This is a genomic window from Campylobacter sp. BCW_6466, assembly GCF_001762835.1.
GTDB classification, from domain to species: Bacteria; Campylobacterota; Campylobacteria; order Campylobacterales; family Campylobacteraceae; genus Campylobacter_D; species Campylobacter_D jejuni.
This window is the reverse complement of record NZ_MJXO01000075.1, coordinates 18,121-75,791: the sequence shown is the minus strand read 5'-3', so window position 1 is coordinate 75,791 and position 57,671 is coordinate 18,121. Positions and strand designations below refer to the sequence as shown.

Below are 57,671 nucleotides of genomic sequence, written 5' to 3'. Positions count from 1 at the left end.
AAAGGCTTATAATGAGGTTTATCCATCAATTCATTAATAACAGCACTAGCGTTTTTAGTCATCTTAATATTATTTCTTTTTCCCATAAGATGATTTTAGCATTTCTTTTCTTAATTTTCTTCTGTGCTTGCGGATATAAAGGCAACCCTCAATACACAAGCTATGAACAAAATGGCTCAGTAAAAACCATTAAAAAATACGAACAATTACATAGGTGGTAAATAATGAAAAAAGCAGATATTTTAGTTTTAGACTTTGGCTCTCAATACACTCAGCTTATAGCAAGACGCTTAAGGGAACAAGGAGTTTATGCAGAAATTTTACCTTTTAATGTAAGCTTAGCTGATATTAAGGCGAAAGAACCAAAAGGTATTATTTTAAGCGGAGGTCCAGCAAGCGTATATGCAACTGATGCGTATTTTTGCGATAAAGGCATATTTGACTTGGGTTTACCTGTTCTTGGAATTTGTTATGGTATGCAGCTTATGGCACATCATTACAAAGCTACAGTTGCACCTGCAGGACATAAAGAATACGGTAAAGCAAACATAGAAGTTAAAAAAGATAGTGCTTTATTTAAAAATCTTCCAAAAAAACAAACCGTTTGGATGAGTCATTCTGATAAAGTAGAAAATTTACCTCAAGGTTTTGAAGTTTTAGCCACAAGTGAAAATAGTCCTTTTTGTGTTTTTGGCAACGAAGATAAGAAATTTTTTGCTCTACAATTTCACCCAGAAGTACAACACAGTGAATTTGGCAAAAATATCTTAAAAAATTTTGCTAAATACGCTTGTAATTGTGAAAGCGTTTGGAATATGGGTTCTTTTGCAAAAACTCAAGCGGAAAAAATCCGTGAAGAAGTAGGCAGTGATAAAGTGCTTTGTGCTGTAAGTGGCGGAGTAGATAGTAGTGTAGTTGCTGCACTTTTAGCCAGTGCTATAAAAGAGCAAGTTATAGTAGTTTTTGTAGATAATGGACTTTTAAGAAGCGGAGAAAAAGAACAAGTTGAATTTATGTTTAAAAATACCTTAGGTATCGATCTTATCAGCATTGATGCAAGTGAAATTTTCTTAAGTCGCTTGGCTAATGTTAGAGATCCTGAGCAAAAAAGAAAAATTATAGGAAATACCTTTATAGAAGTTTTTGAAGAAGAAGCAAAAAAACATAAAGATGTAAAATATCTCGCTCAAGGCACACTTTATACTGATATCATAGAAAGTTCTGTTGTAGGTGCAAGCAAAACCATTAAAAGCCATCATAATGTAGGGGGCTTACCTGAAAAAATGAATTTTAAACTCATAGAGCCTTTAAAAGAAATTTTCAAAGATGAAGTGCGTGCCCTAGGACTTGAGCTTGGACTTAGCAAAGAAGTGGTTTATCGCCATCCTTTCCCTGGACCAGGGCTTGCTATACGCATTATGGGAGAAGTAAATCGCCCTAGCTTAGAACTATTGCGTAAAGCTGATGTAATTTTACTTGAAGAACTTAAAAGCACAGGTTGGTATGATAAAACTTGGCAAGCATTTTGTGTGCTTTTAAATGTTAAAAGTGTTGGGGTTATGGGGGATAACCGCACTTATGATAATGCAGTTTGCATACGCGTTGTAGATGCAAGTGATGGTATGACAGCTACTTTCTCGCATTTACCTTACGAAGTTTTAGAAAACATAAGTCGCCGTATCATCAATGAAGTAGAAGGCATAAACCGCGTTGTTTATGATATCTCAAGCAAACCACCCGCAACCATAGAATGGGAATGATCCATTTTTTCTAGCTCTTATTTTTATTATAAAATTTTTATAATAAAAATAAGGCTAGAATTTATTTAAGAAATTTCAAGGAAGAAATATGCATGGAAAAATAGCTATTTATATGGATTCTACAGGACGTGGAACCGTTACAAACTCAGCAAATACCTTTTTTGACTTCAATCGCCAAATTTGGAATGATAAAAAAAGTATGCCAAGTGTTGGTATGCTTGTGGAATTTAGAACTCTTTCTAGCGAAAAAAAAGCAGAAGACGGCAAGCCCGTTCAAACAAGCAAAACCATAACGGGTATAAAACCTTCAAAATTTCAAGAATTTAAAGAAGGGGATTTTATCACTGAGCATGATTTTTGGAAAACTGATAATGATGATGAATTAGAAGACTTGCAAAACTCAAGAAGAAGTGCTTATATAACAGAACTCTATAGAACAACAGACTTTGACAGTATAGAAAAAATTCCTCTTTCTTTTACTATACCTCAAGCTATACAAAAATATTTTGCCCATGAAATTTTATCCGTAGAAACGCTTCAAGCCAATCTACAAGATGAAAAGGAAATTCCTTGCATACTTGATTATCTTATACTTAAAAGATTTTTATTTAAAGCTTATGATACTTTAATTTTTATGGATAATAGCATAGACCAAACCCAATTTAGCGCGTTAAAAAGTATCATGATGCATTTAGAGAATTCATATAAGCAAATGATAGCTGATCAAAAACCAAATATCACTAAAATTTTTAACGAAACTTTTTTATCTTTGCAGTGTCATTACCAAGCTTTAGTAGCCACCATAGATACAAGAAAAAATCGTCTAGCCTCACTTGAAGCACAAATGAAAACTTTACAATCTGAAATAAATCTTAAAAGTAATGCGGCCAATGTAGACCCTGAAAAACTTAAAGCACGACAAGAAAGATTGGCTAAGCTACAAAAAGAAGCAGAATACTACAGAACAACACTAAAAAGACTTGATGCTATAAGGGAGGATTTTTATAAGAAAAATTACAATATTTTCGAAAATGCTTTTAAGCTTTCACGAGAAAAGCTCTTTAAAAAAATTGTCACAGGTTTAAATCTATGCGCAACCATAATGGATGTTAAAATTTGGCACTTATCTTTAAAATCATCAGGGGTTAAAAATTCTTATTTTACTATGAGCAATATAGAAAATTCTTTCTGTTCTCTTTCTTTTGCAGAACATTACTTAAGTCGCTTAAATAAATCCGCTCTAAATCCTTTTGACCAAAAACTTTTAGTGTATATTCAAAAAATTACAAAAGAACAAAGAAAAAAATTTTTAGTTGTCACATCGGATTTAGATTTATTATGCAAATTAAAAATTGAAAACTTTTCACAAAATCCATATTATTTAGTAAAATACGCACCTAAAAAAGTGAATTATCAGTCTTTAATGCGTGATAACACCTTTGATATAGTCTATATTGATGAAAAACATGTTTGGGAAAATGTTGCCGATATTATTTTACAAGGAAAGCATTTTGACAAATCAGGAAAAACCAAATTTAAACTGATTTAAGACATAGAAATTTAAGCTAAATTAAGTTATAATTTCCTTGCCTAAACAGTTTGTGGTATTTAAAGTGATCCAACACATTTTTATTAACTGCGATTGTGTGATTTACCGTGTTCTGTGGCATCGTTTGAGCTTTGAAAAAAGCGAGAAGTTGCAGCCTTTAAAAATTACCTAGCGGTTTTCTTTGACTTTTTGGGGTCAATCTTTGTTAAACGGCTGTTTGGGTTTAAAAGGAGATATAAATGAAAATAATGATTTTGGGTAGTGGTGCAAGAGAATATTCTATTGCTTTAGCCTTAAGAAGAGTAGACAAAAATTTAGAGTTTTATTTTGCTCCTGGAAATGGCGCTACCGAAAGTCTTGGAACAAATTTAAACCTAAAAGATCCAGTAGTTTTAGCAACCTATGCGAAAGAAAAAGGTTTTGATCTTTGTATAGTAGGAAGTGAAAGTTTTTTAGCTGAAGGTGTTGTAGATATTTTTAAACAACAAGGACTTGCTATTTTTGGGCCAAGTAAAGCTGCTGCAATGCTTGAAACCTCAAAATCTTTTATGAAAAGCTTTCTTAAAAAATACCGTATCAAAACAGCCAAATTTTTAAACACAAATGATATTGAAAAAGCAAAAAATTTTATACATAGTTTAACCCCTCCTATAGTAGTAAAAGCCGATGGACTTTGCGCAGGAAAAGGTGTTATCATAGCTAAGACTCATGAAGAAGCCATAGAAGAAACAGCTAAAATGCTGAGCGGAGAAAGCTTTGGAGATGCTGGAAAACTCGTTGTAATTGAAGAATTTTTAGATGGTTATGAATTAAGCATTTTTGCAGTATGTGATGGCAATGATTTTGTTTTACTTCCTGTAGCACAAGATCACAAAAAATTACTCGATAATGATCAAGGGCCAAATACTGGCGGAATGGGTGCTTACGCTCCTAGCTCTTTAGCGAATGAAAGCTTGCTTAGAAAAGTTCAAAAAGATATTATTTTACCGACTTTAGCAGGCATGAAAAAAGAAGGAGCGGAATTTTGTGGTGTTTTATTTATAGGCGCTATGATCGTTGGAAATAAACCTTATGTATTAGAATTTAATGTTCGCTTTGGAGATCCTGAATGTGAAGTTTTAATGCCTTTAATCGAAAATCCTTTGGAGCTTATTTTAGCTGCTACTCAAAGACGCTTAAGACACACAAAAATCAAAATCAAAAAAGAATTTGCAGTAGGGGTTGTATGCGCGAGTGAAAACTATCCTTACAAAAGTTCACCAAAAAGTGAAATTACTGTAAATAACATTCCTGAAAACTCTCATATCTCTTATGCTGGAGTAAGCCTAGAAGATGGCAAATTAATGGCTGATGGTGGAAGAGTTTTGGTTTGCGTTGGCACAGGAAAAAGTATAGAAGAAGCCCAAAAAAATGCTTATAAACTTTGCGATAATGTAAATTTCAAAGGAAAGCAATACAGAAAAGATATCGCTCATCAGGTTCTTAAATGAAAGAAAACTTACAAGACCGCTTAGAGCGTGAAAATCTAAAAATAGCAAGTTTTGGAAAAAGAGTTCTAGCTTTTTTAATCGATGATATGGTTATTTCTTTGATTGTGTTTATCATTTTTTATGATCGTCTAATCCAAGCAAAAGATTTATTTGAAACAACTCAAATTATAGGAAATTTTTATCTTGGCTTCATCTTGCTTCATTTTAGTTATCAAGCAATTTTTACTTATCTTTATGGGGCAAGTTTGGGAAAAATATTATGCAAAATTATCATCTTGGATGAAAATCTTCTTGACAAACCCAATCTCATCCAAAGTTGCATCAGATCTGCCATAAGACAGGTTAGTGCTATGGCATTTATGCTTGGATTTGCTTGGGCTTTAAGCAATGATTTACGTAAAGCTTGGGAGGATTATCTAGCAAGGACAATAGTAGTCGATGTGGCGTAAATTTTCCTTATTGCTAGGAACTAGCATAGCTTTAAGTGCAGCACAAGTTGATATTTACGCTCTTGATGCAAAAAAAGAAGGTGATATTCTTACTGCAAACAATGATGTTATTATTTTTTCTGATTTTTATTTCATCACTGCCAATAAAGCAATTTACAATGAAAAAACCGGAGATGTTGAGCTTTTTGGCGATGTTAACATCCTAAGGGGACAAAACGAAAGATCACATTCTGATTATGCTAAAATCAACCTAAATTCCAATCAAGCCGATTTTAGTAATTTTTTCTTTTCCAATAACAATCTTGAAGTATGGTTTCAAAGCAAAACAAGCCATCTAAATGATAAAGTCTTTGAAAGTAAAATTTCAGCAGTTTCAAGCTGCAATGTTGAAGATCCTGATTGGGAAATTCGTTTTTCAAAAGGCTGGCTTAACCGGGAAACCAATTTTGTTCATCTTTACAATGCAAGATTATATGTTAAAAATACCCCGGTTTTTTATCTACCTTATTTTGGATTTAGTGCTGATACTCATAGACAAAGCGGGCTTTTAATCCCAAAAATCGTTTTAAAAAGTAGCGAAGGCTTATACTATGAACAACCTATTTATATAGCCACTCAAGAAAATTGGGATTTAGAACTTGATCCACAAATTCGAACAAACCGTGGTTTTGGACTTTATTCTACTTTAAGATTTCTTGATTCTCCATATTCAACAGGAGAATTAAATTTTGGTGCTTTTAGGGAAAATAGCTCCTATTTTCACGATGAAAATTTGAAAAACCAAACCCACTATGGAATAGAACTAAAATACTCAAGAGATGATTTAATCAAATCTTTACTCAGTGATAATTTCCAAGAAGGCCTATGGATAGATGCAACCTATCTCAACGATGTGGATTATTTAAATTTAGGAAGTAGAGATTATCGAGATCTTAACTCGCTTGTAACCTCCAAAATCAATTATTTTTTAGCCGATGAAAACAATTTTTATGGAGCTTATGCAAGATATTATATCGACACATCTAAACTTAGCAACAATACAACCTTGCAAGAATATCCAAGCTTTCAATATCATAGATTTTTAAATAACCTTTTTGATGAACGCTTGCGTTATTCATTTGATGCTTCATTTCATAATTTTTATCGACCTGCTGGTTCTTATGCAAATGAGTTAAATTTAGACTTGCCTATCTCGTATCACAATGCTTTCTTTGGAGACTTTTTACACTTTACTTTTACAGAAAGATTTTATGCTTCTTTTGTAAATTATAGCAACGATCCCGAAAGAAACCATGAGCATTATTTTAGAAACACTCATGATTTTAATCTCTACACCGATCTTTCAAAAGCTTATGAAAATTTCTTTCATACTTTAAATTTAGGAGTGAATTACATTTTACCAGGAGCAAAATCAGGTAAAATCACGCAAGATTATCTTGAAGAATACGACAAAGAAAACGAACATACAAGTCTTTATGCTGTGCAATATTTCTATAACAACGAAGGACAAAAAAAACTCAAACACAGATTTTCACTTGACTATCTCAATAAACAAAATAAATTCTATGAACTTGAAAATCTTTTAACTTATTATTTTAATGAAAACATCAATCTCAACAGCGAAGTGCTTTACTCTTATGAGCAAAGTCGCTTTACCAATGTCATCAGCCAAATAGAAGTCAATACAAATTCAAAATTTAATTGGATGTTTTCTCATGCTTATCAAAACGATGAGTATGGAAAATATAGCTTTATTGGCACAAGAGCAAATTATATTGCCACACCTAATTACAATTTATTTGGTGGAATTTGGTTTGATACTCAAAGAGCTCATGCAAACATGTGGGAACTTGGCTATACCTACCAAAGAAAATGTTGGAACTATTCTTTAATGTATAGAGAAAGAATCGATCCACAACTCACAAGTGGTGGTATCACAGCTAAAAATCAAAGCGGAGTTTATTTTATTTTCAACTTCTATCCTTTAGGAGGGGTAAAATACGATTTCTCTTTAGCAGAAAGTGAAAACAAAATTTAAAAAGGATGAAATTTGCTAAATATTTTAAAAAATTTTACGAATTTATTATCTGGTAAAAAAGGAAAAATAATGCAATACAGCATAGAAATTAACAAAAATACAGAAATATTTGATATAGATAAAGTCGCCAAACAAGCTGCTGGTGCTGTTTTAATGAGACAAGGCAAAAGCGTTGTTCTAGCTACAGTTGCAAGAGAAGAAAAACAAGTTGAAGAAGATTTTTTACCTCTAACCGTCCAATACATCGAAAAAGCTTATGCCGCAGGAAAAATCCCTGGTGGCTATGTTAAAAGAGAAACCAAGCCAAGCGATGCAGAAACCTTAACAGCACGTATTATCGATAGAAGCTTACGCCCTCTTTTTCCAAAAGGCTATGCTTATCCAACTCAAATCGTTGTGATGGTTCTCTCAGCTGATCCTAAAGTAGATTTGCAAGTAATGAGCTTAAATGCCGCAAGCGTGGCACTTTATCTTAGTGATATACCTATGAAAGCTCCAGTATGTGGTGTTCGCATAGGAAAGATAGATGGAAATTTCATACTCAATCCAAACAATGAAGAGCTTCAAAATAGCACTCTAGATCTCTATGTAGCAGGTGTAAAAGATGAGCTTTTGATGATAGAAATGAGAGCCTTACCTGATCAAAAAGAAAATGAAATTTTTATCGAAGCTCCTTATGCTGATGTTTTAACTCAAACCACTTCACAAAATATGAATGAACTTAGCGAAGATGAAATTTTAGAAGCTCTAAATTTAGCTCAAAAAGCTATATTAAATGGTTCAAATGCTTATGAAGAAGCCTTTAGCAAACACAAAAAAAATTCTCAAATCGAACTAAAAAATGAGATTGAACATCCTGAAATTTTAGCTTTTATAGAAAATAATTTCCAAAAACAAATCAAAGAAGCCATCAACCAAATGGCAAAAAGTGAAAGAGCAAGCGAACTAAATAAAATCGCTAAAGAAATTTTAAATCTTGAAATCGCTAAAGACTGGAGCGAAGAAAGTATCTTAAATACCTTAGCTAAAGTCAAACGCAAACTTATTCGTGAGCAAATTTTAAATGAAGGCAAAAGAGCTGATGGTAGAAGTTTAAACGAGGTGCGTCCTATCAGTATAGAAACCAATATCTTGCCAAACGCTCATGGCTCTTGTCTTTTCACTCGTGGACAAACTCAAGCTCTAGTGGTTGCAACCTTAGGCGGAGAAAACGATGCTCAAATGATAGACTTGCTTACAGAAAAAAATCCTATAAGCGAACGCTTTATGGTAAATTATAATTTTCCAGGTTTTTCAGTAGGCGAAGCAAGTCCTATCAAAGCTCCAGGAAGAAGAGAGCTAGGACATGGAAATTTAGCCAAAAGAGCACTTTATCCAAGCATAGATGAAAACTATCCTTATGTAATCCGCTTAGTCAGTGAAATTTTAGAAAGCAATGGCTCAAGTTCTATGGCAACGGTTTGTGGCGGATCTTTAGCCCTAAAAGCAGCAGGAGTGCCAAGCTTAAAACTTGTTGCAGGAGTAGCCATGGGGCTTATCTTTGAAGATAGCAAATTTGCTGTTTTAACAGATATCATGGGACTTGAAGATCATGATGGGGATATGGACTTTAAAGTAGCAGGAAGCAAAGACGGCGTTACTGCTCTTCAAATGGATATAAAACTAGGCGGAATCGATCAAGAAACACTAAAACAAGCTTTATACCAAGCCAAAGAAGGAAGAATTCACATCCTAAATATCATGGAAGAAGCCGCCAAAGAAATCGTAGTCAATGAAGAAGTTTTACCTAAACTTGAGCTTTTTAGCGTTGATCCTTCAAAAATCGTTGATATCATAGGGCAAGCTGGAAAAACCATCAAAGAAATCATAGAAAAATTTGGCGTTTCTATAGACTTAGATCGCGAAAAAGGTGAAGTAAAAATAGCAGGTAATCAAAACGAACAAATCAAAGCCGCAAAAGACTACATCATAAACATCACAAGCTCTCAAAAAGGAACTAAAAAAGGCTCTAAAGACAAAGATATATCAGACTTTGAACTTGGGCAAGAATTTCAAGGTATTGTTAAAAAAATCGCTCCTTTTGGAGCCTTTGTGGAACTTAAAAATGGTGTTGATGGTTTATTGCATAGTTCAAAAAGCAAGCATCTTAATTTAAGCGAAAACCAAAGCTTAAAAGTTAAAATCAGCGAAATTAAAAACGGAAAAATTTCTGTGGATTTGTGCGAGTGAGTGAATTTCTAACTCATCCTTTTGAGCCTTTTTTTGACAAGGATTCTAAAATCTTAATTTTGGGCTCTTTTCCTTCTATTAAATCAAGACAAGACGGCTTTTATTATCAACACCCAAGAAATCGTTTTTGGCCTATACTAGAAACACTTTTTGATGTAAAATTAGAAAATATCACAGAACAACAAGCCTTTTTAAGAAAAAAACATATCGCTCTTTGGGATGTACTTCAAAGTTGCAAGATAAAAAATTCAGATGATAAAACCATAAGTTATGCAAAAGCTAATGATTTAAACCTGATCCTTTCTCAAGCCAAAATCCAAGCCATTTTTACCACCGGACAAAGTGCTTATAAATTTTTTACTAAATTTCACTCTCATTTAAAAGCCGTAGCCCTACCCTCAACTTCTCCTTCAAATTTAAATTTTTCTTTTGAACAGCTTTTACAAAACTATGAAATAATCAAAAAATTTACAAAATAACAAACTAAGCATCACTCAAGCAAGAAAAGAAAAAAGCTAGTTTACATCTAGCTTTTGCGTGTTATCCTTAAATTCAAATTCCACTCTCTTAGCCCCAAAACCTTTAGCAATAGCTTCTAAAGTATCCTTAGCACTTTTATGAATTTTGCTTTCTAAATTTTGGATAAGATTTAAAGACAAGTCTTTAACCTCATCTTTGGCTTCTTTTATGAGTTTGTTTTTATCACTTTCGCTAAAATTAATTCCCGTACTATTGATAGAATCAGGCAGTAAAAAAGGTAAAAATTTAGCATTTTTTTCATCATAAAATTTCATATCTATGATGCTGTGTTTGTATCTACACTCTGGCATGATGATCTTATAAGCATCGTCCCCTAAAGGCAAAATATCAAAGTTTTTATCCCTTAAATCATACAAGAAAGTGATCTCAAATTCAAAAATCAAAGCAATCTGTCTTTCACTCAAAGACCATCCTAAAAGATTTTTCCAAATTCCATTAAAAGCACTATCTTTTTTAGTGACAATCTCTTTGCTAAAAACCTGAAAAACACTTAATTCTCCTATGGATTTAAGCTGCATAATATCGCTAAAACTTTGCGTGCTTTTTTCTTCTATTTTAGGGCTTTTGTACTGCCTAAAAAGCACTATAAATAAAAGCACAAGCAAAATCATCACTAAAACAAATAAAATCATTTCCATTTTAAACCTTTCTAAATTTATAAACCTTGATTTGAAAAGATATATTTTTTCTCAAACGCTAAGAAAATAAAAGCATTAATGATAAAAATCAAACACACAAAAGTAAAAACAAATTCCACGCTAAAATGCGAAGCCATAAGCCCTCCACCAAAAGCACCACAAAAATTTCCCAAAAATTGACAAGTTTGATTAAAACCAAAAATCACACTTAAATTTTTAGCACTCACGCTTTTTTTAAGCAAGGCATTCACACAAGGCAAAAGCCCTCCAAGCCCTATACCTATAAGCAAACGCACGAAAATAAGCATATAAACATTACTTGCTACAGCCTGCAAATAAAAGCAAATTCCACAAAATATCAAAGCTCCAAAAATAATCTTACTAGGCCCTATCTTATCAGCGATTTTTCCAAGTTTTGGTGCGAAAAAAAGATTGCTAATCCCACTTGCAGCCACCACTATACCCGCCCAAAGAGCTAAAGTTCCACCTTGATGAATTTGCTCAACATAAATACTTAAAATCGGCATCACTCCAAAAGTACCAAATTGTATCACAAAAGTAGTGATAAAAAGAACGATGATAAGGGTTTTGTTTTCTTTTACTTTTTGGGTATTTTTCTTCGCCTCTTTTTGAATTTTTCTTTCATGGATGAAAAAATAAATCGTCACAAAAGAACAAGCGATCAAAAAAGCCACCACATCAAAAACCGCACTAATGCTAAAAAATTCAGCCACAAAGCCACCAAACAAAGGCCCAAGCAAACTTCCACTTATAGAAGCCGTAGAAAGAGTTCCTAAAGCATAAGCCACTTTTTCTTTAGGTGCTATCACAGCGATAAACACAACAGCAGCAGAAGTAAAACCTGAAATTATCCCTGTTAAACCCCGCACAAAAACCACTTCTAAAGCACTATGAGCAAAACTGAGCCATAAGGTTAAAACCGACATCCCAAAACTTGCACGAAGAAGCATATTTTTATAACCATACTTTGCACCCAAAAAAGCCCATAAAGGCGAAAAAACAGCCATAAAAAGCGGAGTGATCCCAAAAGCAAGTCCTGAATAAAACGCTATTTCACTCGTATTAACATGTCCTAGTTCTTTGATATAAAAAGGCAAAATCGGAGCGATTTGACTAAGCCCCATGCTTGTGGTAAAAACACCAAACCAACACACAAGCAAAGTTCTATTGAAATTTTCCATGGATTTATTGTATGATATTTTTTATAATTTTTAATTAAAACTCAAGGATAAAAATGAAAAAAATACTCTTTATATGCTTAGGCAATATATGCCGTTCACCTATGGCAGAATTTATCATGAAAGATCTTGTCAAAAAAGCAAATTTAGAAAAAGAATTTTTTATAAGCAGTGCTGGAACTTCAGGAGAACACGATGGAGAAGGTATGCACTATGGTACCAAAAACAAGCTTGCCCAACTTAACATAGAACACAAAAATTTCATAAGCAAAAAACTCACTCAAAAGCTTTGCGATGAAAGCGATTTTTTAATCACTATGGACAATTCCAACTTCAAAAATGTTTTAAAAAACTTCACCAACACCCAAAACAAAGTTTTAAAAATCACTGATTTTAGTCCTAGTCTAAACTATAATGAAGTCCCTGATCCTTGGTATAGTGGGAATTTTGATGAAACTTATAAAATTTTATCCCTAGCTTGTAAAAATTTACTTGTTTTTTTATCAAAATAATTTAAAACAACTATATATTACTTCTCGTTTACTTTTTAGACTTATACTTCTAAACGAACCGAAAAACATTCATAAGAAAAACTCCTTAAAATTATACGCCTAGCTTAAATCCCTTTAGCTAGGCTTTTCTTTAGATGTTTTTATCCTTCAGATTTAAAATTTTTACTATTTTAAGTGCTTCTTAAGAAAAAACTCCAAATTTATGTGCTACAATTACGATGTTTTATTAATTTTTGACAAGGAGAATTCTCATGAAACTAGTTAAACTTAGTTTAGTTGCAGCTTTTGCTGCAGGTGCTTTTTCAGCAGCTAACGCTACTCCACTTGAAGAAGCAATCAAAGATATCGATGTATCTGGAGTATTAAGATACAGATATGAAAGTAGCAATCCATGGAGCAATGATAATTATGGTTCTGGTATTTCTGGTAAACAAGATCATAAATACAGAGCACAAGTTAACTTTAATGCCGCTATAGCTGATAACTTCAAAGCTTTTGTTCAATTTGACTATAATTCGAAAGATGGTGGTTATGGTGAAAATAGCATCAGCAACACAAGTGATACCTTAAGTGTTCGCCAATTATATTTAACTTATACAAATGAAGATGTTGCAACAAGCGTAATCGCTGGTAAACAACAACTAAACACTATCTGGACTGATAATGGAGTTGATGGTTTAGTTGGAACAGGTATTAAAGTAGTAAACAACAGCATCGATGGTTTAACTCTAGCTGCTTTTGCAGTAGATAGTTTCAACGAAGCTTCAGACTCTACTGTAATAATCACTCAAGGTATTGATAACAAAATTACAGGAGTTCAATTTAATCGTGGAAATCCTCAAGGTGATAGCGATACAAGCGGTGCTTTAAACTGGGATAAAAATCTTTATGGTGCTGCTGCCATAGGTTCTTATGAATTCTTAGGTGGACAATTTAATCCTCAATTATGGTTAGCTTATATGAGTGATAATGCATTCTTATATGCTGTAGATGCAGCTTATAGCACAACTATCTTTGATGGAATCAACTGGACTCTTGAAGGAGCTTACCTAGGAAATTCCTTGGATAGCAAACTTAAAAATGCACTTTCAAATCAAGCAGCTAACGGTAATTTCTTCGCTTTAAGAGGTAGTGTTGAATTAAATGGTTGGGATGCTAGCCTTGGTGGTTTATACTATGGTAAAAAAGATAAAGTTACTTTAACCACAATTGAAGATCAAGGTAATCTTGGCTCTTTGCTTGCAGGTGAAGAAATTTTCTATACTAATGGTTCTAATTTAAATGGCGATATTGGTAGAAATATCTTTGGTTATGTAACTGCTGGATATACTTTTAATGAAACAGTTCGCGTTGGTGCTGACTTTGTATACGGTGGAACAAAAACAGGGGAAATTGGCAATGGTGGTAAGAAACTTGAAGCTGTTGCAAGAGTAGATTACAAATACTCTCCAAAACTTAACTTCTCAGCATTCTACTCTTATGTAAATGTTAATACAGATCCTGAAAGCACTCATCACGATGCTGTAAGACTTCAAGCTCTTTACAAATTCTAAGAAGCTTTTAAGTCTAACTTCAAGGCGGGGTTTTACTCCGCCTTTTTTTATGCATTATTTTTAAAACTTAAATTTATATAAAAGATTTTCCCAAGCTAAAAGCTTTAGGAAAATTAAGACTTAAACCAATTAGCGATTTTTTCAAAAAGCCCTTTTTGCTCTTGATGCATACCATCTTTGATACCAAAACTTTCACTTAGTTTTTCTAAAAGTTCTTTTTGTTCATCGTTTAAAGAAGTTGGGAATTTGATAGAAATTTGAACGATTTGATTTCCTATGCGAGAACTATGAACATCTTTTACTCCTTCTTTTTCAAGAACAAATCTTTGCCCATCTTTAGCACCCTTTGGTAAATTTAAACTTGCTTCACCGCGTATGGTGGGTACTTTTATACTCTCTCCTAAGATAGCTTGAGTAAAAAACACTGGAAATTCTATATATATATCGTCATCATCTCTGATAAAAGTATCATCTTCAGCAGCGATAATCTTAACATACATATCCCCTCTAGTGCCATTTTTTAAGATATTGCCTTTAGCATTGACACGAAGTTTCATACCTGTATCTACACCTTCTGGGATATTAAGCTCGACACTATCTTTGCTTTCATTATAACCTAAACCTTTACAGTCGCTACATTTTTCACTAGCTTTTTCTCCACTTCCTTGACAATCAGGACAAGTTTGTGCAAAAGTGATAAAACCTTGAGAAATTCCAACTTGTCCTCTACCTTGACACTTTGGACAAGTTTGAAGTTTTCCATCTTTAGCCCCTGTTCCATTGCAAGTTTTGCAAGAACATTTATAAGTAAAGTCTATATTTTTCTTGCAACCAAAAACCGCTTCTTTAAAACTTAATTTTAAATTAACGATAAAATCTGAAGGGATTTTCTCATCATTTGAACTCTTTCTACGACGCGATGATGAGCCAAAGCCTTCTCCAAAAAAACTAGAAAATATATCTCCTAAATCCTCAAAACCACCAAAACCTGAGCTATTAGAACCAAATCCACCGCCTTTTAAAGCATCTTTTCCATATCTATCATAAATAGCTCTCTTTTCATCATTACTTAAAACCTCATAGGCTTCATTAACAAGCTTAAATTTCTCTTCTGCTTCTTTATCGCCTTGGTTTCTATCGGGATGGTATTTTAAAGCCATTTTTCTATAGGCTTTTTTTATGGTTTCTTTATCAGCACTTTGCGTGATTTCAAGAATTTCATAATAACTTATTTCCACATTATTCCTTTAAAAAATTTAAAATTTTGCTAGAATTTTAATCTTAAAAATTCAAAAATCTAATTTTAGCAAAAATAAAATCAATAATTTATCAAATTTTAAATAAAATTATGCAAATATTATAAATCTTAGATAAAATTTAAAGGATACTAAAATGATTAATGTGTTGATGATAGAAGATGATCCTGATTTTGCGCAATTATTATCTGAGTATTTAGCGCAGTTTAATATTAAAATCACAAATTTTGAAAATCCTAAAAGCGCCTTAAATGTAGGCGTTCAAGGCTATGATTGTCTAATCTTGGATTTAACTTTACCAGGAATTGATGGTCTTGAAGTTTGTAGAGAAATCAGACAAAAAAGCAATATTCCCATTATCATCTCATCAGCTAGAGGCGACTTAAGCGATAAGGTTGTAGGGCTTCAAATTGGTGCTGATGATTACCTACCAAAGCCTTACGATCCAAAAGAAATGTATGCAAGGATTATGAGTCTTATTCGTCGCACAAAAAGAGTTGAACACGCAAATAATGAAAATATTAATTCTGCTTTCAAAATCGATGAGAGAAGGCATGAGATCACCTATGAAGATAAGGTTTTAACACTTACTCCTGCTGAGTTTGAAATTTTAGAATACCTTATCCAGCAGCACGGATATAGCGTTTCAAGAGAACAGCTTGTAAGTCGCTGTAAAAATCTAAAAGATAAAGATTCTAAAAGTCTTGATGTTATCATTGGTCGATTAAGAGTAAAAATAGGAGATAGTTCAAAATCTCCAAAACATATTTTTTCTGTTAGAGGTATAGGATATAAACTAATAGGATGACAAAAAATTATTCTATTTATACCAAGCTAATTATTTTATTTGTTGTTACTTTTTTCTTAGTTTGTGTGCTTTTTATCGTTCTTTTGAAAATAGAAGGAAGTGCTTACAACGAAGAAGAAAGTTTAAAACAAGAAAATCTTATAAAAAATTTACTCATCTCCTATGAAAACACTTCAGGTGCTAAAATAGGATCCTATCTTGAAAATAGCGGTTTTAATACTATACAAAATCCCTATCTTGTAAAAAGCATAAGAAATAACGGACAATCACTTTTTAAGGCAAATGGAGAATTTTGCACCCTTTCTTCTTTAAAATATCATAGCAATCTTTATTTTGATGTTCAATGTAAAGATTTTGATGGCTTATACGAAGAAAATACTAGCGATAGAGTTTATAATCTTTTATTAATAGGATTTTTTTCTTTTTCTTTGTTGGTTGTTTTTATGTATTTTTCGGTATTAAAATCTTTAGAACCTTTAAAAAAATTAAGAAGGCAAGTTGCTAAAGTTGCAAATGGGGAGCAACCTGATTTTTTAGATTATCAAGAAGATGAAGTAGGCAAAATCGCCTTTGAATTTCAAAAAGCTTTTAAAAAAAATCAAGAATTAATACAATCAAGACAACTTTTCCTAAGAACAATCATGCATGAGTTAAAAACTCCTATAGGAAAAGGGAGAATCATTTCTGAAATGATCAAAGAAGACAGACAAAAAGAAAGACTTATCGCTATATTTTTACGTATGGATTCTTTGATCAATGAATTTGCCAAAATCGAAAATTTATTTTCAAAAAACTACAACTTACACTTTAAACCTAGTCGTTTTAGCACTATACTTGAGGAAGCTAAAGAACACCTTATGAGAGATGATTTTAATAAAGTTGTAAAAGTTGATATTAGATATGATGCTTTAATCAATGTTGATATGGAAATTTTTTCTGTAATTTTAAAAAATCTTATCGATAATGCCTTAAAATACTCAAACAATGGCACTTGTGAGCTTTTTTGTTGTAAAGAATGTTTTACTATTAAAAATCCAGGCAAACCTTTAGCAGAGCCTATAGAACATTATCTTGAAGCTTTCGCAAGAGAAAAACACAATCAGGTTAAAGGTATGGGGCTAGGACTTTATATAGTTTCAGAGGTATGCAAACTGCATAATTTTGATTTGATTTATTTTTATGATGATGGAAAGCATTGCTTTAAAATTTTCTTTGGAGATAAAGAAAAATAATGGCAAAAGGCCTAGAAAAATTCAACGAACTTGTTGAAAGTTTTGCAAATTTACCTACCATAGGAAAAAAAACCGCCATAAGGCTTGCTTATCACCTTTGCATAAATAATCAAATCGATGGTATGAAACTCGCACACAATATAGAAAATGCTATCCGCTTTATAAAACCTTGTGAGCAATGCGGTGCTTTAAGTGAAAATGAGCTTTGCGAAATTTGCAGCGATGAAGAAAGAAATAAAAACATTTTATGTATAGTTGAAAGCCCAAAAGATATACTAACACTCGAAGAGAGTCAAAGCTACAATGGGCTATATTTTGTTTTAGATGAGTTAAATGAAGAAAAACTTGAAAAACTAAAGCAAATCATACTTAAGCTAAATATCTCTGAGCTCATTTTTGCATTGACACATAGCATTAATTCTGATGCAACTATCTTTTTTATAGAAGATAAATTTAAAGATTTAAACCTAACTTTTAGTAAAATCGCTCAAGGAATTCCAAGTGGTGTAAATTTAGAAAATGTGGATTTAATCTCTTTAAATAAAGCTATGAATTTTAGAACAAAAATTTAGAAATTTTTATAAGAAATATCGGCTAATTCTTGCAAAGAAAAATCCGCAATCTTTTCATAAGCAAAACCTTCCTTGCTTAAAAAATCAAGTAAAGTTTTTTCCATGATTTTAGCCCCTTGTATAAGCTCATCTGAGAGCTTAAAACTCATCGCTTCGATACGCTTTGGTACACAAGCTAAGATGTGTGTTTTAGGCAAATCTCCTGCAAGTTCCATGTATTGCAAGGTTTGAAGCATTTCTATTTCATGAGCACTTCCACTCCAGCTAATTTTATTAGGCATAGCATCATAAGGAAAGAAAAATACATCTCCTATACTCGCATCTTGCGCTTCTATGCAGTCTAAAACGATAAGTCTATCGCACCTAGCGATGATATAGCTAAGTTGCAAAGCCAAAGTTCCACCATCAACAAAATCTAAAGTAAATTCAGGATGAGTGAATTTGTAGTTTTTTTCAAGTTGTTTACAAAGATGAACGCCTAAGCCTTCATCTGCAAACATGATATTGCCTATTCCAAGGACTAAGAATTTCAATGCTTTTCTTCTTTTACAAATTTATATCCGCTAATAATAGCATCCATAGCACCATCTTTACCTTTTACTGCGTTAAAAATCGCCATGTAAATATGTACTGGTACAAAAATCATAATCACCCACATCAAAATTCTATGATAAGTTCTTACATCAGCCAAACCGCCCATTGCAGCTTCAAGTGGTCTTAAAATATGATATAAAAGCCCACCTAAGCCCTCATGATAAGTATGAGTATAAAGAATAAGCCCTGTAAGAATGATACCTAACATCACAAGATAAAAGAAAAAATAAGTTACAAATTGCAAAGGATTATAAACCCCTTTTAAATGCGGATGTTTTCCTAAGAAAATGTAAAATTTTACTTGTTCTATCCATAATTTGATATTAAAAATATCCCATACACTTCTGCGTTCTTTTGCACTTACCTTGTCACAAAAAAACAAATATACTTTAAAAATAATACAAGCGATTAAAACAAAACCCACCGCTTGATGTACTAAACGGTATTTTGCTTGCATAAAATTTACAGGTTCGCCGTTACTAATAGGACTTTGAAACACATAAGAAAGATAATACCCTGTGCCAATAAGAATCACTATAGCAATAGCTCTTACCCAGTGCGTTAAACGCAAACCTATGCTAAATTCATATTCAGCTTTTCTTTGCAATTTTTCTTCTTTGTTTTGCATGAAAGCCTCCTTATAAATTGACATTCACTTTATATTCGCTTAGATTATTGCCCTTAGTATCCATTACATGCACTGCACAAGCAATACAAGGATCATAAGAGTGAATTTTTCTAATGATTTCAAGCGGTTGTTTTACATCAGCGATTTTAAGTCCTATCAAACATTGCTCATAACTTCCACCTACGCCATTTGCGTCTTTTGGACTTGCATTCCAAGTAGAAGGCACCACAGCTTGCCAGTTTTCAATGACGCCATTTTTAATTCTACACCAATGGCTTAATGTTCCGCGTGGCACATGCCCCATATAGCGTCCTTTGTATTCTTTAGAATTATCGATCACATAAGGCGCACAAGTACTCTGATCTACTTTTAAATTTTCAACTAAATTATTAAACGCTTTTAAAGCATTATTTGCAACGATTTTTGCTTCAATACAACGCGCAGCTGTTCTTCCAAGTGTACTAAATACAGCATTTAAAGGAAGTCCTGTTTCTTTTAAGAACTCATCTACTACAGGAACAACATTTTGATTACCTTTGGCATAATTTACAACGATATTTGCTAAAGGTCCTACTTGCATAGGGTTTCCTTCATAGCGTGGAGCTTTAATCCAACTATATTTACCCTTAGTATCAAACACTTTAGAATGAACATTATTTCCATGATGATCTACGCTTTCCCCATCTACAAGTCCTGTATAATTTGGATTTGTTTTGCCATCATAAGGATGTAAAGGTTCATTGTCTGCATACCAAGAATGAGTTGCCTCTTCAGTAATCTTATCTTCTTCTACTTCATAAACCTTGCTTAAATCTCCATTTTTGATAATACCACTTTCAAAAAGCCATTCATCTCTTCCGAGTTGGAATTCTTTAAAGGTGTAAAGATTATTTACCCCTATATCATTTAAAACACTTGCTTCATGTGCATAAGCTTTTCCTGCCATCACAAGATCAGGATAATACGCACGATTAACAAAGTCTTGTACTTCTTGGAATTTAACCATATATTCACCCATTCTTGCAGGATCAAGTAAATCCATAACGCAAGTTACACCACCAACAGTTAAGCTTTGTGGATGTGGATTTTTAGCTCCAAAAATCGCCATACATTGAGCAATGATTCTTTGAATTCTTAAACATTCTAAATAGTGAGAAAGAACGATTAAATTTTGCTCAGGACTTAAACGATAAGTTGGGTGACCATAGTACGCATTAGCAAAAGGTCCTAAATTTCCTTTATCTACAAAAGTTTTAAGTCTTTGTTGCACTTCAAGAAGTTTATCCGCACCTGTTGCATAAGGATTTGGAGTGTATTTAAAAGCTTCATCGCTTGCTTTTTTAACATCAGCACTTAAAGCACTTACCACATCAGCCCAATCAAGCCCATGAAGTTGATAAAAATGCACGATATGATCGTGTAAAAATAAAGCTGCATTCATTAAAGTTCTTGTTAAAAGCGCATTTAAAGGTGGAGTAATACCTAAAGCATTTTCAACAGCAACTATACCTGCTTTATAATGTGAAAAAGTACAAACTCCACAAATTCTTTGTGTCATAAAACCCGCATCTCTTGGATCACGCCCTTTTACTATGGTTTCAATACCACGCCACAAAGTAGAGCCCGCATAAGCTTCTTTTACCACATTGTTATCATCAACAACAACTTCAACTCTTAAATGCCCTTCAATTCTTGTAATAGGATCTACGATTATTTTTTGACTCATTTTTATTCCTTATCTTTTTGCATGGAAGATATAACTGCGTGTGCTGCTATAGCAACACCTGTAAGCGTAAGCACGCCTATACCGATTTTATCTGAAACACTATCCGCGCCCAAACCAAAAACAGTATCAAATTTACGACTAGCCATAGGTTCTTCAAAAGGCCCCATAGTATCCCAAAAATCAGGTTCAGAACAACCTATACAACCATGCCCTGCTTGGATAGGCCAAGAAGTATGCTGGTTAAATCTCTCTCTTGAACAGTTATTGAAAGTATAAGGCCCTTTACAACCTACTTTATAAAGACAAAAACCTTGTTTTGCTCCTTCATCTCCAAAAGAATGCACAAATTCACCCGCATCAAAATGTCCGCGTCTTTCACAAAGATCATGAATTCTTAAGCCATAAGCCCATTTTGGCCTATTATATACATCAAGTGCTGGTAACTCGCCAAATAATAAATAATGAAGCACATTACCCACTATATTTTTTTCACTTGGAGGACAGCCTGGAACATTGATCACAGTTTTGCTTGTTACTTTGCTTAAAGGCTGCGCATTACTAGGATTTGGTCTTGCTGCTTGGATTCCTCCAAAGCTAGAACAGGTTCCTATAGCAAAAATAGCCAAAGCATTTTCACTTGCCATTTTTGAAAGCTCATAGCCTGTTTTTCCATGTGCACCTATGGTTAAAAAATGCTCTGTATCACCCATAGGGATGCCACCTTCAACCATTAAAATGTATTTATTTTTATGTTTTTGAATGGCACTTTCTAAATTTTCTTCAGCTTGCCAACCTGCTGCAGCCATCACTGTTTCGTGATATTCTAAAGAAATATAATCAAAAATCAAACTATCAATCGTTGGAGTATCACTTCTTAACAAACTCTCACTACAGCCTGTACACTCAGCCATATGAAGCCACACAACAGGAAGTCTATCAGCAAGCTCAGCAGCTTTTGCTACCATAGGAGTAAAACTCGCTGGTAAAGCCAAAAATGCCGTCATAGCACCTGCCCATTTCATAAAATCCCTTCTAGAAAAACCTGACTTTTCTAATGCTTTTGCAATGCTATCATTGTCTTTTAAAGAAGGAAGCTTTTCAAGAGCCGATAAACGCGACTCTATTTGATGATAATCAATCATTATATTTCCTTTATAACATGAAATTTATTCTCTATAATAATAAAATAAAGGAAGTTAAAATAAAATTAAAAACTTACTCTCATAAGCAAATATTAGTATCAATCTTAATTAAAGTTTAATCATAAGCCTTTTTTGAGTTTGCGAATCAAAAATCTCGCAGGGTGAATAGCGTGGATATATTTTTTTTCTAAACACAAGGGTTCATTATTTATCAATGCACACAAATACCTTGCCGCTAAAACACTTGTGCTAAAACCCCTTGATCCATGAGCAAAATTAAAATACAAATTACAAGACATTTTAGCTGGTTTTTGCTCCTTGTTTTTTGTCCATAATAAAGCTTTATATTCTTCTTTATAAAACACTTCATCATAAGCATTTCCGACTATCATAAAGCGATCACTCGAATAAGATCTAAAACCTACCTTAGAACCTATAATTTCTAATTTTGTATTTTTATCTATAAATTCGGCTATATTTTCTATATTTTGTTTATCATCTTCTTCTTTTGATTCTAAGCTTGTATCAAGTCTATCATAACTTGCTCCAATCACTTGCAAATCACCTTTTATAGGACAAATATAAGCCTTAGAAGATAAAGGAAATGGAGAGTCTAAAAAAGGTTTTAGATGTGTAACTTGACCTCTTACTTTACTTAATTTCATCTCATCATAAAAAACAAAATCTTTTGTATCTGCGCCCATAGCATAAATCAAAACCGCATAATCACTTTTAACAATATTATTTTTAAATTTTAAAGCAAAACACTCATTTTCAAATTTATAAGCTTGAAATTCATGATTAAAATATATACAAGCTTTACTTTTTTCAAAAAGATTTTTAACCAAATTTTTTGGAAAAATCACTCCACCATCTTCTAAAAAAGCTTGATTTTTTGAAATTTTAAGCAAAACATTTTCTCTTTGTGTGTCAAATCTTTCTTGCATCAAATCATTATGTGCAAACTCGACTACACCCTTAAATTCTAAATCTAAAATTTGTCTATAAAAACGACTTGCCTCTATAAAAGAAAGCTCTGAAAACTCCCCTAAATTTACCTTAGGCTTTAAGATTAAAGAGCTTAAAATTCCACTTTCATTTCCGCTTGCACCCTTGCCTAATTCTAAATGTTTTTCAAAAACATCTATTTCAAAACCCCTTAAACTAAGCTCATAAGCTAAAACAGCACTTGATATACCTGCACCAATAATAGCTACTTTTTTATTTTTTAAAGATGAAAATGTTCTTGAAAAATACGCTTCTTTATCTTTAAACTCAAGTTCATTTTCCAAATAAGCTTTAATCATTTCTCTTTTTCTAAAACCTTTGGTTTTTTCTACTCTAAAGCCATATTTTTTTAAATTTTTTTGTAAAAAACTTGCCGAAGAAAAGGTGCAAATTTGTGCATTTTTTTTAGAAAGTCTTGCCACTTCAAAAATTAATTTTTCATCAAACATTTGCGAGTTTTTATTTGGAGAAAATCCATCTAAATACCAAACATCAGCTTTAAAATCTAATTCTTTTAAAATAGCAATATCTTCAAAAACAAGATCTAAAAAACAATCTTCAAAATAAAAACGATAAATTCCTTCTTTAGCTTTAGGATAAAATTTTAAAAATTGCTCTAAAAGCTCTTTAAACTCTTCATAAAATCCTAGTTTTTGATAAATTTCTCTTAATTGTTCTTTTTCGATATAAAAAGCTTCTATACTGATATAAAAAAGTTTTTTGGGACGCTTAGAAGGAGTGGTTTCTAAAAAGCGTTTCAAAGTAAGAAAAAAATTTAAACCTATACCAAAACCACTCTCTGCGATAATGAAATTTTCTTGATTTTTCCATTCAAAAGAATGAGTGTAAACAAATTTGCTTTCATTTAAGCCATCTTTGGAATTAAAATAAAAATCATCAAAATCCAAAGAAAAAGGAGTATTATCCTTAAAAATTAGCTTAGCTTTTTTCATCGGTTGTTATAAAAATAACTCTCAACTCCATCAGCAATACCCTTAACCAATAAATCTTGAAAAGCTTTATTGGCGATTCTTTTACCTTCATTTGGATGTGTGATATAGCCAATTTCAATCAAAATTGCAGGCATTTGCGCACCCACTAAAACCCAAAAAGGTGCTTCTCTTACACCGCCGTCTACAATTTTATACTTTTTGCGTGTTTGAGTGAGTATATTTTTTTGTACATCAATGGCTAGTTTATTTGAAGCAACGATTTTTTCACGATTTAAGAAATTTAAAATACTTTGTTTTGAGAAATAATTAATCTCTTCAAAATCCCCTTGATTTTCTTTTTCTGCTGCTTTTTTACTTCTTTCGCTTCTTGCAGGACTTAAAAAGAAAGTTTCCACGCCTTCGCTACTTTTAGCCTTGGCAGCATTGGGTGCTGCATTAGCATGTATAGAGATAAACAAATCCGCTCTTTTATCATTAGCATATTTAGTTCTATCGCGAAGATTGATAAATTTATCCGAACTTCTAGTGTAAAGCACTTTATAACCGCGTTTTTTAAGTTCATTTCCAAGTTTTAAAGCCGCGCTTAAAACTATATCTTTTTCTTTTAAACTTCCTTTTTTATCACTTAGAGCACCGCTATCTTTTCCACCATGCCCCGCATCGATAACTATAAGTTTTCCTGATTTGTATCTCGTACTTAAGGTTTTATTAAAACTTTGAGTTGCTTTTTTATCTACATTTTGACTTGAAGTTTGCGCATGAAAACCTAAAGTGAGATTTTTATTATCCAATTTTTTTAAAAGTTTAAATTCTTTAGGAGCACTCAAAACCACACGAACAATTTTTGGATTATATTGCGTAACGACAATTGTATTTTGTCCAAAGGTAAAGCTTTTTCTATTACCTTCTAACACACCTTTAAAACTTACAACATACCGGAATTTTTGATCTTTGGTTTCAAATATTGCTATTTCTTTTTCATCCAAATCATCGCTCAAATTTAACACCACAGCGTTAGAAATTTTATCCACATCTAAAACATATAAAGGTCCTTGATCTTCTTTTTCGTTATTGGTTTTTTTATCTTGTTTTTTTATTTCTAAAACTTTGGTTTTAATTTCTGTTTTTTGATCTTGCTTTTTCTCTGAAATTTTACTAACTTGCTCAGTCTTTTTTTGGCTAGTAATTTCTTTTGAAAAAATTATTTTTTCTTCTTTAAAAGATATATCAATAGGAATTTTTTCTTTAGCATAAACCACTATGCGTATGGTTTTGGGATTAAATTGTGAAATCACTAAACGATAGTCATCAAATTTAAACTCTTTTTTACCTCCTTCTAAAACCCCATCAAAATCACTAATAAAACGATAGTTTCCTTTTTCATCTAAAGCAAAACTTTTTAATTGATTCTTATCTAAATTTGCATTTAATTCAAGCTCTACACCTTGGCTTGTTTTACTTGACTTTAAAACGTAAATTTTATCATCACTTTTTGTTTTAGAAACGATACTACTCTTTGGCTCTTGTGAAGTTTTAAAATCTATTTTTTCTATATTTTTTATTTGTTCATTAGGTGATTTTTTTTCACTTTTTTGAACTGTTTTTACAGGTTTAAAAGTTGACTTTTCAGTATCTTGAGAAATATTTTGAACCTTAATATCTTTAATAACAGCCTTTCTTAAAGCATTGATACTTGCTTCGCTTATACCACTTTCTTTTAACTCATTAGCATATGACTTGTCGTCTAAATTTAAAGTATTTGAACTGATGATCAATCTTTTTAAGATTTCAATTTTAGTTTTTTCATCTTCATTGATAACACTTTGTATATAAAGGCTTTTTAGCTGATGATGAAATTTTACTTGCACTTCGCTTTTAGAACCGATAAAATTTTTATCGAAATTTGCAAGTTCATTTTCATAAGCTCCAAAAAGAGTTGTGAAAACAAATACTAAAAATACAAAAATTTTAGCCATTATTCACCATTAACCAATTTTTCCATAAGTTCTTTAACGCTGATAAGTTTATCTAAACGATATCCATTTGCACCTGTAAAGAAAAGTCCTGTTTCTTTTTTACCTGACCATGCATCAAAAAGCCTATCTGCTATACAATACCCTACTTTAGTCGCCTCTTTTCCGCGTCCACAAGGTGCTACACAATTGCTTATACAATTGATCTTTGGACCCATTCTTTTATCTACCAAATTTAAAAGATTGGTTCTAACTCCACGAGCAGGATAGCCCACAGGAGATTTAATAAGCTCTATATCTTCTTCTTTAGAAGCTAGTAAAACGCTTTTAAACTCTTCACTTGCATCACATTCAAAAGTTCCTATGAAACGCGTCCCCATTTGAACACCACTAGCTCCTAAAGAAATAGCGTTTTCTATATCTTTTTTATCCCAAATTCCACCTGCGGCAATCACAGGAAAAGATCCCCAATTTTTAGCCTCTTCTACCACAGGAGCGATTAATTTTTCTAGCTGATAATTTGGATCTAAGCACTGCTCATAAGTAAAACCTTGATGACCTCCACTTTTTGGCCCTTCTAAAACCACTGCATCAGGTAGGCGGTTGTAACGGCTTTGCCATCTTTTGCAAATAATTTTTAAAGCCTTTGCAGATGAAATAATAGGCACTAAAGCCACATCAGGAAAATCTACAGTAAATTCAGGTAAATTTGTAGGAAGTCCAGCGCCTGAAACAATCACATTAAAACCAACCTCACAAGCATCGCGTGCTATTCTTGCATAATCATTACTTGCACATAAGATATTACACCCCAAAGGCGCATCGCCACAAACTTTTCTTGCATTATTAATTAAAGCTTGCAAACCCTTGCGTGAGTAAAAATTTTCACTTCCATAAGGCTTAGCGTTTAATTCTTTACTCGCATACTTTCTTTCTTCATAATATCCTGTTCCCACAGAAGAAATGATCCCAAGTCCACCATTTAAAGAAACTGCAGAAGCTAATCTATCCCAGCTTATGCCTAGTCCCATTCCCCCTTGAAAAATGGGATATTTTATAGTATGTTTTCCTATTTGTAAGGGTCGTAAATTCATTCTTTTACCTTTAATTTTGCAAATTTTCTTTTACCTATTTGTAAGATGTATTCTCCTTGTTCTAAATGCATTTGCTCGTCGCTAACTTTTTGAGAATTTACACTTACTGCATTAGCGATAATGCTTCTTCTTGCCGCAGAAGTAGAACTTTCCAAACCACATTCAACCAAAGCCTTAGCAAGCCAAATTTTTCCTTGTATTTCAAACTCAGCCATATCACTTGGTAAAGCATTTTGAGAATGAATTCTATCAAATTCAGACTTAGCATTATTAGCCTCTTCTTTGGAGTGAAAACGCTCCGTAATCTCTAAAGCTAAATTTTCTTTAGCTTTTTTAGGATGTAAATTACCTTGTTCTATATCTTTTTTTATTTGCGCGATTTCTTCTAGGCTTTTTTGACTTAAAAGTTCATAATATCTAAACATCAATTCATCGCTAATACTTAAAATTTTAGCATACATATCATTAGCTTTTTCTGTAACACCAATGTAATTATTTAAACTCTTACTCATTTTGTTTACACCATCTAAACCTTCGAGTAAAGGCATCATAATCACAGCTTGTTCTTTTCCTATATTATAAACTCTTTGAAGCTGTCTTCCCATTAAAAGATTAAATTTTTGATCCGTTCCGCCCATTTCAATATCACTTTTTAAAGCCACGCTATCATATCCTTGAAGTAAAGGATATAAAAACTCGCAAATCGAAATAGGACTTTGCTCTTTAAATCTCTTGGTAAAATCGTCACGCTCAAGCATTCTAGCTACACTAAAAGTTGAAGTAAGCTCTACTATACCCGCGGCTCCAAGTTCATTAAGCCAAGTAGAATTAAACTTAATCTGTGTTTTTTCTTTATCCAAAACCTTAAAAACCTGTGTTTCATACGTTTTAGCGTTGATTAAAACTTGCTCTTTATCCAGCTTTTTACGCGTTGCACTTTTTCCACTTGGATCACCAATTTGTCCCGTAAAATCTCCAATCAAAAACTGCACAATAGCCCCATGTTTTTGCAAAAAAGCCATTTTTGTTAAAACCACGCTATGACCTAAATGTAAATCAGGTGCTGTAGGATCAAATCCTGCCTTTATAAAGAAATTTTCACCCTTTTCATAATAATTTTTAATTAATTTTTCTATTCTTTCTTCATCAATAAGCTCTGCACAGCCACGCTTAACTTCTGCTAATATTTTTTTTATATCCATAATAAACCTTTTTAACCTTCTTTATAAGCATCATTTAAAGATGTAAAATCTAAAATCTTACAACGAGATTTTAACCTATCCTTGACACTATCTGGGTTGATATTATCAGGAATTTCCATTGTAATCTCAAAATAATCTACCGCCGAATTTAAATCACTTGATAAATTAATTGTTAATAGATTTATCTGCATTTTAGCTAAAAATGCTAAAAATTCCGCTAAAACACCTTTTTTATTTTCCAAAGAAAAAATCAATTTATAAGATTTAGGGATGTTAGAATCCCATTTTATAAATACCATATCTTGATTATTATCTATCATTTTATCAGCTCTATCGCAAAGCTTATGATGGACAATAGCGTTACCACCTTTAACAAAAGCTAAAACAGCATCACCTCTTTTTGGATGGCAACAAAAATCAAAATCCACATTAGCAATTTTATGGTTACAATATAGAGTAAAATTTCCTATTTTTTGTTCTTTAATTTCATATTTATCAAACCAATATGACTTCTTGGCGTATTTTTTAAGACCATTGACTATATCTTTCAAATAAGCACTATCTGTTGCTACTTGTCTAATACGTCTGACTAAATTTTCTTTTTCTATCCAAGCTTCAATTCTGTTTTTATCAACTCCAAAAATAAAACTTAATATATTAATAGAACTTGCTAGATTAATCTCTCTGATTTTTTGCTTACAAAATTCCCTTATACTTGCTTTTGCTTTTCCTGTTTTAACACTATCTATCCAAGAACAGCGATAAAATTTATCATTGCTAGTAACCACTCGCACAATATCGCCATTTTTAAGCTCAGTTAACAAAGGCACTTTAATACGATTTACATAAGCACTTTTTGCATGAAGCCCTACTTTGGTATGCACTTCATAAGCAAAATCAAGAACCGTTGCACCACGAGGCAAAGTGAAAATTTCTCCCTTAGGAGAATAAACTGCAACATCTTCAACATAAAGACTATCTTTAGCATATTCATAAAGTTCAATAGCATTATAATCTTCTGCATTTTCAAGATTGTTTATACTTTGCATTGAAATATCTGTAAGCCAATCAAGACGAGGTGCAACCACGCTGCCATCTTCTTTATATTTCCAATGCGCTGCTATACCAAATTCCGCAATTTTATGCATATCAAAAGTTCGAATTTGTGCTTCTATAATACTTTTAGCATCAAAAAGTGTGGTATGTATGGTTTGATAACCATTTTGTTTAGGCAAGGCTATATAATCCTTAAAACGCGAAACCAAGGGATTAAAATGTGTATGTAAAATTCCCAAAGCTAAGTAACAATCACTTATTTTTTCAACCAAAATTCTTACCCCAAGCAAATCAAGAACTTCTTCAATACCAATGCCTTTTCTTTGCATTTTAAGATAAATAGAATAGCTATGTTTAATGCGTTTTTGAATTTCAAAACTACCTTGTCTAAAGCCATTGCTCAAAAATAAAAGTTCGATTTTGGAAATAAATTCATTTAAACCTAATTGCATTTCTTGATTATTGGAGTTGATATAATTGTCAATAAGCTTATACTCATCTGGCATAAGATATTTAAAACTAAGATCTTCCAAATAATTTTTTATGCTTGAAATACCGAGTCTATGGGCTATTGGAGCATATACAACTAAAGTTTCTTCGCTGATTCTTTTTTGCTTATCTTCTCTTAGAATATCAAGAGTAAGCATATTATGCAGCCTATCACATAACTTCACAATCAAAACCCCAACATCTTCAATGCTTGCTAAAAGCATATTTCTGAAAGTCAAGGCTGATTTAGTTAAACTTTTTTTAGATTTTGATGAAATGAGATTATCTTCTCTAATTTCTATAATTTTAGTAAGTCCTAAAACAAGTTTTAAAACCTCAGAACCAAACTGCTCTCTAAGTTCTTCTTCAGTGCAGTTTGTATCTTCAATCACATCATGCAATAAAGCAGCTAAAATATTGCTTTTATTTTCACTTAAAAATCCAACCAGTGTTGCCACTAAAATAGGATGTACCGCATAAGGCTCTCCACTTTTTCTAAACTGCCCTTCATGGCAAAATATACAGTAATCTACCGCTTTTTCAAGAATGGCATCATGGCCACAAATTTCGAAAAGCAAAGCCTTAGCAGCTTCTAAATCTTTACAATTTTTTACATTATCGATTAATTGTTCAAGCAATAATTCTTCATCGATTGGTTTCAACTAAACCCTCTAAAGTGATTTTATTTTCTGCAATTTCATATAAAGCTATATCTGCAAGTTTATTTTTATTTTTATCAAAGTCTACCAAAGGGGTTGCTCCATTTGCCAATTGTTCCGCTCTTTTTGCTACCACTAAAGAAAGGCGATATCTATCATTACCCATTTTTTCCAAAGCTTTTGCCGCTACTTCTTCTATTCTTTTATCCATAATTTTCTCCTTAATTATTTTTAACGATTGAACAAAGGCTAGTATCGCCTTGTATAATTTTAAGTAAATTACCCTCTTCAAACATATTACAAACCACAATAGGAAGTTTGTTATCTTTAGCTAAAGCTATAGCTGTATCATCCATCACTTTAATATTATCTTGCATAGCCTCATCATAACTTAAAGTATTTAAAAATACTGCATCATCAAATTGTTTTGGATCTTTATCATAAACTCCATTAACTTTTGTAGCTTTTATTACCATATCTGCATCAATTTCCACAGCTCTTAAAATAGCTGTTGTATCTGTAGTAAAATAAGGGTTTCCAGTACCTGCGGCAAAAACCACAACACGACCCTTTTCTAAGTGTCTTTGCGCTCTTCTCATAATATAAGTTTCACAAAATGCTTCCATCTGAATGGCGCTTTGAACCCTAACTTCAAGTCCAGAGCTTTCTAAAGCTTCTTGTATAGCAATAGCATTAATAACCGTAGCAAGCATTCCCATATGATCTCCACTTGTCCTTTTAATCAATCCGCCCTTAGCAGCACTTACTCCGCGAATAATATTACCACCGCCTATAACTATGCCTACTTCTATTTGATTTTTTATAAGTTCTTTAATCTCTGAAGCTATGAATTTTAAAATAGAATTTTCTATACCAAAGCCATTTTCACCTGCTAAAGCCTCTCCTGAAAATTTTACTAAAACTCTTTTTCTCTCTTGCATTATTTCTCCTTATTTAACTTGAAATTATATTTTAAATTCCATTAAATTTAGCTAATTTAAGCTAATGAGTTCCAAAGGATTGATATGAAAATTTTTTTGAGTTACTTCAAAAGTAAGATCATTTTTTATTCTACCCACTACGGCACCTTTTTTAATATTCTTACCAACTTTAATATTAGGAGCAATCTTATCTAAATGTGCGTATATTGTATGTATGCCATTATCATGTTCAACAATAACAACTCGAGCTAACATACTAGTATCTTTGGCAAAAACTATTTTTCCATCTAGCACATTTTTAACAACTGCATCGCTTTTATTGCTTCTTAAAACTACATTCTCGTTAAAAATTTTAAGATTGTAAACAGGATCAACATAATTTCCAAATTTTTGCTTCACAGTAAAAGAATCCAATGGAGCTATGGTTTTTTTTCCTGTGTAACGCTTGACTGAACTTCCTTGATAGCTTGAACCTAATTGTCTTATTTTTTGATTATTTTTTACTATTTTAGTATCATTTTTGTTTGAATTTGCATCTTCTTTATCATTAATAATTTTTAATTGATTTAATGTTTTTCTAAGCTCTTCTTGCTGAGCTTGCAAATCATCGAGTTTTTTTGCATATATAGCTCGATCTGTTTTTTGTTTATTAATTTCGCTAATTTGTTTTTGTTTTAAACTTTGAAGCTTGGCTAATTGAGCGTTGTAATCCTTAAGACTATCATTGATTTTCTTAATCTGAGCTTGTTTATCATCAATAAGCCTGCTTACTCCCTCATAATCTTTAGAAATTTTAAAAATTTCTTCATTTAAAACTTTGTTTAAACTTCCTAAAATTTCAAAAGCCATAAAACTTTCTTCACTTTCAATATAGCCTTGAGGGATAGGTAAATCATAAGCAAAATCTTTGGCCATTAAAGATATAAGCTTACCTTCCATATTTGATTTACTTTTAAGCAAATCTTCATTTTGGCTTGTAAGGGTGTTTAACTCTTGATTTTGAGTCTTAGCGCTTGCTTCAAGCTTAGAAGTTTGTGAATTTAAGCCTTCAATTTGTAAGCTTAAGTCTTTCAAACTTTTTTCACCATTTAAAATATCACTAGCCAAATCTTCAAGTTTTTTGTTTAGCTGTTCTTGTATACGTTTATTTTCTTCTAAACTTTTTGTTTTTTCATTTATAGCATTTGCTAAACTTATATCAACAAATAAAAAAAAACAAAAAAAGATAAGAATATTTTTTCTCATCTTTTAACCTTAAACATAACTGTATTTACACACAACAAGCAAATAAACAAAGTAGCTAAAAAAATTAAAGTCAAATGTAAAATAAAATTAATAGGTGGAAAAATAATATCTACAGCCTTTAAGCTTTCTTGGATAATAGAAAGATCAAAAATTTGGGTAAAAAAGGCAAGCAAAATAATAAAAGCAATAAAACAATCAACCACAACTACCTTATAAAGCATAAAAGATCTAAACCAAAACGGGGCTCCAAATAAACACATAATTTCAATACGATCGGTATGTTCATAAAGCCAAATTCTCATCTGTTTTAAAAACAAAACAAAGGCAAGTAAAATAATGATAAATAAAAATAACCAAAAAACAAATTTCATCAAAATAAGCAAGGAATATATCTTATCATGGGTTTTGGAAAAAGTTTCAACCTTGCTAACACCTACAATATTTAAAAGTTGATTTTTAATCGAATTTAGTTCATTTTGATCGGGCAAAGAATTTAATTTTAAAGTATAAAATTTTGGCAGAGAATCTTTTAAAACTTTCAAATTTTTTTCAGAAACATCATTTTTCAAACGATCGATTAAATCCTTAGGATCTAAAGATTCAAGTCCAGCAAAAAATGGCACTTTTATTTTTACTACATTCTGATCAAGTTCAGTTTTGCTGACAACTATAATATTATAATCTTTATTAACAAGTTCTTCATAATGCTTCAAAGTTGCATTTGTAATCAAAATAAACTCAAAAGCAAACATCATAAACAATAAAGATAAAATTAAAGATAAATGTGTTTTAAAAAATTTCATTCATTTTTCCATTTTCTATATTAAAACGACGATAATCCACTCTTAAATTGCTAGGAATTCTATGCGTTACCACTATAACACAAGTTCCTAAAAGTTCTCTAGCGGACTTTAAAAGAGTCCATATAATATCAGAAGAATACTCGTCCAAATTTCCCGTTGGCTCATCGCAAAGCAAAAGCTTTGGATTATGAGCTAAAGCCCTAGCCATAGCGACGCGTTGTTGCTCACCACCACTAAGTTGATTAGGCAATTTATCTGCTTTAAAAGTTAAATTTACATGCTTTAAAAGCTTAGCAGCTTGATCATGGCATACTTTTTTACTATAACCTTTAATCATTAAAGGCAACATAACATTTTTTTCAACACTATATTCTTGTACAAGTTTATAATCTTGAAAAATAATCCCTATTCTTTGACGCAATTTTAAAAGTTCTAAATTTCCAATTTTATTCATCAAAGATCCACATACTTCAAGCTTGCCAGAAATAGGTTCTAAATCCCCATAAAAAGACTTTAAAAGCGTACTCTTACCACTCCCACTTTTACCAGTAATAAAAACAAAATCATCATCCTTAAAAGCAAAACTCGCTTCTTTAATAACTAGTTCATCATAACCTAAAGTAAGTTTATTTGCTTGGATTAAATTAGGCATCCTTTTTCCTTAATTTCCCTTTTTAAATTTTTAAATTATGCTTTATTTTTGCTTAATTTTCAAGAAAAATTATATTTTAAACTGAACTTTTAAAATTTCTTTTAATTCATTTACCGCTTTAATATTTTCTTGAATTTTAAATGGTTCTTTAAAAGCAAAATCAATCGTTTTATCAAGATGCAAATAACAATGTTCAGGCTTATTAAAAGCTCCAAAAGCAACCTTTAAAAGCAAATTATCATCTTGTTTGTAGATACTTTCAAAATGCAAGAAAAAATCATCTTTTTTTATAGTAATATTTTTAAAGTTCTGTTCTATTTTTTTCAAATCCTCTCTAGAAAATTCAACTGATGAGAGATTAAATTCATTTAACTCATAATTTTTACAGTCTTGGTTAAAATTCCACACCCAAAGATCATATATATTTTTTTCTTGCTTTTTCCATCTATCTTCATATTTGCTTGAAATTTCTAAATTTTCATTTTTTCTAAGACTAAATTTTGGCGCAGGAAAAGTCAGAAATTGCTCTAAAGTAAAATTAAAATACTCAAAACTATCTGTTCTAAGCTCAAAACGACCATTTTGAACTAAAACCCTAGCACATTCTTTGCAGAAATCCTTCCCAATAACTCGCCTATGAGGCTTTTTGTCCCAAGGAACAGGAAAATGTAAAAAAATCTTTTCAACTGATTTTGATTTTAATACACTCAATAACAATCTCGCATCACTTTGGATTAGCAAAATATTATTTACATTTTGAGCCTTAGCAAGTTTAGCTACTTGAGTTAAAGCTGGATTGTAAATTTCCACCCCTAAAATTAAAACATTCGGATTTTCTTTTGCTTGATAAAGCAAATGTCTTCCTGATCCAAAGCCTATTTCTATATAAATTTTACCTTGAAGTCTAGATAAAAGTTCATCAAAGCTATCAACGATAAATGGTGTTTTTTCAATTAAAGCATTGTTTTTAAGTCCAAAAGCTTCATTGATAATATCCTCACAAAAACCTTCTTTAAAGATTTTTAAAGCTTTTTGTAAATAACCTATTTTAGAAGGTTTTGTATGTTTATCGCCTTTAATCACAAAACCATTTTGTGCTTTTTTAATCTGCAGAAAAAAACTCTCTTCTTGAACCTTTGTATAAATAAGACTAACATTATCATTCTTAGCAAGCCAAAGAAATTCAACATTATCCTTGCTATAAGGCAGATTTATTTCTTTGATCTTTTTGCTTCTAAAATTTGGCACTACTGAGCCGCCTTAACTTTGCTTGAAGGTTCTGAACGAAGTCCAGCCGAATCAATAGCAATAACTTCATAACTATATTCCACCCCTGGTAAAGCTTTTACATCTTTTAATCGCTTTTCTTTAATGCCTTTAAAAACTGCATTTTGCTCTCCACCATAGCGTCTTACTTCATATTCAACAGCTCTAGTATCATTATCACTCCATTCTAAATTTATCCCTTCGCTTGTGCTTTGAGCCAAAATAATACTAGGAGCCAAAGGATTATCTAAAGTTCTACCCTCTACACCATCTTTTGGCATAGGACTTTCAAGACCATCTTTATCCACTATTGTTACTTTATAATACTTGCTTTTACCTGCTCCTTCTACTATATCCTCATAAGAATTTTTATCAGTCTTTGCCAAAACACTAAAAGGAAGGAAGCTTGAGCTCGTAGAATAAACTTTATAATAAGAAAAATCTTCATACGTAGGAGCATCCCAAGTTAAAATGATTTTATTAGAACCATCTGTGCTAGCACTTAAATGCTCAACTTGAGGGGGTAAAGCCTTGCTTGTAGAACTTACAACTTGACTTGGCTCACTCTTTATCCCATTAAAACTCACAGCAATAATTCTATAACTTGAATTTTCATTAGGTTTTAAATCACTATCGATGTATTCAGCGTTTAAGCGATTTTTTACTTCTGCAATTTTTTTAAATTCTTTATCATCACCTTTAGTTCTTTCAATAATATAAGAATCAACCCTAAAATCAGGATGCGGACGCCAAATAAGTTTAATACGATTAGGCAAATTGGTCACAGCTTGAATAAAAGGAACAGCTTCAAGTCTTGGAGCTGTGCTCACTTCTATAACCTTGCCATCTTCTGAAATTTGTCCTTGCTCATTAAAGCTTTTCATCATATAACGATACTTAGTACCAGGCTCTAATTTAGTATCTACATAATGAGTTTGAAACTTATCTTTAATAGTGCCTACAAGTTTAAAATCAGGATTTTCATCACTAGAACGATACAAATAAAATCCTTTGATATTTTCATTATATAAAGGCTCCCATTCAAAAGCAATATTACTCATATCACCAAGACTTTTTAAACTTTCAACCTTTGGTAAGCTTTCATTTACGGCAGGCTCTTTACTTGAAGCTAGCGAATTCATTTGCGAAACACTACAAGCGCTAAGCAAAAGAGTTAAAAAACTCAAGTAAAAACTCAAGCGAAATCTTTTCATCATTCTCTCCTAAATTAATTTGTTCAAACATAATGTTTTTAAAATCTTCCATCAAAGGTGCTTTAACAAAAATTTGCTCTTTAGTTTTTGGATGGATAAAATACAAAAAATAGGCATGCAACATTATCCTACAATCATACTTACCCTTATAACCATACAAACTATCGCCCAAAATATGGCGATTTAAACTAGCCAAATGCGCTCTAATTTGATGAGTTCTTCCTGTAAAAAGCTTAGCAGCCATCAGAGTTAAATTTTCAGTTTTTACTACATTTATGAAAGCTGATTTTGCATTTTTACTGAATTTATTTTCCTTATCTATGGCTATTTTTTTAATAGCATTAGAAGGCGAACGCATTAAAAATTTTTCTACTATAATTTTATCTTCTTTTAGTGGCAAATCAATTAACGCAAGATAAATTCTTCCCATGCTTTTATCTGCAAGCTGTTCGCTTAATCTTTGGTGGGTGAAATTATTTTTCGCTATTAGTATAGCCCCACTTGTATCTTTATCTAATCTATGAACAAGACCAGCTCTTATCTCTCCTCCTAAATTTGATAAAGTATATTTTTTTTCTATCAACCAATCCACCAAAGTGGCATTTTTAACACTACTTGCTCCATGAACGACTAAATTTGAAGGTTTATTTAAAACAAGCAAATCTTCATCTTCGTATAACACATCAATATCAAAATCCACTTCAAACTGAGGTTTTATCTCATCGTAAAGCTTTAAACTTACAATAGAAATAATATCACCATTTTTAAGCTTAAATGAATTTTTATCTTGAATTTTATAATTAACCTGTACGCAATCTTTTTCTATAAGTAAAGCAACTTGATTGCGACTTTGGTTTAATTTTTTAGCCAAAAACACATCAAGCCTTGAATTTTCATCTACTAAAAAAGTTTGCATTTTTTCCTTGGAGGTTTTGATAAATTTAAAATTTTAGTTTATAATTATAGCTTTATATTACTAACTGAAGGCAAATTTTGTTTAGATTAGATAGAAGAATTTTAACTCATTTTGACTATATGCAACCCATTTTATTTTTACCCATAATTCTTATTTCATTTTTCTTGATCTTTGAAGCTAATCCTTTTTTAGCAGAAAAACAGTTTGTTTATGCCTGTGTGGGATTGTTTGCTTTTATGGTTTTTTTCTTCTTTCCTATAAGGAAATTTATTTGGATTATTCCTGTTGCTTATTGGATTAATATTTTTTTATTGCTAAGCGTAGATATTTTTGGGGTTGAAAAATTAGGTGCTAAAAGATGGCTTGAAATTCCTTTTACTCACTTTACTATACAACCTTCTGAAATTTTTAAACCTAGTTTTATTTTAATGCTTGCCTATCTTATTTATCAAAATCCTCCTCCAAAAAATGGATACAAACTTAAACAATTCATCAAACTTAGCTTTTACATCATCTTGCCTTTTTTGCTAATTGCAAAAGAACCTGATTTAGGAAGTGCTATGGTTTTACTACTTGTTGGTTTTGGAGTGCTTTTTATCATGGGAGTTCATTATAAAATTTGGTTAAGTATTGTTATAGCTATAAGTGTTAGCTCTCCTATTATTTATACACATCTTTTAAAACCCTACCAAAAGCAAAGAATTCATGATTTTATTTCAGAAAAACCAAGTTATCAAGTAGCCCAATCAATGATAGCTATTGGAAATGGTGGTTTAACTGGAAAATCTCAAGATGAAGCTACGCAAACTCATTTTAAATTTTTACCTATTTCAACTAGTGATTTTATTTTCGCTTATATGATAGAAAGATTTGGATTTATTGGGGGATTGACATTAATTATATTTTATATTTTACTTATTTTTCATCTACTTAGTTTAAATTATAAACTTAAAGATGATTATTTTACTAGAGTTGCTATTAATTGTGTTGCATTATTTATTTTTATTTATGCGGCAGTAAATATCTCAATGACTATAGGTTTTGCACCAGTAGTTGGGATCCCTTTGCCTTTTTTTAGTTATGGTGGAAGTTCTTTTACTATTTTTATGATTTTTTTTGGAATTTTACAGCATTTAATCACTTTTAGATATTTTTGGATGGATATAAAGGCTAAATAAAATATTTTTAAGCATTAATAAGATATAATTTTATCTTTTAATTCAACTTAGGCGGATTTATAGCTCAGTTGGTTAGAGCAACCGGCTCATAACCGGTTGGTCGCAGGTTCGAGTCCTGCTAAATCCACCATTCTGTTATAAGCTATAGACTCTCTCTTTAAAATAATAATTTTTAGCTCTTTAAATATTTCAATCTTAAATAAAAAGTATGTGATGTGATTTTTTGAAAGATAAAGTGGTGGTTAGAGGCAGAATCGAACTGCCGACACGCAGATTTTCAGTCTGCTGCTCTACCGACTGAGCTATCCAACCACTTAGTTTGATGAAAGTAAAAATGTAATTATATCTTTTTTTCTTTAATTTAAGTTTAAATGCAAAAATGAAATTTTATTTCCCTTAAAGTTTTAATAAGATAGAATACCCGCTTTAGATCATTATCAAATGGAAATTTTTTGAAACAATTTGGACTAGATAGACGAACTTTTAAAATTTTACTAGCTGGTTATATTATTATTGCATTGTTTGGGGCTTTATTGCTACATTCAAGCTGGGCACATACAACTCCTATTGATTTTTTAGATGCCTTTTTTACAAGCACATCTGCTGTTAGTATGACAGGATTAGCAGTTAAGAACACTGCGGTTGATTTTACCTTAGCAGGTCAAATTATTATCTTAGCTTTGGTGCAAATTGGAGGCTTGGGATATATGGGTATAGGTTTGTTTGTTTATATACTCATACGCAAAAAAGTTGGTTTTAGTGCAAGAAATTTACTAAAAGAGTCTTTATTTTATCCATCAATGGATGGTTTATTTAAATTTTTTAAAAAGGTTTTACTGTTCATTTTTACTATAGAATTGATAGGTGCTATACTTCTTACCATGCGTTTTGCCCTTGAAATGAATTTTAAGAAAGCTTTATGGTTTGGAATTTTTCATTCTATTAGCGCTTTTAATAATTCTGGGTTTACCATATTTGAACATGGACTTATAGCTTACAAACATGATATAGCAATTAATCTTATTATCACTTCTTTGATTATTATTGGAGGGCTTGGATATTTTGTTTTGGTTGAATTATACTTTTTTCAAAGAAAAAAATTGCAAAATTTAAGCCTACATACAAAAATGGTTGTTGTTGCAAGTATTTTTCTTATTTTCTCTTCAACGCTTATTATTTTTGCTTTTGAATACTCAAATCCTCAAACTATAGGACATTTTTCATTTTTTGATAAAATTTTAAGCTCATATTTTATCGCTATTAATTACCGCACAGCAGGATTTAACACCTTAGATATGGGACATTTGCATGATGCGAGCTTATTTTTTGGATCATTGTTTATGGTTATTGGTGGTGCACCAGGAGGAACAGCTGGGGGTATGAAAGTAACAACTGTAATGGTTTTATTACTCTATGCTTATTGGAGTATCCGAGATGGAAGAGTTAGAATTTTTGGACATGAAATTCCAAGAGAAACTATATCTAAAGCTTTTATTATAGCTGTAGGTTCAGCTGTTTATATAGTAATAGCTGTTATTTTGCTTTCCTTGCTAGAGTCAAATTTTGATTTTATAGCCTTGCTTTTTGAAACTTCTTCAGCTTTTGCAACCGTAGGAATTTCAGTAGGAAATGGTGGAACTTTATCTTTATGTGCTTTGTTTAGTGATCCTAGCAAGGTGATTATCATCATTATGATGCTAAGTGGCAGGATAGGTGTTTTTGCTTTTTTACTCTCGGTATTCAAACAAGACAAAGCTATTCATTTAAAATTCCCTGAAGGAAAGGTTAATTTATAAAGGTAAAATCGTGAAAAATCTTAATTATGGAATTATAGGACTTGGAAAATTTGGCTCAGTTGTAGCAGATGAACTCATTGCTGGAGGTCATACTGTTATCGTTGCGGATAAAGATGAGGAAACTTTAAAAAGTATACAAAATCCTCCAAGCTATGCTTATATTTTAGATTCTACAAATATTTCAGCTCTAAAAGAAGCAGGCTTTCATGATGTTGAAGTTGTTATTGTTAGCATAGGAGAAAATGTTGAAAAATCAATCCTTACTCTTATGGCGCTTAAAGATATAGGCGTTAAAAACATCATTGCTAAAGCAACCTCTAATATTCATGGTCAAATTCTTTCTAAGTTAGGCGCAACAAAGGTTATTTATCCTGAAAAAGAAAGCGCTAAAAGACTAGTAAAAGAATTTTTAACCAAAGATGCCGATTATGAAGTTTTTGATCTTTCAGCAAATACTATACGAGCTATTAAAATCAATATAGATGAAAAATTAGCAGGAAATTCTTTAAAACATGTAGCACAAAATATGAAAGTGATTTCTTATAAAAAATTAAATAGCGACTGGGAAATATTGCCTGATTTAGAAACCACTACAGTTTATAGTGGAGATGTTGTAATACTCCTTGGAACAGTTAAAGAACTTAGAGAATTTGAATACTAATCAAGATTTAAAGCCTTGCAAGCCTTTACAAAACGCTTTAAGGCTGTTTTTTCTTTAGTAGAAATTTTATGATATATAACTTCATCTAAATAATATCTAACATCTTTTATATCCAAATCCCTTGTTTTGGCATAATTTTGCAGTATATAATAAGGAATTTTAATCTTTGTTTTTGGAAATTTTTTCAAAATTTGTTTATATAAAGCTTTTTTTTGCACACAAGAGAATCTAGCAAAAACAAAAGGCAACCCTGTTTTTTCGTGCCATTTTGCACATAAATCGATATATTTAGAAGAATCTTTTAGATAAAGCTTTAAAGCCTTATCACCTATAATTACTTTTCCATCTTGTTTTAATACTTTAGCTAAAGCATTTGAAGTTGCTGAACTTGGATCTTTAGCATTTGATGTATTTTTTTCTACTAAAACACTTAAAACTCTTTTATTAGCACAGATACCCAAATCTAAATTTTTATATTTTTTTCTAGCACTTTCTATGCTTGAAATGATAGCTGCATCAATTCTTCTATAAAATAAATCTTTATTTAGCTTACTTGGAACTCCTTTTTTATACTCCATGCTTGCTTTATGACCATTAGGTAAGGGATATTTCTTAAGATATATATGTAAAGGCAAAAGATTAATATAATCAATTTTTCCAAAAATCATCTCTTTTAAAGAGTGTTAAACACTCTATCTCCTGCATCTCCAAGTCCTGGTATAATATAACCTTTTTCATTTAAACCTTCATCAATACAAGCCACAAAAACTTCTACATCATCATGCATTTGGCTAAATTTTTGCAAACCTTGTGGAGTAGCAAGTATGGATATAAATTTTATTTTTTTAACTCCTTGGCTTTTTAAAAAATTACAAGCCTCTATAGCAGTTCCACCTGTAGCAAACATAGGATCTATGACAATAGCGGTGCGTTGTTTTGCATCTTTGGGAAGTTTTTGAAAATAAAAATCCGCCTTTAAAGTTTCTTCATTTCTTACAAATCCCAAAAATCCAACACTTGCATCAGGAATCATCTTAAAAACACTTTCAAGCATTCCTAATGCAGCTCTTAAAATAGGGCAAATCATAATTTTTTCATCAAGTTTTTTTACTGTAGTTTTTTGTATAGGTGTTGAAATTTCAATTTCTTTTAAAGAAAAATCTTTACTCGCTTCAAAAAGCAAAAAAGATGAAATTTCATCGATTAACATGCGAAATTGAAAGGGCTTTGTCTCTTTAGCCCTTAAAATTCCTAATTTATGTTCGATCAATGGATGATTGATACAATGAATATTTTTCATTTTAAGCTTTCAAAATAAGCTTTCTCGTTAAAATTTTTCACCTTAGCCACACCATCTTTTACCGCAGCTGCTGCTACAGCTGTACTTACTGCAGCTTTTACTCTTTCATCAAAAGGTTTTGGTATAACATATTCTCTTCCAAATTCTAAAGCGCTTAAATTATAAGCCTTTTTAACTGCATCACTTACAGGAAGTTTTGCAAGATCTGCTAATGCTTTAGCAGCAGCTACTTTCATATTTTCAGTGATTTTACTTGCACGCACATCTAAAGCCCCACGGAAAATAAAAGGAAAACCTAAAACATTATTGATTTGATTTGGATAATCACTTCTTCCTGTTCCTACAATCGCATCTTTTCTAAGTCTAGCCACATCTTCAGGCATCACTTCAGGGATAGGATTTGCCAAAGCAAAAATCACAGGATCTTTTGCCATACTTAAAACCATTTCATCATCAAGAATTTTTGGTGCACTAAGTCCTAGGAAAACATCAGCTCCTTTTAAAACTTCTTTTAAAGTCTTTTCCTTAGAATCAACAGCAAATTCAAGCTTTTGAGGAGTTAAATCATTTCTATCCTTAGAAACAACACCTTTACTATCTACTAAAATAATATTTTCGACCCCTAAATTTCTATACATCTTAGCACTTGCTATACCTGCGGCACCTGCGCCACTTACAACCACCTTAATGTCTTTAAATTTTTTACCGCTTATCTCCATAGCATTCATAAGCCCTGCAGTTGAAATAATAGCCGTTCCATGCTGATCATCATGCATTACAGGAATTCCTAAATCTTGCAAAGCCGCTTCGATTTCAAAACATTTTGGCGCAGCTATATCTTCTAAATTTATCCCGCCCACAGTCGGAGCCAAAGCCTTGCAAAAATTTACAATCTCTTCCGCACTATGAACATTAATTTCTATATCATAAGCATTGACATTTGCAAATTTTTTAAACAAACAAGCCTTACCTTCCATAACAGGTTTTGAAGCCTGTGCTCCTATGTTTCCAAGTCCTAAAACAGCAGAACCATCGCTAACTATAGCTACTAAATTAGCCTTATTTGTATAAGTATAAGCAAGCTCATTATCTTTAGCGATTTCAAGGCAAGGTTCTGCAACTCCTGGGCTATACGCCAAAGATAGATCATAACTTGTAGCCATTGGCTTACTTGGTACAATATCAATTTTCCCACCTAAATGGTATTTTAAAGCTTCTTCTTTTAAATTCATTTTATTTTCCTCTAACTTTTAAAAAATTTTCTATTCTTTTTTTACACTCATCAACCCCTAAAAATTCTAATACTTCAAAAATACTAGGACTTACCGCACTCCCTGTTAAAGCTATGCGTATAGGCTGAGCCAAATCTTTTAACTTTGCTTCTTTTTTTTCTAAAAAATCATTTGTAAAATCTTCAAAATCTTTACCTGTTTTTTGATCTTTAAGTGTATTAGCAAATGCCTGGAGCAATTCTAAATTATTTTCGTTAACAAATTTTTGCACTGCATTTTCATCATAATTTTGCGGTGCATTAACTATGCTTTTTGCACCATTGATAATATCATGCAAGGTTTTTGCACGCTCTCTTAATAAATCAAGTAAAAATCCTGCCTTTCCATAAACAGATAAATCAAAGCCGAGATCTTTAAGCTGACGGTTAATCTCTTCAAAAGGTAAAGTTTTAATATAATGAGCATTCAACCATTCAAGCTTTTTAGCATTATAACAAGATGCGCTTTTATTGATATGATAAGGATCAAAAAGTTTTTTCAAATCTTCTAGTGAAAAAACCTCATCATCACCATGACTCCAACCTAAACGCACAAGAAAATTAAGCAAAGCTTGAGGTAAAATTCCCATTTCTTTGTATTCCATAACATCAGTTGCCCCATGTCTTTTTGAAAGCTTTTTACCATCTTCTCCATGTATCATAGCCACATGAAAAAATTTAGGAATTTTAAAACCCAATGCCTCATAAAGCACAATTTGTTTAGGAGTATTTGAAAGATGATCATCCCCACGAATCACATCACTTACCCCCATTAAAGCATCATCAATAACAACAGTAAAATTATAAGTTGGAGTTCCATCACTTCTTGCAATGATAAAATCATCCATTATATCCTCTGCTTTAAATCTCACCTCGCCTTTAACCCCATCTTCAAAAACAATCTCACCGCTTTGAGGTGCTTTAATACGCACAACAGGCTCTATACCCTGAGGTGGCGTGCCTGTAAATTCTCTATATCTTCCATCATATCTTGGGCGTTCTTTGGCGGCTTCTTGCTTGGCGCGCAATTCTTCTAATTCTTCTTTACTCATATAACAATAATACGCCTTGCCTTCATCTAAAAGCTTTTTGACATATTCTTTATAAAGATCAAAACGCTCTGATTGGTAAGTTACTTCTCCATCATGTTCTAAACCGCACCATTTAAAAGCTTCGATAATTGCTTTAGTAGCTTCTTTGGAATTTCTTTTTAAATCCGTATCTTCGATACGAAGTAAAAAATTTCCACCATTTTTTCTAGCGTATAAATAATTATAAAGAGCTGTTCTAAGTCCACCTATGTGCAAATACCCTGTTGGGCTTGGAGCAAAACGCGTTGTAAGTTTTTCGTGCATTTTTTGCCTTTTCTTAAATTTTTATTGATATAATGCGATATTTATACTTAAATAAAGGTTTGAAATGAAAAAAATTTTATTAAGTTTTGCATTTTTTGCAAGTTTAGCTAGTGCAAATACCATTAATGCTATAGCTGTAGTTGTGGATAAAGAGCCTATCACAACTTATGATATAGATCAAACTATGAAAGTGCTTAAAATTGATAGAAATAAAGCTTTAGGTGTACTCATCAATGAAAAAATGGAAATTTCACAAATGAAACAACTGGGTATTGTAGTCAATGATCTAGAGCTTGATGATGCTATAAATAAAATGCTTGCTCAAAACAAAACCACTTTAAATGCTTTCAAAACAAATTTAAAATCCAAAAATCAAAGCTATGAACAATTTCGTGTAAATTTTAAAAAAGATTTAGAAAAAAGAAAACTTTATGAAAAAATCGCAAGTATGGCAAAAACTGATTTTAGTGATGATGGAGCAAAAAAATTTTTCGAACAAAATAAAGATAAATTCACTTTTTATACACAAATTAATACAAATATTTATTTATCAAACAATCCTCAAACTTTAGAAAATATCAAAAATACAAAAAAAACAATCCTTAAACCACAGAATACATCTTTAAACACAAGCAATGCCGATCCAAGACTTTTAGGGCTTTTATCACAAATTCCTGTTGGAGGCTTTTCCCCTGTTTTAAATGGAAAAAATGGCTATGAACTCTATGAAGTTAAAAGCAAAGATGGGGCACAAACTCCTGAATATGAACAAGTTAAAAATGAAGTTTTAAACGCTTATGTAAGCGAACAAAGACAAAATTTCATACAGGATTATTTTGATAAACTCCGCTCTAAAATCAATATAGAATATTTAAGATAAAAATTACAATTAAAATTTCCCTTTAATTAGGGAAATTTTAATGTCTTGCAAGATAATTTGTATCGTAGTTATTATTAATAAAATCAGGATTTTCCATCATAGAAAGATGAAAATCTTTGGTTGTTTTTATCCCACTTATAAGCAACTCATCTAAAGCTACTTTCATTTTTGCAATAGCTTTATTACGATCTTCTGCCCAAACTACAAGTTTGCCTATCATAGAATCATAATAAGGAGGCACGCTATAGTCTTGATAACAATGACTTTCCATTCTGACATTGCGTCCTGCGGGTGGAATGTATTTAGTAATCTTACCTGGACTTGGCAAGAAAGTTTTGGAATCTTCGGCCGTGATTCTACATTCTATAGAATGCCCATTAAGCTTAATACTTTCTTGAGATGGTAAGGCATAACCTTCTGCTACTTTAATCATTTGTTCTATGATATCAATCCCACTTACCATTTCACTTACACAGTGTTCAACTTGCAAACGCGTATTCATTTCTATAAAATAAAAGTCTAAATTTTTATCTACTAAAAACTCAAAAGTTCCCGCACCTTCATATCCTATAGCTTTAGCTGCCTTAATAGCAGTTTCATGAAGCCTAGTGCGTGTTTTTTCATCAAGCAAAATCGCGGGAGATTCTTCGATAAGTTTTTGATGGCGTCTTTGCATAGAACAATCTCTTTCACCCACATGAATCACATTACCAAAACTATCTCCTATAACCTGCACTTCTATATGGCGTGGATTTTGAATGTATTTTTCCATATACATAGTTCCATCACCAAAAGCTGTCATAGCCTCGCTTTCAGCTGACCAATACGCTTTTTCAAGATCTTTTTCATTTTCCACCACACGCATGCCACGGCCGCCACCGCCAGCAGCTGCTTTTAAAATCACAGGATAGCCTATTTCTTTAGCAAGTTTTTTAGCTGCTTCAGCTCCTGCTAAAGCCCCATCGCTTCCTGGGATTACAGGCACGCCTGCTCTTTGCATTACTTGTTTAGCTTTTGATTTATTACTCATTAAATTCATAGCTTCTACAGAAGGACCTATAAATTTGATGTTATGTTTAGCACAAATTTCAACAAAATTTTGATTTTCACTTAAAAATCCATATCCTGGAAAAATCGCATCTGCTTCAGCAATTTCAGCTGCTGTAATAATAGCTGGGATATTTAAATAACTTTCAGAACTTCTTGCTTTTCCTATACAAATGCTTGCATCAGCGTATTTTAAATACAAAGCATCTTTATCTGCTTCAGAGTACACACAAATTGCTTTTTTACCCATTTCTTTAATCGTTCTTAAAGCACGCAGTGCTATTTCTCCACGATTAGCAATTAATATGCTTTTAATTTCCATTTTATAATTTCTCCACCGCAAATAAAGGCATTCCAAATTCTACAGGCTGACCATCAGCAACTAAAATTTCAGCGATCCTACAATCAAATTCCGCTTCAATTTCATTCATGATTTTCATCGCTTCGATAATAGCTATAGTATCGCCTTTTTTAACCGTACTGCCTACTTTTACAAAAGGTGCTGCACCTGGACTTGGAGCTTGATAGAAAGTTCCTACCATAGGGCTGTTTATACTTGGTTTGTTTGATTTTGCACTTTGACTAGGTTGAGCTTCGTTTACAACGCTTACATTGATAGGTTGTGGAGCTGGAACTGGAGGACAAACAGGGGCTGGAACATCGCAGCACATATCTCTTTCAAGTTCTATTTCAAAACCATCTTGTTCTTTGATCTTAATTTTACTAATATTTGCTTCAGCAAAAAGGTTTACTAACTCTTTAATTTCTTCTTTTGTCATAAAATTCTCCTAAAATTTAAGAACTTAATCTTGTATTATATAAAAAAACTTAAAATTTAACTTTAAAAAAGAAAAAAATCATAAAAAATATAGATTTTTTAGGTTATAATCCTTATAAAAAATTACAAATATTAAAAGGTTAAAAATGGGCTTAAAAGCAGATAACTGGATAAGAAAAATGGCATTAGAATACAAGATGATCGAGCCATTTTGCGAAGCAAATATAGGAAAAGGAGTGATAAGCTATGGACTTTCAAGTTATGGCTATGATATACGCGTAGGGCGTGAGTTTAAAATTTTTACTAATGTTAATTCAACCGTAGTAGATCCAAAAAATTTCGTAGAAGAAAATGTAGTAGATTTTGAAGGCGATGTATGTATAGTTCCTGCAAATTCTTTTGCCCTAGCTAGAACTATAGAGTATTTTAAAATGCCTGATGATGTCTTAGCTATTTGTCTTGGCAAAAGCACTTATGCAAGATGTGGTATCATCGTCAATGTTACTCCTTTTGAACCAGGTTTTGAAGGACATATCACTATAGAAATTTCAAATACTACACCTTTGCCTGCAAAAATTTATGCCAATGAAGGCATAGCACAAGTGTTGTTTTTACAAGGCGATGAAAAATGTGACACCACTTATAAAGATAAAAAAGGCAAGTATCAAGCCCAAACGGGCATAACCTTGCCAAGAATTTTAAAATAGGAACACTTGTTGCTTTAATTTTAAAAAAACTTAAGCAAAGGAAGGCAAAATGTTTAACAAAAAAAATATCTTAATCACAGGCGGAACAGGCTCTTTTGGAAAAACCTATACTAAGGTTTTACTAGAAAATTATAAACCTAATAAAATCATCATTTATTCTCGTGATGAGCTTAAACAATTTGAAATGGCAAGCGTTTTTAATGCTCCTTGTATGCGTTATTTTATAGGAGATGTAAGAGATAAAGAGCGTTTAAGTGCTGCTATGCGTGATGTGGATTTTGTTATACATGCTGCTGCAATGAAGCATGTACCTATTGCTGAATATAACCCTATGGAATGTATAAAAACAAACATCCACGGTGCGCAAAATGTCATCGACGCTTGTTTTGAAAATGGGGTTAAAAAATGTATCGCTCTTAGCACAGACAAGGCTTGCAATCCTGTAAATTTATACGGCGCAACCAAACTTGCAAGCGACAAGCTTTTTGTCGCTGCAAACAATATAGCAGGTAACAAACAAACACGCTTTAGTGTTACAAGATATGGCAATGTTGTAGGTTCAAGAGGATCGGTAGTACCTTTCTTTAAAAAACTCATCAGCGAAGGAGCTAAAGAACTTCCTATCACTGATACAAGAATGACTCGTTTTTGGATCAGCCTTGAAGATGGAGTGAAATTTGTACTGAGCAATTTTGAAAGAATGCACGGAGGAGAAATTTTCATCCCTAAAATTCCTTCGATGAAAATCACCGATCTAGCCCATGCTTTAGCTCCTAATTTAAGTCATAAAATCATAGGTATAAGAGCAGGAGAAAAACTACATGAAATCATGATTTCAAGCGATGATAGTCATTTAACCTATGAATTTGAAGACTACTATGCTATAAGCCCGAGTATTAAACTTGTGGATAAAGATAATGACTTTAGTATCAATACCCTAGGCGAAAAAGGACAAAAGGTAAAAGATGGTTTTTCTTATAGTTCGGATAATAATCCTTTATGGGCAAGTGAAAAAGAACTTTTAGAAATCATCAATCACACCGAAGGTTTTTAAAATGCTTACTTATTCTCATCAAAACATCGATCAAAGCGATATAGATACGCTTACAAAAGCCTTAAAAGATGAAATTTTAACAGGGGGTAAAAAGGTAGATGAATTTGAAGAAGCCCTTTGTGAATATGTGGGTGTAAAACACGCTTGTGTATTAAACTCAGCCACTTCAGCCCTTCATCTTGCCTATACAGCACTAGACGTCAAAGAAAAAATCGTTTTAACCACCCCTTTAACCTTCGCTGCTACAGCTAATGCGGCCCTAATGGCGGAAGCTAAGGTAGAGTTTATCGACATTAAAAACGATGGCAATATCGATGAAAAAAAATTAGAAGCAAGACTTTTAAAAGATAGCGAAAATATAGGAGCTATTAGCATAGTGGATTTTGCGGGCAATAGCGTTGAAATGGATGAAATTTCAAACCTTGCTAAAAAATACAGTATTCCTTTAATTGATGATGCAAGCCATGCTTTAGGTGCTTTGTATAAGAGCGAAAAAGTAGGGAAAAAAGCTGATCTTTCTATCTTTTCTTTTCACCCTGTTAAGCCTATTACCACTTTTGAAGGTGGAGCTGTGGTGAGTGATAATAAAGAGCTTATCGCTAAAATCAAGCTTTTAAGAAGCCATGGCATAATTAAAAAAAGGCTTTGGGATAGCGATATGGTAGAACTTGGCTATAATTACCGCTTAAGTGATGTTGCTTGTGCTTTAGGGATAAACCAGCTTAAAAAACTCGATCGCAATCTTGAAAAAAGAGAAGAAATCGCAAGTTTTTATGATAAAGAATTTGAAAAAAATCCTTATTTTTCTACGATAAAAATCAAAGATTATAAAAAAAGCTCGAGACATTTGTATCCTATTTTGCTTTTTCCTGAATTTTATTGTCAAAAAGAAGAACTTTTTGGAAGCTTACTTCATGCAGGAATTGGCGTACAGGTACATTATAAACCAACTTATGAATTTAGTTTTTATAAAAAACTCTTAGGAGAAATCAGACTCCAAAATGCGGATAATTTTTACAAAGCCGAGCTTAGCATACCTTGTCATCAAGAAATGAATCTAAAAGATGCAAAATTTGTAAAAGATACTTTATTTAGCATTCTTGAAAAAGTTAAAAAGGGATATTGTGAATAAGCTAGACTTTAGAAGCCAAGATTTTAGCCAAACTGGAAAGGCTATGTATGAACTAGCTTGCGAACTTTTTCCTATCCCTAGAAGCATCACAGGGCAAGGTTTTAGAGATAGCTTAGAAATTTTAAATAAAACTCTGGGCGGGGGGGGGGATACTCAAATTTCACTCTATAAAAAGTGGTACAAAGGTTTTTGACTGGATAGTCCCTGATGAATGGAACGCCAAAGAAGCCTATATCATCACTCCAGAAGGAGAAAAAATTTGTGATTTTAAAAAGCACAACTTACACCTTCTAAACTATAGCGAAGCTATCGATCAAGAAATCGAACTAGAAGAACTTCAAGATCATCTTTACTCCATAGAAGAAATGCCCGATGCTATTCCTTATGTAACGAGTTATTACAAAAGGCGTTGGGGATTTTGTCTCACGCATAATGAAAGAAAAAAACTTAAAAAAGGCAAATACAAAGTCTATATCAATGCGAAACATGATGAAAATGGGGTTTTGGATTATGCTGATTTTATCCTACCTAGTACGCAAAATTCAAAAGATGAAATTTTAATTTCAACCTATCTCTGCCACCCTTCAATGGCAAATAATGAGCTTAGTGGCCCTGTGGTGGCTATTTTCCTAGCAAAATGGCTTTTGAGTTTAAAAGAAAGAAGGTATAATTACCGCTTTGTCATCATTCCTGAAACCATAGGCTCTATAGTCTATCTTAGCAAACATTTAGAGCATTTAAAAAAACATGTTAAAGCAGGCTTTGTGCTTTCTTGCTTAGGCGATGATCATGCTTACTCACTCATACACACACCTAAAGAAAACACTCTAAGCGATAAAGTTGCCTTGCATACGCTTAAAAATAAAGAAAATTTTAAAGCATTTAGTTTTCTAGATCGTGGAAGCGATGAAAGACAATACAACGCTCCGCTTGTAAATCTTGGCATAGTAGGAGTATGTCGCACAAGATACCTAGAATACGAACAATACCACACTAGTAAAGATAATCTAAATTTTATCTCTGAAAAAGGTTTAATGGGTGGACTTTCAAGCATGCAAGAAATGATTTTAAATTTAGAAATCAACGCTGTATATGAAAACACCATAGTATGCGAACCTAATCTTGGCAAAAGAGGACTATATCATACCCTTAGCACTGCCAATGACATTCCTTTGGCTTGTAATTTTCTAGCTTACTGTGATGGAGAAAATGATATCATCGATATAGCCAATATCTTAAACATGCAAGCTTATGAATTTAAAGAACTTTTAAAAAAAATAAAATTTTATGGACTAGTAAAATGAAATATTTTTTAGAACACAATGGCAAAAAATACTCCGATAAGGATTTAATAGATGCTTTCTATCAACTAGGTATAAAAAGAGGTGATATTTTATGCGTGCATACAGAACTTTTTAACTTTGGCATACCTTTGCTTCCTAAAAATGAATTTTTACAGACTATACTCAATTGTTTTTTTGAAGTTATAGGCAAAGAAGGCACTTTGATCATGCCAACCTTTACTTATAGTTTTTGCAAAAATGAAGTTTATGACAAAATAAATTCCAAAACAAAAATGGGAGCATTAAATGAATATTTTCGCAAACAAACAGGAGTAAAACGCACAAACGATCCTATATTTTCTTTTGCTATAAAAGGAGCAAAAGAAGAATTATTTTTAAAAGATACAACAAGTTGTTTTGGAGAAAATTGTGTTTATGAGGTTTTAACCAAAGAGAATGGAAAATATATGACATTTGGAGGCCAAGGACATACACTAACACATTATGCAGAAGAACAATTTAATGTATTTTACAGATATCATAAAATTTTCTCTGGAATTTTAATTGATGAAAACAATATATCATACAATAAAACCATTAGTTATTATGTTAGAAAACTTGACATATCTTCTGAGCCCAATTTAATTAACATTATTAATATTGTTAATAGTACTAAAAATTTTAAAAAAAATAATTTTGCAGGAGATCATATAAACATTTACAACGCTAAAGAATATATAGAAATTTTATGGGAAAAATTAGATATAAACCAAACAATTCTAATAGAAAATTATGATACAATATATTAATTTTCAACATTCTTAAGAAAGTACTATACAATGGAAAAACAATTTTATGAAATTTTAGAAAATATCCTTGAAACCAAAGTAGATGAAAATACAAATTTAAGCATGGAAAATTGCAATAACTGGACTTCTTTAGCTCATATTGATATCATCATGAGTTTAGAAGAAGAATTTGAAATCAAATTTAGCAAAGAAGATTTAAGTCTCTTAAAATCCCAAAACGCTTTGCTAGAAAAAATTCAAACCCTAAAGGCTGAAAAATGAAAGAAAATATTGAAAAATTATTTCAAGCCATCGCTCAAAAAAATCCTATCCATTCTAAATATCTTAAAAAAATTGAATTTTCACAAGAAGACGAAGAAGAATTTGATAAATTAATTTCTTATTATATTCAAGATGGCATCAGTATAGAAGAACAATGCGATTGTTATTTATTGATCCTTAACGATACTTTAGAAGAAACAAAATTTTTCATAGAAAATGGGACTTATCGTTATTCTAGCTTTGATGAAGTTAAGGATAAGGTTTATTTTAATGAAAGCTATATGAAACAATACATGATAGGCCTAGCTCTTTCTTCTTTTGTTTGGATAGCTCATATTAAAGTGAGAAAGTATTTTTCGCAATATTTAAAAAATTTTACTCCAAAAACAACTTATTTTGAAATAGGCCCTGGTCATGGAGAATATTTTGCAAGAGCAGTTAAAAGTGGTAAATTTTCCGCCTTTTATGGACTTGATATCTCTCCAACGAGTTGCGAACTTACTCAAAACATGGTAAAGCAACAAGTAGGAGAATTGATCTCAAAATGTGATTTTTTATGTCAAGATTTTTTTACTTATGATTTTGATAAAAAAGCTGATTTGATAGTGATTGGAGAAGTACTAGAACACGTAGAAAAACCTCTTGAATTTCTTAAAAGATCCAAAGAGCTTCTTAGTGATGGAGGAGAAATTTTTACAACTATTCCTATCAATGCTCCTGCTATTGATCATATTTATTTATTTTCCCATCCTGATGAAGTTAAAGATTTGATAGAAAAATCGGACTTAAAGCTTAAGACTTATGAATATTTTATGGCAAATGATTATAGTTTAGAAAAAGCATTGAAATTTAAAAATGCTATCACTATGGCAGTAGTTTTAAATGCTTAATACAACACTCAATTTACCCATTCATCATATAGGTGTGGCTTGTAAAAATTTAGAAAAAGAAAGAGAATGTTTTTTTAAACTAGGTTTTTACAAAGAAGTAGAATTTATAGATGAAAAACAAGGGGTAAGAGGCGAATTTATCATTCCTTGCAACGAAGCATTTCCACAGTATAGATTTGAACTTTTGCAAAATTTAAACGATAAAGGTCCACTAGATAGCTATTTGAAAAATAATACCAAAATGTATCATTTAGCCTATGAAAGTAAAAATATCGCCCAAGATTTAATTCTTTTGGAACAACAAGGAGGCATTTGTATTGTTCCTATTATGCAAGCAAGCTATTTTGCTAAACTTTGTTTTATCATGATGCCAAATAGGCTTTTAATCGAACTTGTGGAGCTAAAATGAATCTTTTTTCACCTCATTTAAAACGCAATGAACTTATAAAATTTGCCAAAGAATTAGACTTTAGTAAAAGTCAAGATCTTCTTATCAATATCCATAGAAATCATGCTTTTGAAGGAGTGCAAAGCATCATTGCTCCTTTTTTACATTTTGCCAATTTAAAAGCTGATTTTAATTTCAGCTCTTATGATGATAGCTTGAGTTTTGATAACTTTAAAGAATCTAGTTTAGAACTTTTATGGCTAGATTTGACCCACTATAAAAATAATGTGCAAAATTTTCTAGAAGAAAGGCTTTTAGCATTAAGAAAATTGTCACAAAGCCCTATTTTAGTCCTTAGTTTAGGAGAATTTAAAACAGATAAAAAAATTTTAAATTGCGAAATTTTTAACATAGAAAAACTCATAAAAGAGTATTTTGATGAAGAAGATATTTTAGACTTAGCTAAAGAAGAACTTACAGGCTCTAAGCTTAATAATAAAGCCTTGATTTTCTTAGCACAAATTTTAGGACTTAGCCTCATCCCTGCACTCATAAAACCTGCTCTTAAAGCTCTTGTGCTTGATCTTGATAACACCTTGTATCAAGGAATTTTAGGTGAAGAGGGCATAGATAATATTAATTTAAGTCCTTTGCACAAAGCCTTACAAGAAAAAATTAAAACTTTTAAAAAACAAGGATTTTTACTTGCCCTAGCTTCAAAAAATGAAGAAAAAGACGCAAAAAAACTTTTTGAAACAAGAAAAGATTTCATCTTGCAATGGGATGATTTTGATGCTAGAATGATCAATTGGGAACCAAAGGGTGAAAATATCTTAAAAATTGCTAAAAAATTTAATATAAATACTAACGCTATGCTTTTTATAGATGATAATATCGCCGAGCTTGAAAATACCAAATTTACAGGTGTTAAAACACTTTTATGCGATGAAAATATACTTTATAAAATCAAGCTTTTTCCTAATCTTTTAAAACTTTCAAATACCAAAGAAGATCAAATTCGTGCCAAAGATATAGCAGCCAATGCTTTAAGAGAAGAGCTTAAAAGCTTAAGCGATGAAGAATATTTTCAAAATCTTGAAATCAGCTTAAATTTTAGCAAAAATGATCTGCAAAATATCCCTCGCATTAGCGAACTTTTAGGTAAAACCAATCAATTTATCGCTAATTACACACGCTTAAATCAAGAAAAAGTCGCACAACACATGCAAAAAGAACTCATTGTAAGTGTGAGCATGAGTGATAAATTAAGCGATAGTGGGATTATCGCTATTTTTGTTTTTTCTTGCAAAGAAGGAAATTTATTTATCGATGATCTTTGCATTTCTTGTAGGGCTTTAGGTAGAAAACTTGAAACTAGAATGTTTTTTAAAGCCTTTGAACTAGCTTTAAAATTCTTCAATCTTAAAAACAATAATGCAAGGCTTTACTATCAAAAAGGCGAAAGAAATATGCCATTTTTAAGCTTTTTAGAACAAATTTCTAAAGAAATTGAAAAAAACTCAGCCCTTGTTTCATTTCAAAATTTAAATTTTAAAGGACTTATAATCCATGAAAACTAGATTTGATAAAGCCAAAATTTCAGGCATTTGCGTAAGCGTACCTGAACATAAAATTTGCATTGATGATGAGTTAGAAAGCGTTTTTTCAAATGATATTAAAACCCTTAAAAGAATGAAAAAAGTCATAGGTTTAAACACGCGTTATATTTGCGATGAAAACACTTGCGTAAGCGATCTTGGAAAACACGCAGCCAATACACTTTTACAAGGTTTAAATATAGATAAAAATAGCCTTGATGCACTCATCGTAGTAACTCAAAGTCCTGATTTTTTCATGCCTTCTACGGCTTGTTATTTACACCAACTTTTAAATTTAAGCTCTAAAACCATAGCTTTTGATTTAGGACAAGCTTGTGCAGGGTATTTATACGGCTTATTTGTCGCTCATTCTTTAATACAAAGTGGCTTAGGTAAAATTTTACTCATTTGTGGGGATACTTTAAGCAAATTCATCCATCCTAAAAATATGAATTTAGCTCCTATTTTTGGCGATGGAGTAAGCGTAACTTTGATTGAAAAAACGGATTTTAATGAAGCCTTTTTTGAACTTGGAAGTGATGGAAGACATTTTGATAAACTCATCATTCCAAAAGGTGCGATGAGAATACCTAAAGCAGATATTTTTAACAATGATTCGCTCATGCAAACTGAGGAGTTTAGACAATTAGAAAATCTTTACATGGACGGAGCAAATATTTTTAATATGGCTTTAGAATGCGAACCTAAAAGCTTTAAAGAAATTTTAGAATTTTCCAAGGTAGAAGAAAAAGACATTGCTTTTCATCTTTTTCATCAATCTAATGCGTATTTGGTTGATTGTATTAAAGAAGAGTTAAAACTTAATGATGATAAAGTTCCTAATTTCATCATGGAAAAATACGCTAATTTAAGCGCTTGTTCACTACCTGCCCTACTTTGCGAACTGGATACTCCAAAAGAATTTAAAGCGAGTTTAAGTGCTTTTGGTGCAGGGCTTAGCTGGGGAAGTGCGGTGCTAAATTTCAAGGATTTATACACAAAAGATATTTTAATTTACACAAAGGAGAAATAATGACAAAAACTGAATTTTTAGAAGAGCTTAAAGAAGCTATGCATAGAGATGAAGACTTAAATGAAGATATGCTACTTGATGATATAGACGAGTGGGATAGTTTGGCTTTTGTATCTGTGATGGTGCTTTATAAAAATCTTTTTGCTTTAAAAATCACAGCCGAAGATTTGAAAAATTGTCAAAAAGTGAGTGATTTAATCGATTTAGCAAAGCTTGATTAAAACCTTTAAGGTTTTAATCTTTTATCTCTAATTCAAATTTATCTCCCACATCTTTAAAAGTAAATACTTTATTCCCACAAGGATAAGAGATGGAATTTTCTTGCATTAAAGATTTTCTTCCTTGTAGTTTTTCAAGCATTAAAGGAAGTTCTTTTCTAAATAAGGCTTTATCACTTATTCTCATGCCGTGATTTAAGTCCTTTATAAATCTTCCATCAATCTCGCTTTCATCTTTTATCAAATGTAAAGTGGCGTCATATCCTAACTCTTTATACGCTAAAAAAAGAGTTTGCTTATCTTTTGCTGTATTAAATGGATCTTTTAAACTATGATAAGATACTAAAACAATATTTTTATTAACACTAACTTGTATAGTTAAATGAGCTAAATTAGGAATTATTCTAATTAAATAATTCTCAGTATGAAAAAAATATTTTGAACTAACATCCGCATTCCAATAAGTTTTAATAAAAAATCCTATTTTATTATGTGGATATTCCTCAAAATAATCACATTGTCCACTTTCTCTTTCTAAAATAAACATAGGAGAAGGCAAAGCCGAACCTGAATTATCAATCACACCATCCACATACCAAGGAGCTATTTTTGCTATGAGTAAAGATAGGTATCCTCCGTATGACCCC

The 57,671-nt window shown here is 31.8% G+C and carries 54 protein-coding genes, 2 tRNA genes and 1 pseudogene (1 of these 57 running past the window's edge); 28 read left to right on the top strand and 29 right to left on the bottom strand.

The annotated features are described in order from the left end of the window. On the bottom strand, positions 1-86 hold the 5' end (the start) of the coding sequence (locus AJ887_RS09480; protein ID WP_070240387.1) for a hypothetical protein. The gene continues 409 nt to the left of window position 1, outside the view; the window shows 86 of its 495 coding nt (coding positions 1-86); the start codon lies at positions 84-86; the stop codon falls past the left edge of the window. A 138-nt stretch (positions 87-224) separates the two neighbouring features. Between AJ887_RS09480 and guaA the strand changes: the two genes are divergently transcribed. The 7 genes from guaA (at position 225) to AJ887_RS09445 (ending at position 9,994) form a co-directional block, all read left to right on the top strand. Beyond that, positions 225-1,760: a glutamine-hydrolyzing GMP synthase gene (guaA, locus tag AJ887_RS09475; RefSeq protein ID WP_070240385.1), complete on the top strand. Its 1,536-nt coding sequence runs from the start codon at positions 225-227 to the stop codon at positions 1,758-1,760. A gap of 88 nt (positions 1,761-1,848) precedes the next feature. Then, positions 1,849-3,309: a hypothetical protein gene (locus tag AJ887_RS09470; RefSeq protein WP_070240383.1), complete on the top strand. Its 1,461-nt coding sequence runs from the start codon at positions 1,849-1,851 to the stop codon at positions 3,307-3,309. Positions 3,310-3,548: 239 nt separating this feature from the next. Next, on the top strand, positions 3,549-4,799 hold the full coding sequence (gene purD, locus AJ887_RS09465; protein WP_002861945.1) for a phosphoribosylamine--glycine ligase: 1,251 nt from the start codon (positions 3,549-3,551) through the stop codon (positions 4,797-4,799). After that, positions 4,796-5,248, top strand: a complete 453-nt coding sequence (locus tag AJ887_RS09460; RefSeq protein ID WP_002855813.1) for an RDD family protein — start codon at positions 4,796-4,798, stop codon at positions 5,246-5,248. Before purD ends, AJ887_RS09460 begins: the two co-directional genes overlap by 4 nt. After that, positions 5,238-7,286, top strand: coding sequence for an LPS-assembly protein LptD (locus AJ887_RS09455; protein WP_070240381.1), 2,049 nt, complete (start codon positions 5,238-5,240; stop codon positions 7,284-7,286). Before AJ887_RS09460 ends, AJ887_RS09455 begins: the two co-directional genes overlap by 11 nt. Before the next feature lie 69 nt (positions 7,287-7,355). Next, on the top strand, positions 7,356-9,515 hold the full coding sequence (locus tag AJ887_RS09450; RefSeq protein WP_052949410.1) for a polyribonucleotide nucleotidyltransferase: 2,160 nt from the start codon (positions 7,356-7,358) through the stop codon (positions 9,513-9,515). Next, positions 9,512-9,994, top strand: a complete 483-nt coding sequence (locus AJ887_RS09445; RefSeq protein ID WP_070274396.1) for a DNA-deoxyinosine glycosylase — start codon at positions 9,512-9,514, stop codon at positions 9,992-9,994. The genes AJ887_RS09450 and AJ887_RS09445 overlap by 4 nt, the downstream gene beginning before the upstream one ends. A gap of 36 nt (positions 9,995-10,030) precedes the next feature. Here AJ887_RS09445 and AJ887_RS09440 read toward each other — a convergent pair whose 3' ends face one another. Together AJ887_RS09440 and AJ887_RS09435 are read right to left on the bottom strand one after the other, a co-directional pair. Beyond that, the gene (locus AJ887_RS09440) at positions 10,031-10,693 is read right to left on the bottom strand and encodes a DUF4230 domain-containing protein (RefSeq protein WP_070210324.1); all 663 of its coding nucleotides are present in this window, start codon (positions 10,691-10,693) and stop codon (positions 10,031-10,033) included. A 17-nt stretch (positions 10,694-10,710) separates the two neighbouring features. Further along, on the bottom strand, positions 10,711-11,895 hold the full coding sequence (locus AJ887_RS09435) for an MFS transporter (RefSeq protein ID WP_070285141.1): 1,185 nt from the start codon (positions 11,893-11,895) through the stop codon (positions 10,711-10,713). Positions 11,896-11,948: 53 nt separating this feature from the next. Here AJ887_RS09435 and AJ887_RS09430 point away from each other — a divergent pair, with 53 nt between their 5' ends. Together AJ887_RS09430 and AJ887_RS09425 are read left to right on the top strand one after the other, a co-directional pair. Further along, positions 11,949-12,404, top strand: a complete 456-nt coding sequence (locus AJ887_RS09430) for a low molecular weight protein-tyrosine-phosphatase (protein ID WP_002861952.1) — start codon at positions 11,949-11,951, stop codon at positions 12,402-12,404. Between the two features lie 251 nt (positions 12,405-12,655). Then, on the top strand, positions 12,656-13,957 hold the full coding sequence (locus tag AJ887_RS09425) for a major outer membrane protein (RefSeq protein ID WP_070285139.1): 1,302 nt from the start codon (positions 12,656-12,658) through the stop codon (positions 13,955-13,957). 113 nt (positions 13,958-14,070) lie between these two features. Here the strand turns inward: AJ887_RS09425 and dnaJ are convergent, their stop codons facing one another. Further along, positions 14,071-15,195, bottom strand: a complete 1,125-nt coding sequence (dnaJ, locus tag AJ887_RS09420; protein WP_070278238.1) for a molecular chaperone DnaJ — start codon at positions 15,193-15,195, stop codon at positions 14,071-14,073. 154 nt (positions 15,196-15,349) lie between these two features. Here dnaJ and AJ887_RS09415 point away from each other — a divergent pair, with 154 nt between their 5' ends. The 3 genes from AJ887_RS09415 to recR are packed head-to-tail and all read left to right on the top strand — an operon-like array spanning position 15,350 to position 17,825. Beyond that, positions 15,350-16,021 carry a response regulator transcription factor gene (locus AJ887_RS09415; RefSeq protein WP_002861955.1) on the top strand — a complete coding sequence of 224 codons (672 nt, stop codon included), beginning with the start codon at positions 15,350-15,352 and terminating at the stop codon, positions 16,019-16,021. Then, positions 16,018-17,253, top strand: a complete 1,236-nt coding sequence (locus AJ887_RS09410; protein WP_044780121.1) for an ArsS family sensor histidine kinase — start codon at positions 16,018-16,020, stop codon at positions 17,251-17,253. The genes AJ887_RS09415 and AJ887_RS09410 overlap by 4 nt, the downstream gene beginning before the upstream one ends. Next, on the top strand, positions 17,253-17,825 hold the full coding sequence (recR, locus tag AJ887_RS09405) for a recombination mediator RecR (RefSeq protein ID WP_002861957.1): 573 nt from the start codon (positions 17,253-17,255) through the stop codon (positions 17,823-17,825). Before AJ887_RS09410 ends, recR begins: the two co-directional genes overlap by 1 nt. Here the strand turns inward: recR and AJ887_RS09400 are convergent. From AJ887_RS09400 to AJ887_RS09320, 17 genes are all read right to left on the bottom strand, one after another. After that, entirely contained in the window at positions 17,822-18,358 is a 537-nt protein-coding gene (locus tag AJ887_RS09400; RefSeq protein WP_070285138.1) for a HyaD/HybD family hydrogenase maturation endopeptidase, read from the bottom strand. The two genes, recR and AJ887_RS09400, sit on opposite strands and share 4 nt — an antisense overlap. Continuing rightward, positions 18,355-19,047, bottom strand: coding sequence for a Ni/Fe-hydrogenase, b-type cytochrome subunit (gene cybH, locus AJ887_RS09395; protein ID WP_002855770.1), 693 nt, complete (start codon positions 19,045-19,047; stop codon positions 18,355-18,357). The genes AJ887_RS09400 and cybH overlap by 4 nt, the downstream gene beginning before the upstream one ends. 10 nt (positions 19,048-19,057) lie before the next feature. Further along, complete coding sequence (locus AJ887_RS09390) at positions 19,058-20,773, bottom strand: nickel-dependent hydrogenase large subunit (protein ID WP_002861960.1); 1,716 nt, start codon at positions 20,771-20,773, stop codon at positions 19,058-19,060. A gap of 2 nt (positions 20,774-20,775) precedes the next feature. Beyond that, the gene (locus tag AJ887_RS09385; protein ID WP_070240369.1) at positions 20,776-21,915 is read right to left on the bottom strand and encodes a hydrogenase small subunit; all 1,140 of its coding nucleotides are present in this window, start codon (positions 21,913-21,915) and stop codon (positions 20,776-20,778) included. 119 nt (positions 21,916-22,034) lie between these two features. Further along, the gene (mnmC, locus tag AJ887_RS09380) at positions 22,035-23,876 is read right to left on the bottom strand and encodes a bifunctional tRNA (5-methylaminomethyl-2-thiouridine)(34)-methyltransferase MnmD/FAD-dependent 5-carboxymethylaminomethyl-2-thiouridine(34) oxidoreductase MnmC (RefSeq protein ID WP_070240367.1); all 1,842 of its coding nucleotides are present in this window, start codon (positions 23,874-23,876) and stop codon (positions 22,035-22,037) included. After that, positions 23,873-25,852 (bottom strand): N-acetylmuramoyl-L-alanine amidase, encoded by a 1,980-nt coding sequence (locus AJ887_RS09375; RefSeq protein ID WP_070240365.1) that lies wholly within the window; start codon positions 25,850-25,852, stop codon positions 23,873-23,875. Before AJ887_RS09375 ends, mnmC begins: the two co-directional genes overlap by 4 nt. Beyond that, positions 25,852-26,943 carry a nitronate monooxygenase gene (locus AJ887_RS09370; protein WP_070240362.1) on the bottom strand — a complete coding sequence of 364 codons (1,092 nt, stop codon included), beginning with the start codon at positions 26,941-26,943 and terminating at the stop codon, positions 25,852-25,854. Before AJ887_RS09370 ends, AJ887_RS09375 begins: the two co-directional genes overlap by 1 nt. Continuing rightward, on the bottom strand, positions 26,940-28,145 hold the full coding sequence (tyrS, locus tag AJ887_RS09365; protein WP_070240361.1) for a tyrosine--tRNA ligase: 1,206 nt from the start codon (positions 28,143-28,145) through the stop codon (positions 26,940-26,942). The genes AJ887_RS09370 and tyrS overlap by 4 nt, the downstream gene beginning before the upstream one ends. Positions 28,146-28,156: 11 nt before the next feature. Next, positions 28,157-30,352 carry a RelA/SpoT family protein gene (locus tag AJ887_RS09360; protein WP_070240359.1) on the bottom strand — a complete coding sequence of 732 codons (2,196 nt, stop codon included), beginning with the start codon at positions 30,350-30,352 and terminating at the stop codon, positions 28,157-28,159. After that, a complete protein-coding gene (locus AJ887_RS09355) occupies positions 30,336-30,560 on the bottom strand; it encodes a DNA-directed RNA polymerase subunit omega (protein ID WP_002853464.1) in 225 nt (74 codons plus the stop codon). Before AJ887_RS09355 ends, AJ887_RS09360 begins: the two co-directional genes overlap by 17 nt. 10 nt (positions 30,561-30,570) lie before the next feature. After that, on the bottom strand, positions 30,571-31,290 hold the full coding sequence (gene pyrH / locus AJ887_RS09350) for a UMP kinase (protein ID WP_002854049.1): 720 nt from the start codon (positions 31,288-31,290) through the stop codon (positions 30,571-30,573). A gap of 51 nt (positions 31,291-31,341) precedes the next feature. Further along, complete coding sequence (locus AJ887_RS09345) at positions 31,342-32,535, bottom strand: murein hydrolase activator EnvC family protein (RefSeq protein ID WP_070240357.1); 1,194 nt, start codon at positions 32,533-32,535, stop codon at positions 31,342-31,344. Then, positions 32,532-33,338 (bottom strand): FtsX-like permease family protein, encoded by an 807-nt coding sequence (locus AJ887_RS09340; protein ID WP_070240355.1) that lies wholly within the window; start codon positions 33,336-33,338, stop codon positions 32,532-32,534. The genes AJ887_RS09345 and AJ887_RS09340 overlap by 4 nt, the downstream gene beginning before the upstream one ends. Continuing rightward, the gene (locus AJ887_RS09335; protein ID WP_002856386.1) at positions 33,325-33,990 is read right to left on the bottom strand and encodes a cell division ATP-binding protein FtsE; all 666 of its coding nucleotides are present in this window, start codon (positions 33,988-33,990) and stop codon (positions 33,325-33,327) included. Before AJ887_RS09335 ends, AJ887_RS09340 begins: the two co-directional genes overlap by 14 nt. A 69-nt stretch (positions 33,991-34,059) precedes the next feature. Beyond that, a complete protein-coding gene (gene trmB, locus AJ887_RS09330; RefSeq protein ID WP_070240353.1) occupies positions 34,060-35,238 on the bottom strand; it encodes a tRNA (guanosine(46)-N7)-methyltransferase TrmB in 1,179 nt (392 codons plus the stop codon). Continuing rightward, the gene (locus tag AJ887_RS09325; RefSeq protein WP_079860350.1) at positions 35,238-36,473 is read right to left on the bottom strand and encodes a fibronectin type III domain-containing protein; all 1,236 of its coding nucleotides are present in this window, start codon (positions 36,471-36,473) and stop codon (positions 35,238-35,240) included. Before AJ887_RS09325 ends, trmB begins: the two co-directional genes overlap by 1 nt. Further along, positions 36,418-37,386 (bottom strand): RluA family pseudouridine synthase, encoded by a 969-nt coding sequence (locus AJ887_RS09320; protein ID WP_070210338.1) that lies wholly within the window; start codon positions 37,384-37,386, stop codon positions 36,418-36,420. The genes AJ887_RS09325 and AJ887_RS09320 overlap by 56 nt, the downstream gene beginning before the upstream one ends. 77 nt (positions 37,387-37,463) lie before the next feature. On the opposite strand from AJ887_RS09320, the gene AJ887_RS09315 reads away from it, so the two are divergent. Both AJ887_RS09315 and AJ887_RS09310 read left to right on the top strand, forming a co-directional pair. Next, positions 37,464-38,564: an FtsW/RodA/SpoVE family cell cycle protein gene (locus AJ887_RS09315; RefSeq protein WP_044780131.1), complete on the top strand. Its 1,101-nt coding sequence runs from the start codon at positions 37,464-37,466 to the stop codon at positions 38,562-38,564. Positions 38,565-38,617: 53 nt separating this feature from the next. Then, positions 38,618-38,694 (top strand) — tRNA-Ile (locus AJ887_RS09310). Positions 38,695-38,800: 106 nt separating this feature from the next. On the opposite strand, the gene AJ887_RS09305 is transcribed toward AJ887_RS09310, so the two are convergent. Then, positions 38,801-38,876: transfer RNA gene (locus AJ887_RS09305), tRNA-Phe, on the bottom strand. Positions 38,877-39,016: 140 nt separating this feature from the next. On the opposite strand from AJ887_RS09305, the gene AJ887_RS09300 reads away from it, so the two are divergent. Then, positions 39,017-40,360, top strand: coding sequence for a TrkH family potassium uptake protein (locus AJ887_RS09300; protein ID WP_044778992.1), 1,344 nt, complete (start codon positions 39,017-39,019; stop codon positions 40,358-40,360). 10 nt (positions 40,361-40,370) lie between these two features. Beyond that, the gene (locus AJ887_RS09295; protein ID WP_002861975.1) at positions 40,371-41,021 is read left to right on the top strand and encodes a potassium channel family protein; all 651 of its coding nucleotides are present in this window, start codon (positions 40,371-40,373) and stop codon (positions 41,019-41,021) included. On the opposite strand, the gene AJ887_RS09290 is transcribed toward AJ887_RS09295, so the two are convergent. From AJ887_RS09290 to gltX, 4 genes are read right to left on the bottom strand one after another with little or no spacing between them, the layout of a single operon-like run. Further along, a complete protein-coding gene (locus AJ887_RS09290) occupies positions 41,018-41,689 on the bottom strand; it encodes a menaquinone biosynthetic enzyme MqnA/MqnD family protein (protein WP_070285136.1) in 672 nt (223 codons plus the stop codon). The genes AJ887_RS09295 and AJ887_RS09290 overlap by 4 nt on opposite strands. Before the next feature lie 5 nt (positions 41,690-41,694). After that, positions 41,695-42,321: a uracil phosphoribosyltransferase gene (upp, locus tag AJ887_RS09285; protein WP_002861977.1), complete on the bottom strand. Its 627-nt coding sequence runs from the start codon at positions 42,319-42,321 to the stop codon at positions 41,695-41,697. Then, the gene (locus tag AJ887_RS09280; RefSeq protein ID WP_070285134.1) at positions 42,318-43,553 is read right to left on the bottom strand and encodes a malic enzyme-like NAD(P)-binding protein; all 1,236 of its coding nucleotides are present in this window, start codon (positions 43,551-43,553) and stop codon (positions 42,318-42,320) included. Before AJ887_RS09280 ends, upp begins: the two co-directional genes overlap by 4 nt. Before the next feature lies 1 nt (position 43,554). Further along, positions 43,555-44,946, bottom strand: coding sequence for a glutamate--tRNA ligase (gene gltX / locus AJ887_RS09275; protein ID WP_057042724.1), 1,392 nt, complete (start codon positions 44,944-44,946; stop codon positions 43,555-43,557). Between the two features lie 64 nt (positions 44,947-45,010). On the opposite strand from gltX, the gene salC reads away from it, so the two are divergent. Next, positions 45,011-45,826: a peptidylprolyl isomerase SalC gene (gene salC, locus AJ887_RS09270; protein WP_002876752.1), complete on the top strand. Its 816-nt coding sequence runs from the start codon at positions 45,011-45,013 to the stop codon at positions 45,824-45,826. 37 nt (positions 45,827-45,863) lie between these two features. Here salC and AJ887_RS09265 read toward each other — a convergent pair whose 3' ends face one another. Continuing rightward, entirely contained in the window at positions 45,864-47,195 is a 1,332-nt protein-coding gene (locus AJ887_RS09265) for an acetyl-CoA carboxylase biotin carboxylase subunit (protein ID WP_070285132.1), read from the bottom strand. A 1-nt stretch (position 47,196) separates the two neighbouring features. Next, positions 47,197-47,652, bottom strand: coding sequence for an acetyl-CoA carboxylase biotin carboxyl carrier protein (accB, locus tag AJ887_RS09260; RefSeq protein ID WP_002866271.1), 456 nt, complete (start codon positions 47,650-47,652; stop codon positions 47,197-47,199). Positions 47,653-47,797: 145 nt separating this feature from the next. On the opposite strand from accB, the gene dcd reads away from it, so the two are divergent. The 11 genes and pseudogenes from dcd (at position 47,798) to AJ887_RS09205 (ending at position 57,027) form a co-directional block, all read left to right on the top strand. Beyond that, positions 47,798-48,358, top strand: a complete 561-nt coding sequence (dcd, locus tag AJ887_RS09255) for a dCTP deaminase (protein WP_002861983.1) — start codon at positions 47,798-47,800, stop codon at positions 48,356-48,358. 49 nt (positions 48,359-48,407) lie between these two features. Next, the gene (pseB, locus tag AJ887_RS09250) at positions 48,408-49,412 is read left to right on the top strand and encodes a UDP-N-acetylglucosamine 4,6-dehydratase (inverting) (RefSeq protein WP_044780592.1); all 1,005 of its coding nucleotides are present in this window, start codon (positions 48,408-48,410) and stop codon (positions 49,410-49,412) included. Between the two features lies 1 nt (position 49,413). Further along, positions 49,414-50,544, top strand: a complete 1,131-nt coding sequence (pseC, locus tag AJ887_RS09245) for a UDP-4-amino-4,6-dideoxy-N-acetyl-beta-L-altrosamine transaminase (RefSeq protein WP_070285130.1) — start codon at positions 49,414-49,416, stop codon at positions 50,542-50,544. Then, positions 50,537-51,848: pseudogene (locus tag AJ887_RS09240) on the top strand (DUF4910 domain-containing protein). Before pseC ends, AJ887_RS09240 begins: the two are co-directional and overlap by 8 nt. After that, positions 51,845-52,636 (top strand): N-acetyltransferase LegH, encoded by a 792-nt coding sequence (gene legH, locus AJ887_RS09235; RefSeq protein WP_070285129.1) that lies wholly within the window; start codon positions 51,845-51,847, stop codon positions 52,634-52,636. Before AJ887_RS09240 ends, legH begins: the two are co-directional and overlap by 4 nt. 30 nt (positions 52,637-52,666) lie before the next feature. Beyond that, complete coding sequence (locus AJ887_RS09230; RefSeq protein ID WP_070242858.1) at positions 52,667-52,897, top strand: acyl carrier protein; 231 nt, start codon at positions 52,667-52,669, stop codon at positions 52,895-52,897. Further along, a complete protein-coding gene (locus AJ887_RS09225; protein ID WP_070242857.1) occupies positions 52,894-53,787 on the top strand; it encodes a class I SAM-dependent methyltransferase in 894 nt (297 codons plus the stop codon). The genes AJ887_RS09230 and AJ887_RS09225 overlap by 4 nt, the downstream gene beginning before the upstream one ends. Next, on the top strand, positions 53,780-54,196 hold the full coding sequence (locus AJ887_RS09220) for a VOC family protein (RefSeq protein ID WP_070233595.1): 417 nt from the start codon (positions 53,780-53,782) through the stop codon (positions 54,194-54,196). Before AJ887_RS09225 ends, AJ887_RS09220 begins: the two co-directional genes overlap by 8 nt. Beyond that, on the top strand, positions 54,193-55,755 hold the full coding sequence (locus AJ887_RS09215; protein ID WP_070285128.1) for an HAD family hydrolase: 1,563 nt from the start codon (positions 54,193-54,195) through the stop codon (positions 55,753-55,755). The genes AJ887_RS09220 and AJ887_RS09215 overlap by 4 nt, the downstream gene beginning before the upstream one ends. Beyond that, the gene (locus AJ887_RS09210; RefSeq protein ID WP_070285126.1) at positions 55,745-56,806 is read left to right on the top strand and encodes a beta-ketoacyl-ACP synthase III; all 1,062 of its coding nucleotides are present in this window, start codon (positions 55,745-55,747) and stop codon (positions 56,804-56,806) included. The genes AJ887_RS09215 and AJ887_RS09210 overlap by 11 nt, the downstream gene beginning before the upstream one ends. Further along, positions 56,806-57,027: an acyl carrier protein gene (locus tag AJ887_RS09205; RefSeq protein WP_002786077.1), complete on the top strand. Its 222-nt coding sequence runs from the start codon at positions 56,806-56,808 to the stop codon at positions 57,025-57,027. The genes AJ887_RS09210 and AJ887_RS09205 overlap by 1 nt, the downstream gene beginning before the upstream one ends. A gap of 13 nt (positions 57,028-57,040) precedes the next feature. Here AJ887_RS09205 and AJ887_RS09200 read toward each other — a convergent pair. Next, the coding region (locus AJ887_RS09200; RefSeq protein ID WP_070302227.1) for a DUF2920 family protein at positions 57,041-57,671 on the bottom strand (631 nt) is incomplete at its 5' end.

Coding starts and splice junctions, on each gene's coding strand:
- guaA (WP_070240385.1), top strand. CDS start 225: ATGAAAAAAGCAGATATTTTAGTTTTAGACTTTGGCTCTCAATACACT.
- AJ887_RS09470 (WP_070240383.1), top strand. CDS start 1,849: ATGCATGGAAAAATAGCTATTTATATGGATTCTACAGGACGTGGAACC.
- purD (WP_002861945.1), top strand. CDS start 3,549: ATGAAAATAATGATTTTGGGTAGTGGTGCAAGAGAATATTCTATTGCT.
- AJ887_RS09460 (WP_002855813.1), top strand. CDS start 4,796: ATGAAAGAAAACTTACAAGACCGCTTAGAGCGTGAAAATCTAAAAATA.
- AJ887_RS09455 (WP_070240381.1), top strand. CDS start 5,238: ATGTGGCGTAAATTTTCCTTATTGCTAGGAACTAGCATAGCTTTAAGT.
- AJ887_RS09450 (WP_052949410.1), top strand. CDS start 7,356: ATGCAATACAGCATAGAAATTAACAAAAATACAGAAATATTTGATATA.
- AJ887_RS09440 (WP_070210324.1), bottom strand. CDS start 10,693: ATGGAAATGATTTTATTTGTTTTAGTGATGATTTTGCTTGTGCTTTTA.
- AJ887_RS09435 (WP_070285141.1), bottom strand. CDS start 11,895: ATGGAAAATTTCAATAGAACTTTGCTTGTGTGTTGGTTTGGTGTTTTT.
- AJ887_RS09430 (WP_002861952.1), top strand. CDS start 11,949: ATGAAAAAAATACTCTTTATATGCTTAGGCAATATATGCCGTTCACCT.
- AJ887_RS09425 (WP_070285139.1), top strand. CDS start 12,656: ATGAAACTAGTTAAACTTAGTTTAGTTGCAGCTTTTGCTGCAGGTGCT.
- AJ887_RS09415 (WP_002861955.1), top strand. CDS start 15,350: ATGATTAATGTGTTGATGATAGAAGATGATCCTGATTTTGCGCAATTA.
- AJ887_RS09410 (WP_044780121.1), top strand. CDS start 16,018: ATGACAAAAAATTATTCTATTTATACCAAGCTAATTATTTTATTTGTT.
- recR (WP_002861957.1), top strand. CDS start 17,253: ATGGCAAAAGGCCTAGAAAAATTCAACGAACTTGTTGAAAGTTTTGCA.
- cybH (WP_002855770.1), bottom strand. CDS start 19,047: ATGCAAAACAAAGAAGAAAAATTGCAAAGAAAAGCTGAATATGAATTT.
- AJ887_RS09390 (WP_002861960.1), bottom strand. CDS start 20,773: ATGAGTCAAAAAATAATCGTAGATCCTATTACAAGAATTGAAGGGCAT.
- AJ887_RS09385 (WP_070240369.1), bottom strand. CDS start 21,915: ATGATTGATTATCATCAAATAGAGTCGCGTTTATCGGCTCTTGAAAAG.
- mnmC (WP_070240367.1), bottom strand. CDS start 23,876: ATGAAAAAAGCTAAGCTAATTTTTAAGGATAATACTCCTTTTTCTTTG.
- AJ887_RS09375 (WP_070240365.1), bottom strand. CDS start 25,852: ATGGCTAAAATTTTTGTATTTTTAGTATTTGTTTTCACAACTCTTTTT.
- AJ887_RS09370 (WP_070240362.1), bottom strand. CDS start 26,943: ATGAATTTACGACCCTTACAAATAGGAAAACATACTATAAAATATCCC.
- tyrS (WP_070240361.1), bottom strand. CDS start 28,145: ATGGATATAAAAAAAATATTAGCAGAAGTTAAGCGTGGCTGTGCAGAG.
- AJ887_RS09355 (WP_002853464.1), bottom strand. CDS start 30,560: ATGGATAAAAGAATAGAAGAAGTAGCGGCAAAAGCTTTGGAAAAAATG.
- pyrH (WP_002854049.1), bottom strand. CDS start 31,290: ATGCAAGAGAGAAAAAGAGTTTTAGTAAAATTTTCAGGAGAGGCTTTA.
- AJ887_RS09345 (WP_070240357.1), bottom strand. CDS start 32,535: ATGAGAAAAAATATTCTTATCTTTTTTTGTTTTTTTTTATTTGTTGAT.
- AJ887_RS09340 (WP_070240355.1), bottom strand. CDS start 33,338: ATGAAATTTTTTAAAACACATTTATCTTTAATTTTATCTTTATTGTTT.
- AJ887_RS09335 (WP_002856386.1), bottom strand. CDS start 33,990: ATGCCTAATTTAATCCAAGCAAATAAACTTACTTTAGGTTATGATGAA.
- AJ887_RS09325 (WP_079860350.1), bottom strand. CDS start 36,473: ATGATGAAAAGATTTCGCTTGAGTTTTTACTTGAGTTTTTTAACTCTT.
- AJ887_RS09320 (WP_070210338.1), bottom strand. CDS start 37,386: ATGCAAACTTTTTTAGTAGATGAAAATTCAAGGCTTGATGTGTTTTTG.
- AJ887_RS09290 (WP_070285136.1), bottom strand. CDS start 41,689: ATGATTTTTGGAAAAATTGATTATATTAATCTTTTGCCTTTACATATA.
- upp (WP_002861977.1), bottom strand. CDS start 42,321: ATGAAAAATATTCATTGTATCAATCATCCATTGATCGAACATAAATTA.
- AJ887_RS09280 (WP_070285134.1), bottom strand. CDS start 43,553: ATGAATTTAAAAGAAGAAGCTTTAAAATACCATTTAGGTGGGAAAATT.
- gltX (WP_057042724.1), bottom strand. CDS start 44,946: ATGCACGAAAAACTTACAACGCGTTTTGCTCCAAGCCCAACAGGGTAT.
- salC (WP_002876752.1), top strand. CDS start 45,011: ATGAAAAAAATTTTATTAAGTTTTGCATTTTTTGCAAGTTTAGCTAGT.
- AJ887_RS09265 (WP_070285132.1), bottom strand. CDS start 47,195: ATGGAAATTAAAAGCATATTAATTGCTAATCGTGGAGAAATAGCACTG.
- accB (WP_002866271.1), bottom strand. CDS start 47,652: ATGACAAAAGAAGAAATTAAAGAGTTAGTAAACCTTTTTGCTGAAGCA.
- dcd (WP_002861983.1), top strand. CDS start 47,798: ATGGGCTTAAAAGCAGATAACTGGATAAGAAAAATGGCATTAGAATAC.
- pseB (WP_044780592.1), top strand. CDS start 48,408: ATGTTTAACAAAAAAAATATCTTAATCACAGGCGGAACAGGCTCTTTT.
- pseC (WP_070285130.1), top strand. CDS start 49,414: ATGCTTACTTATTCTCATCAAAACATCGATCAAAGCGATATAGATACG.
- legH (WP_070285129.1), top strand. CDS start 51,845: ATGAAATATTTTTTAGAACACAATGGCAAAAAATACTCCGATAAGGAT.
- AJ887_RS09230 (WP_070242858.1), top strand. CDS start 52,667: ATGGAAAAACAATTTTATGAAATTTTAGAAAATATCCTTGAAACCAAA.
- AJ887_RS09225 (WP_070242857.1), top strand. CDS start 52,894: ATGAAAGAAAATATTGAAAAATTATTTCAAGCCATCGCTCAAAAAAAT.
- AJ887_RS09220 (WP_070233595.1), top strand. CDS start 53,780: ATGCTTAATACAACACTCAATTTACCCATTCATCATATAGGTGTGGCT.
- AJ887_RS09215 (WP_070285128.1), top strand. CDS start 54,193: ATGAATCTTTTTTCACCTCATTTAAAACGCAATGAACTTATAAAATTT.
- AJ887_RS09210 (WP_070285126.1), top strand. CDS start 55,745: ATGAAAACTAGATTTGATAAAGCCAAAATTTCAGGCATTTGCGTAAGC.
- AJ887_RS09205 (WP_002786077.1), top strand. CDS start 56,806: ATGACAAAAACTGAATTTTTAGAAGAGCTTAAAGAAGCTATGCATAGA.